This is a genomic window from Muribacter muris, assembly GCF_004569585.1.
GTDB classification, from domain to species: Bacteria; Pseudomonadota; Gammaproteobacteria; order Enterobacterales; family Pasteurellaceae; genus Muribacter; species Muribacter muris.
Genome location: NZ_SPPA01000001.1, coordinates 57,506 through 114,705, shown reverse-complemented (window position 1 = coordinate 114,705; position 57,200 = coordinate 57,506). Strand labels below are relative to the sequence as shown.

The following is a 57,200-nucleotide window of genomic DNA, read 5'->3' as shown; positions in this document are numbered from 1 at the left end:
AATACATTATATCATTGCTTAGAATTTCATCATCTAATTAAGTTTGGAGTGGGGATATGTCTAGAGTAAAGAACATTTTAATTGTGCTTTGTTTAGTGGGGATTGGGGCAGCGCTATTATTAGGTGGTCAGTGGGTAATGCATAAGACGAGTTCCACGGAGTTTTGTGTGAGTTGCCATTCAATGAGTTATGCACAGCAGGAATGGGAAGGTTCAAGCCATTTTGCGAATGCAAAAGGCGTTCGGGCAGAATGTGCTGATTGTCATATTCCGCAAGAAAGTTGGCATTATCTGAAGGCGAAAGTGATCGCATTGAAAGATCTATGGTATGAGGCAACAGGCAAGATTGATGATAAGCAAAAATATGAAGTACACCGGGCGGAAATGGCACAACGTGTTTGGAATGAATTAAAAGCAAATGATTCTGCAACTTGTCGTAGTTGCCATAGTTTTGATGCAATGGATTTTTCTCAACAAACTAAACTTGCGAAGCAAACACATAGAGAAGCGCAGGGTAAGGGGCAGACCTGTATTGATTGCCATAAAGGAATTGTGCATTTTTTGCCTGAAATACATTCGGTTACGAATACCGAAAAATCGGGAATATTAAAAGGGGGAGATCTGATGCCGGATTCAGCCATTTTTGCAATCGAGATGGTGAAGGCAGCAGCCGAGTACGGCGGAGATATTCGCTTAATGCCATATGCAAAACTGACACAATGGCAGATTAAAGGCAATCAAATTCAAGGAGTGCTACACGGTTGGCAACAAGCAGGTGCGGAGTCCATATTGTATTTAGATATTGGTAAACGTATTAGTGTCGCATTAGTCGATGATGAGGCTCGTAGTCACCGTCAGATTTTACAAACCAAATATGACAAAGTAACGGATAGCGAGTGGCAAGAAGTTAGTTTTATGGTGAATGTTACAAAAGAAAAAATGACCTCGGATTTAGCAATGCTTAATCAATATGGTGATAGTTTAAATCAAACATATTGCAGTGGTTGCCATGCTCCGATTGGGGCGAAACACTATACGGCTAATCAATGGATTAGTGTGGTTAATTCAATGAAAGATCGCACATCAATGAGTAAAGATGAAGTGCGAGCTGTAACGATTTATCTTCAGCGTAATGCCAAAGATATAGTGGTAGCAGAATAGTTATCGGTAAAGTGAGGCTGAAATGAAAAAGCATAAAATTAACCAACAACGTCGTACATTTTTGAAAAAAACATCTCTGAGTATGGTGGGGACATCATTATCCGGCGGAATGTTGACAGCGGTTGTATCAAAAAGTGCAGAAGCAGTTGAGTCTGAAATGAAAACGGTGGTTACTGCCGCACACTGGGGACCGATAGGTGTCGTTGTTCAAGAAGGAAAAGCCGTTAAATCAGGACCGGCGATTGAACCGGTTATATCAAATGAATTACAGACAGTTGTGCCGGATCAATTATACAGTGAAACTCGTGTAAAATATCCAATGGTTAGGAAAGGTTTTTTAGCTAACCTCGATAAAAGCGATACAACAATGCGCGGACGAGATGAGTGGGTTCGTGTTTCTTGGGAACAAGCATTAGATTTAGTGCATTCTCAACTAAAGCGTATTCGTGATGAATATGGTGCAAATGCCATTTTTGCGGGTTCTTATGGTTGGTATAGCTCAGGAGCGTTACATGCAGCTCGGACTTTATTGCACCGTTATATGAATATTACAGGTGGTTTTGTCGGGAATAAAGGTGATTATTCTACGGGGGCAGCTCAAGTCATTATGCCACACGTGCTTGGTACGATCGAAGTGTATGAACAACAAACGAGTTGGGAATCTTTATTAGAGCATAGCGATATTATTGTACTTTGGTCGGCAAACCCATTAACAACAATGCGTATTGCGTGGACTTCCACAGACCAAAAAGGGATTGAATACTTTAAAAAATACCAAGCCAAGGGTAAGCGTATTATTTGTATCGATCCGCAACGTAGCGAAACGTGCCAAATGCTTGGAGCAGAATGGATCCCTGTGAATACGGCAACAGATGTAGCATTAATGCTAGGTATTGCGCATACTCTGGTTAGTGAAAGTAAGCACGATAAACCCTTTCTGAAAAAATATACGGTAGGTTACGATAAATTTGAAAATTATTTGTTAGGTCGGGACGATGGTCAGCCTAAAACAGCAGAGTGGGCGGCGAAAATTTGTGGCGTACCTGCTAATCAAATTAAACAATTAGCTCAGGATTTCTCGAGTAAGCGTACGATGTTGATGGGGGGATGGGGAATGCAACGTCAGAGTCACGGGGAACAAACGCATTGGATGTTGGTAACGCTTGCATCTATGCTAGGGCAAATTGGCTTACCAGGAGGCGGATTTGGTTTTAGTTACCATTATTCAAATGGCGGAGTACCGAGTGCAACCGGCGGTATTTTGGGATCAATAACAGCAAATCCGGCTACTGAGGCTGGTGCAAAAACGTGGCTGGATGATACTTCAAAATCAGCATTTCCGGTAGCCCGTATTGCCGATGTGTTACTACATCCTGGTAAAACGATTGATTATAATGGCTCTAAACTTACTTATCCGAATATCAAGGCGGTATATTGGGCGGGTGGTAATCCGTTTGTTCATCACCAAGATACCAATTTATTAGTCAAAGCTTTTCAACGACCGGAAGTTGTTATTGTCAATGAAGTAAATTGGACACCAACGGCTCGGATGGCAGATATTGTTCTGCCGGTTACAACAAGTTATGAGCGTAACGATTTGACGATGTCGGGGGATTATTCAATGATGAATATTTACCCAATGAAACAGGTTGTTCCTCCGCAGTTTGAAGCGAAAAATGACTATGATATTTTTGCTGAATTAGCAAAAAGAGCTGGGGTTGAAGCACAATTCACAGAAAATAAATCAGAAATGGATTGGCTGGAAGAGTTTTATAAAGTCGCGTTTACTTCGGCACGCAATAATCGTGTGGCAATGCCTCGTTTTGAAAAATTCTGGGCGGAGAATAAACCTTTGACTTTTGAAGCGGGAGAAGCAGCAAAAAACTGGGTACGCTACGGAGAATTTCGTGAAGATCCGCTCCTTAACCCGTTGGGGACACCGTCGGGTAAAATAGAGATCTATTCCGAGGTCATTGCTAAAATGGATTATGATGATTGCAAAGGTCATCCAAGTTGGTTAGAACCGGAAGAGTTTGTAGGTAATGTAACGGAAAACTATCCTTTAGCCTTAGTGACACCGCATCCTTATTACCGTTTACATAGCCAATTAGCACATACCTCATTACGACAAAAATACGCAGTAAACGATCGTGAGCCAGTGATGATCCATCCGGCAGATGCGGTTTCACGTAACATTAAAGACGGAGATATTGTGCGGATTTACAGCAAGCGAGGGCAAGTACTTGCCGGAGCAGTGGTAACCGATAACATTATCCGAGGGACAGTCTGTTTACACGAAGGTGCTTGGTATGATCCGTTGGATTTAGGTGAAAGTGAACAGCCGCTATGTAAAAACGGTTGCCCGAATGTTTTGACTCGTGATGAAGGTACTTCAAAACTGGCACAAGGTAACTCGCCTAATACGTGTATTGTACAGATTGAAAAATTTACAGGGATTGCACCGGAAGTTACGGTGTTTAAACAGCCTAAGCACGCATTGTAAAGTATTTTGAAAAGAAGTTTAATAAACAGACCGCTTGCTTTCAACAAGCGGTCTGTTTTTTCAAAGAATATGCAAAATAGTCTATTTTAAGTCCCGATCATCGACACCGATTAGCAGATAATTGCCGTCAATATCTGCCAAACTTCTAAAGCCGATGTTGAAAATATCGCAGGCTTTGTTGCGGTTGATTGGGCGGTAATCAAAATTATCGTGATGATGACCGTGGAAGATCTTTTGCACACCCATTTTGCGTGCCAATTGGTTGATGACGGCAAAGCCTTGCGGGTGCGGGCGGGGTGCTTCGTGGCTGATGAGAATATCCGCCTTTTGTTGTTCAAGATTTTCCAAATCCGCCGGAAAGATTGAGGTGCGGTGGCGCAGTGGTACGCCGCCTCGCCAAATGCGTTCTTGCGGGGCATATTGGCAGTAGTGAATGTGGTCGAAAAACATCGGGCGGTGAGGCGGCATCCAAATATGCCCACGAAACACGCCGCCGAGCCCGGCGATTTTAGTGCCTTGTATCTCCACGACACGCCCGTGCAGATTGCGTGCTTTCCATTCACTGCCCCAAATCGCATCAAAGGCGGCAACGGTTTTGCTGTCGTGATTGCCGTGGATAAACCAAATATCGCAATGCCGGGCTAATTTGTCTAACTCGGTCGGAGTGGTTAATTGTAAATCCCCTAAAATAATCAGAGCGACATTGTCGTGTGCCTGAACGAAGGGGTAAAGGTGCGTGTAGCTGCCGTGAGGATCACCCGCAAACAGTATCATTTTTTATTCTCGTTATGGGTTTTAAAGGTTAAAGGAATCGGTTCGTCATTTAAAATCGCTTCGACCACTTCTTTGGTTTGATTATAGCGGTCTAAATAGCTGGGTGATTCAATTTCAATATAAGGCACATTGTATTTTTCCAACAGTTTTTTGAGAAGTTGTTGAAAACGTTGGCGTTGTTTAGCCGAGCCGAGACTACGCAAGCCATCATCTACCCATTTGGTATTATTGGAGAGCAGAATGGTAACGTCAAACGGGTACTCTTTAATCATTGAATCCAAAAACGGGTGCGGTTTGCCCTCGTATTGAATACAAAAGGCTTGGGTGGTGATGTAATCCGTGTCGATAATCGCCACTTTATGTGCGTGCCTCATCGCATAATCCACATAGCTTTTATGTCCGAGTGCCATTTGCGGATAGTCGGAATATTGCATCGCTTGTTCGTTGCCGCCTAACTCTTTGAACACAAATTCACGCCCGTATTCCCACGCCGATGTGGTGTTGAACACGTTAGCAAGTTTGCTGACTAATACGCTTTTGCCGCTGCTTTCACCGCCTAAAATTGCAATGGTTTTGACGAAGAACGGACGCACTTCTTTCGGGATAAAACGCCAATACTGGAACGGCTGATTGCGAATTTTAGTGGCGGACACGTTGAACGAATGGCGTTCGGGATCGACCAAATGCACCTCTAAATTCAAATAGGTTTCGTAGGGGGCTTTATCTTGAATTTCGCTGCTAAATACAATGGTCGGCTGAATATTTTTCTCGACAAACAGGGCTTTCACCCGATTTGCCCAGCCTTCCCAGCCGTTCGGGTAGCTTGGAATGCCGTCTTCGACAAGATGATGAATAAAAATTTGCTTTTGCTGATATTTGAAAATCTGCTGCATCCAGCGCAGGCGATCTTCGTTTGTCGGCATCCGTTTCATTTTGCTGTCGTGGAATAATTGCAGATCCCGCTCGGTATCGGTGCAAACGATAACGTGTAGCATATCGACCTTACTAAAGGCTTCGTAAATCATATTGATATGCCCCGTATGCACCGGATAGAATTTGCCGAAAATCACGCCGACCCGCTGATGAGGCTGCTCAATAATATCCAAAACGTTATGCAAGGCTTTGAGTTTGCTCGCACCGGGATTTTTTATTTTACCCGTTACCAGTTGATTAAAGTAAGCACGGGTTACGCCGGCTTGCTCGCACACGTCATTCACTTTTAATTTTAATTGCTTGCGTTTTTGTTGTAGGTAAGCAAAATCGGTCATAGGGTTATCCTCGAAAAGTTTACGCAATAATAGGTGAAAATCGGGATTTTGTCATTTTTTTATTCTGAACAATGGCTTGGCAAGCGGTCGTTTGGCTCGGAAAATTTGCAAAATAGTGTATAAGGGCTTTTCAGTTTTTATCGGTAGGCTATAATCAGCCGTTTTGAGCGAAAGACTATCATTATGGCGTTACTGATTACCCAAAAATGCACCAACTGCGATATGTGCGAGCCCGAATGCCCGAATCAGGCGATTTCAATGGGCGAGGACATTTATGTCATTGATCCGGCGTTATGCACCGAATGTGTCGGGCATTATGAGATCCCGACCTGCCAAAAAGTCTGCCCGATCAATAACTGCATTATTACCGACCCGCAACATATTGAAACGACCGATGAATTGTGGGAAAAATTTGTGTTAATTCATCACGCTGATGCTTTGGAGGCAAAATAATGAAGCTCAACGCACAACAACTGCAGGCGGTCGAATATGTGGAAGGGGCGTGTTTGGTATTAGCCGGCGCGGGCTCGGGCAAAACACGGGTCATCATCAATAAAATCGCTCATCTTATCGCCGAGTGTGGCTATGCTCCCAAACAGATTGCCGCCGTAACGTTTACCAATAAAGCCGCCCGTGAGATGCGGGAGCGGGTGGCACATTCCATCGGTAAAGAAAACAGCCGAGGGCTAACCATCTCGACTTTCCACACGCTCGGGTTTGATATTCTCAAGCGTGAGCATAAATTGCTCGGCTACAAAGCGGGAATGACTTTATTTGACGAATACGATCAAATAGCCCTGCTCAAACACCTGTTGCCCGAAGCGGCTGCGGAAGATAAAGATCTGCTTAAAGCGTTGGTATCCACCATTTCAAACTGGAAAAACGATCTGCTCTCGCCGGAACAGGCGATCGCTGCCGCCAATGACGATCGCAAGCGGGTCTTTTCGCACTTTTATTTGCAATACCAAAACCAGCTCAAAGCCTATAATGCGTTGGATTTTGACGATCTGATAATGCTGCCGACCCTGCTCTTCCGTCAATTTCCTGAAGCTAAAGCCCGCTGGCAGCAGAAAATCCGCTATTTGTTGGTTGATGAATATCAAGATACCAACACCAGCCAATATGAATTGATTAAATTATTGGTTGAAAATCACCAAAATTTTACGGTGGTCGGCGATGATGACCAGTCGATCTACTCGTGGCGTGGGGCGAAGCCGGAAAATATGGCACGGCTTCAAACGGACTTCCCACAGCTCAAAGTGATTAAACTGGAGCAGAATTATCGCTCCAGCCAGCGTATTTTGCATTGCGCTAATATTTTGATTGATAACAACGATCACCTGTTCGCCAAACGGCTGTTTTCCCAGTTGGGCGAAGGCGAAAAATTGGCGGTGATTGAAGCCAAAAATGAGGAACACGAAGCAGAGCGAATCGTCGGCGAGCTGATCGCCCACCGCTATCTCAACAAAACCAAATACAAAGATTATGCGATTTTATATCGGGGGAATCACCAATCCCGCCTGTTAGAAAAATTGCTGATGCAAAACCGCATTCCCTACAAAATTTCGGGTGGCACGTCATTCTTCAGTAAAACCGAAATTAAAGATATGTTGGCGTACCTGCGCCTATTGGTAAACCAAGACGATGATGCGGCATTTCTTCGCATTGTGAATACGCCGAGGCGGGAAATTGGGGCGGCAACTCTCGAAAAATTGGGGACATTGGCGAACGAAAAGCAGGTCAGTTTGTTTGAAGCGATTTTTGATTTTGAACTGATTCAACGCCTTAGCCCTCGCCCTTATCAAGCGTTGCAAGATTTTGCCCGTTGGATTGTCGAATTGGCAGACCAAGCTGAGCGTGCCGAGCCGCAGCAAGCGATCAAAGCAATGTTGGGGAAAATTCAATACGAAGCCTACCTCTACGAAACCGCCGCCACGCCAAAATCGGCGGAAATGCAAAGCCGCAATGTTGAAACTCTGTTTGATTGGGTACAAAAAATGCTGGACGGCGATGCGCTTAACGAACCGATGAATTTAGTCCAAGTGGTCAATAATCTCACTTTGCGGGATATGTTGGAGCGGGGCGAGGATGAGGAGAGCGACCAAGTGCAACTGATGACCCTCCACGCCTCAAAAGGTTTGGAGTTTCCGCACGTTTTCCTGATTGGAATGGAAGAAGGAATTTTGCCCCACCAAACCAGCATTGACGAGGATAACATCGAAGAAGAGCGCCGTTTAGCCTATGTCGGTATTACCCGAGCGCAACAAACCCTGACATTCTCCCTCTGCAAAGAACGCCGTCAGTACGGCGAAATTACCCGCCCCGAAGTCAGCCGCTTTTTACTGGAGCTTCCCCAAGACGATCTACAATGGGAGCGGAATAAACCCCAAATCAGCGAACAACAACGCCAACAAAAAGTCTCCGCCGGCTTGAACAATATGCTGGCGATGGTTAAGGCGAATAAAAAATAGTCTTGATAAAATAGCAAATTTTTGAATATAACTCACCGCTTGTGTTAATGAAAAAGGCGAAAAAATGCATAAAAATATCAAGACTGTTAGTGTAATGTTGGGTAAGATTTAATAAGATGATAACAATTCTCAAAAACTTGATGCAGATCATAAACTTTACAAATAGAGTGCTAATTTAGGGGAAAAAGCACTCCAGATCAGTAATAATTTCGCCAGTTAAAATAATTTTTAGAGGAAAATAACTATGGCGCAAATCACGAAATCTGCCCAACCTTACGATGCTCAAGTTGAAGTGAATGAATTGGTCGAGCGGGGGCTAACAGCCCTTGAGGCGTTCCGCCGGCTTGATCAGGAGCAAGTCGATTATATCGTTGCCAAAGCTTCGGTGGCGGCGTTGGATAAGCACGGTGCATTAGCTCTGCACGCAGTTGAGGAAACCGGGCGGGGTGTGTTTGAAGATAAAGCAACCAAAAACTTATTTGCCTGCGAATATGTGGTGAATAATATGCGAAATCTGAAAACGGTTGGAGTGATCAGCGAAGATGATGTAACGGGGATTACCGAAATTGCCGATCCGGTTGGTGTGGTTTGTGGGATTACGCCGACAACCAACCCGACTTCCACTACGATTTTCAAAGCGTTAATTGCCCTCAAAACCCGTAACCCGATTATTTTTGCCTTCCACCCTTCCGCCCAACAGTGTTCCGCGCACGCCGCACAAATTGTCTATGATGCTGCGGTGGCTGCCGGTGCGCCGAAAGATTGTGTGCAATGGATTAAAACACCGTCAATGGAAGGGACATCTCTGTTAATGAAACACAAAGGGATTGCCACCATTTTGGCAACCGGTGGGAATGCAATGGTGGAAGCGGCTTATTCCTGCGGAAAACCGGCGTTGGGTGTGGGGGCCGGGAATGTGCCTGCCTATGTTGAAAAAAGCGCCGATTTAAAACAGGCAGTGTACGATATTGTGATGTCGAAATCGTTCGATAACGGAATGATTTGTGCTTCGGAGCAAGCGGCAATTGTCGATAAAGAGATTTATGCCGACTTCGTCAAAGAGATGCAATCTTACGGCGTTTATTTGGTGAATAAAAAAGAGAAAGCCTTGTTGGAAAAATTTATTTTCGGGGTGGATAAAGCCGATAAAGTAAGCTGTTCCGGCGCGAAGTTAAATGCGGCGGTTGTCGGTAAACCGGCAGCGTGGATTGCAGAACAAGCGGGCTTTTTCGTGCCGAAAAATACCAATATTTTGTTGGCGGAATGTAAAGAAGTAGGGGAAAACGAACCGCTGACCCGTGAGAAGTTATCGCCGGTACTGGCATTACTTACCTCGCATTCCCAAGAGGAAGGGATTGCGTTAGCGGAACAGATGGTCAATTTCCACGGTTTAGGGCATTCTGCGGCGATTCATACTAAAGATACGCAGTTGGCGAAAACGTTCGGTGATCGGGTCAAAGCCATTCGTGTGATTTGGAATTCGCCGTCCACTTTCGGCGGTATCGGTGATGTGTATAACTCTTTCCTGCCGTCTTTAACACTAGGTTGCGGCTCATACGGCAAAAATTCCGTCGGTAACAACGTGAGTGCAGTGAATCTTTTAAATATCAAACGTGTGGGCAGACGGAGAAATAATATGCAGTGGTTTAAAGTGCCGTCAAAAATCTATTTTGAGCGGGATTCGATTCAATATTTGAAATCAATGAAAGATGTCGAGCGGGTGATGATTGTTACCGACAGAGCAATGGTTGATCTCGGCTTTGTCGAGAAAATTGCCGAGCAGTTGCGTCTGCGTAAAAATAAAGTAACTTACCAACTGTTTGCCGATGTCGAACCTGATCCAAGTATTGAAACCGTTCGCCGTGGGACAGAATTGATGCGTAGTTTCCAACCGGATACGATTATTGCACTCGGCGGCGGTTCGCCGATGGACGCAGCAAAAGTAATGTGGTTATTCTACGAGCAGCCGGAAGTGGATTTCCGTGATCTGGTACAGAAATTTATGGATATTCGCAAACGGGCGTTCAAATTCCCACAATTAGGTCGCCGTGCGAAATTTGTCGGTATTCCGACCACATCAGGAACGGGCTCGGAAGTTACACCGTTTGCGGTCATCACCGAAGGCGACAAAAAATACCCGATTGCCGACTACTCGCTCACCCCAACGATTGCGATTGTTGATCCGGCGTTAGTGATGACCGTGCCGGCACATATTGCGGCGGATACCGGTTTAGACGTACTGACCCACGCAACCGAAGCCTATGTTTCAACGGTGGCGAACGATTACACGGACGGCTTGGCATTGCAGGCGATTAAATTAGTGTTCCAATTCCTTGAAAAATCGGTGAAAGAAGCTGATCCGGAAGCCCGTGAGAGAATGCACAACGCATCAACCATTGCCGGTATGGCATTTGCCAATGCGTTCTTGGGGATCAATCACTCAATGGCACATAAACTGGGCGGGCGTTTCCACACCGTACATGGTCGCACCAATGCGATTTTAATGCCGCACGTTATTCGTTATAACGGCACACGCCCGACAAAAGTGGCAACTTGGCCGAAATATAACCATTACAAAGCGGACGAAAAATACCAAGATATTGCTAGAATGTTAGGGCTACCGGCAGCGACACCGGCAGAGGGGGTGGAATCCTATGCCAAAGCTGTGGCGGAACTTGCCAAAGCCTGCGGCATTAAAATGTCGTTGCGTGAGCAGGGTGTGGACGAAAAAGCTTTCCTTGAAGCCCGTAGAGAGCTTGCCCTGCTGGCGTTTGAAGACCAATGCACGCCGGCAAATCCTCGTTTGGCAATGGTAGAAGATATGGAGGAAATTCTGACTAAAGCCTATTATGGCGAGTAATATTATTGTAAATCAATAGCTTATAATTTTATTTTTAATCATTTATCACGCTGGTGGCTGTGTGGTTTTCTTCCTAGCAGCCACTTTTTATTTTGTCTGAAGAATTTATATTTTAAAGCGATTTGGCTTTTATCACTGTTGGAAAATAATAAGTTTATTTCTTATTTGTATGATGATTAACAGGGAGAAGATTAAAATAGCGATAAGGTGGATTCACTTATCGCCATTTTTGATTTGTGGTGTAGAGACAGGCGGTCAGTTATACGTCATTATTTGCAACTATACCAAGCCCTGTTTCAGGCGTTCAAAATAGTGTTTGGTTTCATCAATCACCACGTGGCGTAAAGCAACCAGTGCGATTAAATTCGGGAACGCCATTAAGCCGTTAACGATGTCTGCCAACGTCCAAATCGTGTTTAGTTGAATAAAAGGGGCAACGGCAATCAGGGCAATGAAGATAACACGGTAGAATTTAATACCTCGTGTGCGTCCGCCTCTCAAATAAACAAAGCAACGTTCGCCGTAGTAACACCAGCCCAAAATAGTCGTAAAGGCAAAGAAAATCAGCCCGACCGTTACGACAACCGCCCCGATATTGCTCATCAACCCTTGCGAAAATGCCAAGTTGGTGAGTGCAGCCCCTTGTGCCGAGCCTTTCCACGCACCGGTTAGTACAATGACTAACCCTGTCATTGTACAGACGATGATGGTATCTAAGAATGTGCCGGTCATTGAAATCAGCCCTTGGCGAACCGGCTCTTTGGTTTGGGCTGCCGCTGCTGCAATCGGCGCTGAACCTAAGCCCGCTTCGTTAGAGAAAATGCCTCTTGCAACACCCGATTGGATTGCCTGCATTACGGTAAAACCTAATACACCGCCGATTGCAGATTGTGGGTTAAACGCCGCTTCAATAATAAAAGCGATAGTTTCGGGGATTTTTGCGGCATTTAACACCAAGATCAGCACTGATGCACTCACATAAGCAACCGCCATAAACGGTACAATCACACTGGCGATTTTTGAAATCCGCTGCACACCGCCTAAAATAATCATTGCGACGGTGAGTGTCAGTACCACTGCCGTTACACCGATCGGCAAATGAAAAGTGTCGTGCAGGGCAGTGGTGATCCCATTGACCTGCGGAAACGTACCGATACCAAAGAGAGCGACCATCACACCGAAAAAGGCGAACAGTTTTGCCAGCCATTTCCAACGTTGCCCCATACCGATTTCAATGTAATACATTGGACCGCCGGCAATATAGCTGTCTTTGTCCTTACCCCGAAATTTAATTGCCAGCAAACATTCGGCGTATTTGGTTGCCATACCGAAGACGGCAATTAACCACATCCAAAACAACGCCCCCGGCCCGCCCGCTTGAATGGCGGTGGCGACCCCGACAATATTGCCCGTGCCGATAGTCGCTGCTAATGCGGTAGAGAGTGCGGCAAAGGCGGAAATATCGCCTGTTTGATTCTCACCTTTTTCCGGTTTGAACATATAGATGAAGGCTCTCGGCAGGTTAAAAATTTGCAAGAATTTGAGTTTGAAAGTGAAATAGATGCCCACACCCGAAATTAAAACCAGTAGTGGCACACCCCAAATGATGTTATTGATTTGGCTAAGTAACGTGTCGATTGACATTGTGATTCCTCGTAAAAACAACTTACAAGGAAAGAAAAGCACACAGCAAGCGGTGAGATGCCGACGATATTTTGCAGAAGGCGATATTGCAAATTTTTCCGCCTAAACGACCGCTTGTTTTGCTTACTTTTCTCCCCTGTCCTTTTGCCTGAGCGTTTCACGCAGATAACTACGCTTGCGCCTTCGGCGTCCATTTTCCGCACTCGCGGAGTGGATCTCTCCAAGGGTTCGTCCAATAGCTGTCCTCGCTTGCGCACCTGAAAGAGTTTACCTCGTCGGTGTGGGGTGCTCCCCACTCTCCAGCTATCTTCATCCGAACATTTTCTTCTTTATAAAAAATAAAAAAGACTTATGGATTTTAGCAAGTCTTTTGGGGCTGTCAATATCGAAGCACTACAAGAGCTATTTTTCGTTAAGAATAGATGTAATCCTCAGGTTATTCAAGCGGAAGAAGAAAAACACCGCTATGGTGAAGGTGAATATAATGCTGCTTTTGTTGTTCGTCATAATATTCGGGGTTGAGGTTAATCATCAGCGGGGTGTTTTGCCAGATTGCCGTGATTTCCCAATGGTTACCCATATAGACGGCGTGCTGAATTTCACATTTTTGCGCCGGCTGCCCCTCGGGTTTTAGCTGAACGGCTTCGGGGCGGATACCGATCAGGCATTTGCCGTTCGGTACGTTAAAACGCTCGGTATTGTGTAGCTCAAATTGGTAGTTGCCAAGGGTGATATGGTCGCCCTCACGAGTACCGCTAAACAGGGTGGATTCGCCCATAAAGTTAGCAAGAAACAGGGAGTTAGGCTGCAAATAGAGCATTTTTGCCGTGCCTTGTTGGCGGATTTTGCCTTTGTCCATTACGATAACTTCATCGGAAACGGCAAAGGCTTCTGTTTGATCGTGGGTAACATACAGTGCTGTGATGTTGAGCTGTTGTTGCAATTCACGGATTTTTTCCCGCATTGCGCGGCGTAAATTTGCATCAAGATTGCTCAAAGGTTCGTCAAACAGTAATACTTTAGGTTTTAGTATCAAGGCTCTGGCGAGGGCGACCCGTTGTTGCTGCCCGCCGGAGATTTGATCGACATAACGATCTTCAAAACCGGCTAAATCGACCAGTTCGAGTGCCGCTTTCACCCGCTGCTGCCGTTCGCTTTTCGGTACGCCTTGCATTTTTAGCCCGTAACCGACATTCTCCCCAATCGACATATGCGGAAACAGGGCGTAGGACTGAAATACGATGCAGATGTCCCGTTGCTGAATGGCACTGCGGGTAACGTCTTCCCCGTCAATCAAAATCTGTCCGGCAGTCGGACTTTCCAGCCCTGCGACAAGGCGTAGCACGGTCGTTTTACCACAGCCGGACGGGCCGAGCAACGTTACCATTGTGCCTTGGCGGATAGAGAGGTTGAGATTATCAATAACCTTACTTTTGCCAAACGCTTTACAGACATTTTTTAACTCAAGAAACGCATTTTGTTGTGTCATTTTCAATCCTTAATTCATTTTCTTGGCTTTGGAGCGGGCAATGCGTGTGTCGCCGACCAGCCAATCAAACAGAAAAATAATCCCCATCATCACAACGATGAGGATAGAACCGTAGGCAATCGCAATGCCGTATTCACCGTCTTCCACCCGATTTAAAATGTAAGAGGTGGCAACCCGTGTGTCTGCCGTAACTAAAAACACAATCGCACTGACGGTTGTCATCGCTCGTACAAAACTGGTTACTAAGGCGGAAAGCAGTGCCGGTTTGAGCAACGGTAAGACCACAAAGCAGAGGGTTTTTAACGAACCGGCTTTGAGGGAGAGTGAGGCTTCATCTAAGGATTTATCTAATTGCCCCAACCCTGCCACTGCCGCCCGCATACCGACCGGCATATTACGCATTACCATTGATAAAATGATGATGATACCTGTGCCGGTGAGGTAAATCGGGCTATCGTTAAATGCCAAAATATAGGATACGCCTGCCACTGTACCGGGTACGGCAAAGCAGAGTAGGGTGAGAAATTCGAGCGTTTTTCTCCCTTTAAACTCTCGCCGCACGGTGATATAGGCAATCAGTAAGCCGAAGAATGCCGTAATTGGAGCAGCCGCGGCGGCAAATATGACGGTTTGGAGCAACGACGGCCAAGCGCCGTCATTAAAACCTTGTCCAAATAATGTGAGGTAGTTATTGAAAGTCAGGGTGTAATCGACGCCCCAATTCACCGTAAAACTGCCGTAGAAGATACTGCCGTACAGCATCAGATTAAACAATACCCAGCCGGTGAGGGCGACAATAATGACCCCTTTGAACAGAGTAGGCAGATCTTGCACTTCGCCACGGTAGGATTTGCCGGAAACGGTAACATAAGAGCGGTTACCAATCCAAAGATATTGAATGATAAAAATGGCTAACGAAAACAGCAGTAGCAACGTGCCGAGTGTGCCGGCCGAGGTATAATCCAGTTGCGAGCCGGCGATATAGAAATAGATTTGCGTGGCGATCACATCAAAGCTGCCGCCCAACACGAGCGGGGTGCTGAAATCGGCGAGGGATTGAATGACAACCACTAAAAAGGCGTTCGCCAATGCCGGTTTCAATAACGGTAAAATAATGTGAAAAAACGCTTGATAGCGATTGGCACGCAACGTATAAGCTGCTTCTTCCACAGACGGGTGAATGGACTTCAACGCCCCTTCTAAAATCATAAACGCCATTGGGGTTAAGGCTAACGTATGGGCAATCACAATGCCGGTAAAGCCATATAGCCACTGGCTTTGAAAGCCTAAGTATTCGACTAAAAAGGCGGTAACATAGCCGGATCTGCCAAGCATTAGCGTAACACCCAACCCAACTACAAACGGCGGGGTAACAATCGGCAAGATCGAAAAAATTTTCCCGATAAAGAGTGTGCGCTTGGCAATGCGGGTAGTATAAAGGGCAAAAGCCAAGCCGAACAGCGTAGAAAATAGCCCCACCGTTGCCGCTACACTCAGTGAATTGCCAATCACCCGCAGCACATAGGATTTTTGCAAAATCGCCAAGGCGTATTGCGGTGCAAATTCGCCGTTGTGGTAAAACATTGACTGTAAAATAGCGAAGGTCGGATAGACAATAAAGCCGAAAATCAGCAGTACAATGCTGATCAAGGCTGCAATAATAAAGCGATCGCCCTGCATTACTTTTAGGTCTGCCAACGCATTGGTGGCAAGGGCTATCAGCGAGAGAATGAGCAAAAATACCGCATAGCCTAACCGAATATTGAACCAGGTTGCCGTGAGAAAAATCAGCAGAAACAGACCGCTTGCGAGGGCAAATTCACATCGGCTACGCAACAGGCTGGGGCGAGGTGTCGGGATCAGAAAAAGGCAGAGCGGTAAAAACCACGCCCAAGCGATATTCAGGCTTGTCCAGCCTTTGGCTTGCTGCAATTCTTCGGCGGTCGCATCAAACACCCCGTAATCTAAGGCGGTTACCGGCAAAAAAGCAAAGCCCAGCCACGCAAGCAGTACCCAAACGGCAGGGCGGGAAAAAGAGAAAAAATTCGGCATAGTGTTCCAAAAACGTCAGAAAAGGGGCTGATGCCCCTAGCATATCGGATTATTCGGCTAATTTGACTTCATTGACCCATTTTTCGATTAACCGCTTACGCTCTTCGGTTGAACCGTATTTTTCAAAATCATAATGGATTAAGGTCAGATCCTGCGGATTAAGGGAATAAGGGGACGGCTCGGCGGTGGTGTTGGTTAAGACTTGGAAAGCCTCGCCTTTTTGCCAAGCAAGCTCTTGCGCCTCTTTTGACAATGCCCAATCGACAAACCGTTTCGCATTTTCCAGGTTACGCGCCCCTTTTAAAATGCTCACCCCGCCTAATTCATAGCCCGTGCCTTCGCTTGGCACAACCATTTCCAAATTTGCCCCGTGTTTCTTTTCCAGCGCATAGTCGTGCAAAAAGCCGATGCCGATAGCCGTTTCACCCCGTGCCGTATTACGAGAAGGGGTAATACCGGATTTGGTATATTGGGAAATGTTTTTGTGGAGTTGCTTGAAATAGGCAAAGGCTTTTTCTTCGCCCCAAAGTTGAACGAAAGTAGCAATCGCCGTGTATGCCGTGCCGGAACTTTGCGGATCGGCGATCTGAATTTCACCGGCAAGGCGGGGATCGAGCAAATCCGCCCAATTGCTTGGCGTTTTTTCGATACCCAATTTTTTCAGCCGATCAAGATTAACCCCAAAGCCTAAAATGCCCATATAAACGGCAGAGGTGTAGTTGCCTTTCAGTTTAGCGGGATCACGGAATTTTTCATTGATTTCGGCAAGAGTCGGCGATTGATAGGGTTGCAACAACCCCATTTCTCCCGCTTGGGATTGCGGATCGAGCGTGCCGCCGTACCAAACATCCGCCTGCGGATTGTTTTTTTCCGACTCAATTTTCGCCAAGGTGCTGCCCGACCCGTTACGCACAAAGGCAACCTTGACTTGATATTTTTCGCCAAAGGCTTGGGTCGCCTGCTCGCACATCAGGTTAGTGGTGCTGCAATAGACGACCAAACGCCCTTCAGCGAGAGCAGATTGGCTGGCCGTCAAGCCGAGCGTTACGGCAGTAAATAAGGCGGAGAGCATTTTCAATTTCATAGGGTATTCTCGGTGAGTTAAAATCACCTCTAATATAATCGGATTTGTATCAAAATACTGTGATGCTATTCACAAATAAGCAAATTTTTTCACAAAAACAGAATTTTGCAAAATTTTGCCGTTTTTCGACCGCTTGTATAGTAAGATAACCGTAACTTTTTGAGGATAGCAAATGAACAGATTAAACATAGGCGATCAAGCGCCGGACTTTACCTTACTTGACCAACACGAACAGCCGGTTTCCCTTGCGCAATTCCGTGGGCAGCGGGTATTGGTCTATTTTTACCCGAAAGCGCTCACACCCGGTTGTAGTACTCAGGCGTGCGGTTTACGGGACAGCAAAACCGAGCTGGCGGATTTTAATGTGGCGGTGTTGGGGATCAGCCCCGATTTGCCGAAAAAATTAGCCCAATTTACCGAGAAAAAAGGGTTGAATTTCACCCTCTTATCCGACCCCGATCATCACATTGCAGAAGCCTTTGGGGTATGGGGCGAGAAAAAATTTATGGGAAAAACCTATGACGGTATTCACCGTATCAGCTTTTTAGTCGATGCAAGCGGTCGGATCGAGGCTGTGTTTGACAAATTTAAAACTAGCGAATATCACCGGATTGTGATCGACTATTTGAAAGGGCAACAGAATGGCGCATAAAGCAGTATTTTTGGATCGGGACGGGACGATCAATCTCGATCACGGTTATGTGCATCAAATTGATGACTTTCAATTTATTGACGGCGTGATCGAGGCATTGCTTGCCTTGAAAAAGCAGGGCTATTTGCTGGTACTGGTTACAAATCAATCTGGCATCGCCCGTGGCTATTTTAGCGAAGATCAATTTTTACAATTAACCGAATGGATGGATTGGTCGTTAGCGGATCGGGGGGTAGATTTGGACGGGATTTACTACTGCCCGCACCACCCCGAAGGGCAGGGCGAATTTCGCCAACACTGCGATTGCCGTAAGCCGCAGGCGGGAATGTTTGTACAGGCGATCCGAGATTTAAACATTGACGCCAGCCAATCGATAATGGTTGGGGATAAATTGGAAGATATGCAAGCCGCCCAAAATGCCGGTGTTGCGTATAAAATGTTGGTGCGTACCGGCAAAGCGGTTACTGAGGCGGCGGAGGCAGCGGCGGATTGTGTGATCGACAGCTTGGCGGATCTGCCGTTATTATTAGCGAAACAGGGGAAGATATGACCTATCAAGATAGCAGCTTAACCGCCTTAAAGTTGGGGCAGAAAACTGATTATGCCAGCGAGTATGATCCGACATTATTACAAGCCGTACCACGCCGTTTAAACCGTGATGAATTAGGCATTAGCGAGCAGCAGCCCTTTGATCGCGGGGCGGATATTTGGACGCTTTATGAACTTTCGTGGCTAAACAGTAAAGGTGTGCCGCAGGTGGCGATTGCCGATGTAGCGGTGGATTTTCGCAGTGAGAATTTGATTGAATCCAAGAGTTTTAAGCTCTATTTGAACAGTTTCAACCAGACAAAATTTGAGTCGATAGCAGCAGTCGAGCGTTGTTTGGTTGAAGATCTTAGCCGTTGTGCAAGCGGTCGGGTAACGGTGAATATTCACAAATTGGACGCTTATCGTCAGCAGCCGATTGCGGATTTTGACGGGGAACGGATTGACGATTTGGATATTGAGATTCACGATTATCACTTTTCCAACTGTATCCTTGAAAATATTGCACAGGGCGAACGGGTGGAAGAAACCTTGGTTAGCCATTTGCTAAAATCCAACTGTTTGATTACCAATCAGCCGGACTGGGGAAGTGTGCAAATTCATTATGTCGGCAAGCGGTTAGATCGTGAGAAATTATTGCGCTATCTTATCTCGTTCCGCCAGCATAACGAATTTCACGAACAGTGTGTGGAACGGATTTTTACCGATTTAATGCGTTTCGCCAAGCCGGAAAAACTGACGGTATATGCCCGCTATACCCGCCGTGGCGGTTTGGATATTAACCCGTTCCGCTCCAATTTTGAGAGCGAACCGCAAAACCAAAGGCTGGCACGACAATAATGAACGCTTCGTTGTATTTAGGCATAATGTCCGGCACGAGTTTGGACGGTGTAGATTTAGCCTTGGTGGATTTTGCCAAAAATCCGCCGCAAATGACCGCTTGTGCCTGCGTGCCAATGCCGGAAGAACTTCGGGCGGCGTTATCAAGGCTGCTTAAAAGCGGGCAGACCGACTTACAACAACTGGGCGAGTTAGACCAGCGGCTTGGGCGGCTTTATGCGGACTGTGTGAACCATTTTCTGGCTGATTTGGCGCTGACGGCGGCGGATATTCAGGCTATCGGCTGCCACGGGCAAACCGTGTGGCACGCACCAAACGGCGATTATCCGTTCACGACCCAACTTGGCGATATGCACCGGCTGGCTGCCCACACGGGCATTACCACGGTGGGCGATTTTCGCCGTAAGGATATGGCTTATGGCGGGCAAGGTGCACCGCTCGTGCCGGCGTTTCATCAAGCGCTGTTTAGCGATCCGAATCGGATCACCGGCGTGTTGAATATCGGCGGGATTAGCAATATTTCGTTGCTGATTCCGAATCGGCAGCCCCTTGGCTACGATATTGGGGCGGGGAATACGCTGATGGATAATTGGATTGAGCGTCATCAAGGCAAGCGGTTTGATCGCAACGGCGAGTGGGCGGCTTCGGGCAAAGTGCATCACGGCTTACTGGCGGCACTGCTTGACGAGCCTTTTCTCGCTCAAAAACCGCCAAAAAGTACAGGGCGGGAATTGTTTAATTTGGCGTGGTTAGCGGCAAAATTGGCACAATTTGAGCCGATTGCCCCCAATGATGTACAAGCGACATTGCTGGAATTTACCGCCCAAAGTATTGCACAAGATTTACGGGCAATCGATCGCCCTCAAGACTTGCCGTGCCTGCTTTTGGTCTGTGGCGGCGGTGCAAAAAACGGTAGGCTGATGGTTCGCTTGCAGGCACTGCTGCCCGATTGGCAGGTAACCACGACCAACGCATACGGCTTAGATGTCGATTATGTGGAAGCCGCTGCGTTTGCGTGGCTAGCGTATCAACGGATACATAATCTGCCGTCTAATCTGCCGAGTGTAACGGGGGCATCACAAGCGGTCAGTTTAGGGGTAATTTTTACAACATTATGATGTAGCTTTGAACAACGCTAAATGATTGCTCATCGGTAGGGACGTCCGTTTAATCAGATCTTGATGTGATATGGCGGATGTCGGCATAGTTCGTTTGGTTTAGCCTTAATGAGCGGCTTTATAGGCAGCTAACCAGTGTAGAAATTCATCGCCGGTGCGGGTAACGTTTAATCTTAAATAGTGGGAGAAATCGGTGTGTTGGGAAAATAAATAACCCGGTGCTAAGACATAATTCTCTTTTTTCGCTTCAATCGACATTTTGGTCGTATCTAATTTTAAATCCAGCCATAAAAATATCCCTTTATTTGCCTGCTTAGGATATTCAATGCCTATTTTATCCAGTGCATTTTTCATTTTTTCGTGTTGTTTAACTAATTTTAAACGCATTTCATCAATATGTTTGGGGTAATAAGAGTGTAGCCAAATAGAATAAACACTGCGTTCCGTTAATTCGGTACTGGTCATATTAGATAACATTTTTTGACGAAGAATAATATCTAAAAACGATTTCGGCAGATAAATAAATGCTACCCGCCAATTTGCGCCAAGAATTTTAGAGACTCCGCTAATATAAAAGACCCTTTCACCTTGATCTAAAGTGATATAACGTAGGGTATGAGGATTATTTTCTAACGGGCTGTAAATATCATCTTCTAATAAATAGACATTATATTGATGCAGTAAATGGAGCACTTTATAAATTATTGAGGGGCTGACATTATAGGATGTCGGATTATTTAAAATGCTATTGGTAATATATATTTTAGGCTGATAAGTTTTAAATAAATACTCAAGTTTTTCTAGATTTGGACCGTTTTGATCCCTCGGTACACTTAATATGTTTAAATTTAATTGATGTAGGCAGCCTAATAACCAAAACCAACTGGGATCATCGACAATAATATAATCGTTCGGGCGAGTGAGCGATCTTAATATTAACTGGATCGCCGCAGACACGCCCGGCATTGTAATCATAAACGAGGGATCGGCAGTGATACCTAAATGGGCTAATTGCGTAGCGAATAATTTTCTCAGCGGATAGTAGCCCTGAATATGCCCGTAAGTATAAATAAACTCGTGAGCTTCTTTGGCGGATTTCTTGATCGCTTGGCGAATAATCTTAGCGGGGATTAGCCAATCACTCGGGAGCAGCCCGCTACCGGGAGATTTATCTTTTTCCTGCTCGTGAAATAAATGTTGCATCAGCCAGCCTGTATCTGCAACATTTTGCGTAAATGAAGGGGCGGCAACCGCTTGTACGCTTTCGGTTTTGAGCGGGTTGACGAAATAACCCGACCCTCTAATTGCCTTGAGATAGCCTAATGAAACAAGGTGTTCATAGGCTTGAGAAATGGTGAATGCCGAGTAATTTAATCGTTTAGCAAGGGCTCGGATAGAAGGAATTTTCTGCTCGGGCAGGTAAATATTGTGTTCAATATTTTCAATCACCCAATCACATACTTGAGCAACTTTGGTTTTTTTATTCATTTTGTTTCCTGCTGTATCGATGAAAGGGCAATACAGTTATTTTTTATTATCGTCAATTGCCTCGGTTGTGCATTGATTTTATCGTTTAAATTAAATATGAACAATCGGAACATCACCTTTTTAGGAGAAAAGCAGAATGAACCGTTATTTATTATTAGCGATGCTTTCAATATGTTGTTTGGCATTAGGCGGTATATTTGTCAAATTAAGTGAATTTCCCCCCATTACAACGGGAATGTATAGAGTGTTATTTTCATTGCCTGTCTTTTTTATATTGATGAAGTTTGAATCTCATCATCGCATAATGAGCTATAAAGAAAAAGGCATAGCAATGATAGCAGGGGTTTTCCTTGCATTGGATTTAGTCTTTTGGAATATATCGTTTGCTTATACGACCGTCGCGAATGCGAATTTATTAGCAAACTTAGTCCCTTTTACAGTAGTGCCGATCTCTTATTTTCTTTATAAAGAAAAATTAACGAAGTCATTTCTGTTAGGCGCAGGAATAATGCTAATCGGGTTGATGATCTTAATGAACGGCAAAATTTCACCTACTTTGCTTCATTTTAAAGGTGATCTGTTAGCATTACTAACGTCGGTCTTTTACGGTTTATTTATGATTAGCGTGTATAAATTAAGGTATCACTTTTCAACCATTCAAATAATGGCTTATGCAAGCATCGGGTGTTTGATCGTATTATTGCCGTTAGCGATTGGATATGAGGGAGTTTTTGTACCGTTCACCTTTGCTGAAATTTATCCGCTAATCGGTTTGGCATTGTTATCGCAAATATTAGGGCAAGGCGGATTAAGTTATTGTTTAGGCAAAATTAACGCTAGTTTTGCCGCTTTATTAGTCTTAACGCAGCCAATGATTGCAGCTTTCTACGCTTATGTAATATTTGGGGAAAGATTGTCATTTTTAGAAATCATCAGTTTAGTGATTGTCTTAATCGGGCTATATATTGCCAATAAAAAATAGTATGATAATTGCCATCTATTTATGATTTAACCCAAAATACAATGGCTGAACACGCTTTATTAGAGACATTAACCCACTTAATCACGGAACAACGCAACCCTAAATCAATGGAGATGGATCGTTTATCGGCGGCGGAGATCGTCGCATTGATGAACGAGGAAGATCATCAAGTGCCAACGGCAGTGCAAGCCTGTTTACCGCAGATTGCTGCTGCCGTTGAACAGATTGTCGCCGCCTTTCAGCGAGGCGGTCGCTTAGTTTATTTGGGGGCAGGTACAAGCGGGCGGTTGGGCGTATTGGACGCTTCGGAATGTCCGCCCACGTTCGGCACATCGCCCGAAATGGTTAAAGGGCTGATAGCCGGTGGCGACAAGGCGTTGCGTCAGGCAGTAGAAGGGGCGGAGGATAGCGATGAGGCGGGCAAAGCGGATTTGCAAGCGGTCGGTTTTTGCGAAAAAGATGTTTTAGTCGGGATAGCGGCAAGCGGACGAACCCCTTATGTATTGGGTGCACTAAGTTATGCCAAATCCCTTGGTGCATATACGGTTGCGATTGCCAGTAACCCTCATTCGCCAATGGCGAAAATGGCCGATATTGCGATTGAAACGGTGGTCGGAGCGGAAGTTTTAACAGGGTCAAGCCGGCTTAAATCCGGCACGGCACAAAAATTGGTGCTGAATATGCTTTCTACTGCCAGTATGGTGCTAATGGGCAAATGCTATCAAAATTTGATGGTCGATGTGCAAGCCAGTAATCAGAAGTTGCTCGCCCGTGCCGTGCGTATTGTGATGCAAGCGACAGAATGTTCACAAACGACAGCGGAAACGGCACTCGCCCAAGCCAATCAAAATGCCAAATTGGCAATAATGATGATTTTGAGTGGCACGGATAGTGCCACTGCCGAGCAATTATTGCGTCAAAATCACGGGCGGTTAAGATAGTTGTACCGCTAGGCTTTGCCAATAACCAGTGAGAGAATACCTGCTGCAATAAGCGGCCCGACCGGTACGCCTTTCAAAAAAGCCACGCCGATAATCGTGCCAATCAGCAGCCCCGTAACCAGCACGGGCTGGCTGCCCATCAGGTTTACGCCTCTTCCGCCTAACCAAGCAACCAGTACGCCGGCTATAATCGAAAAGAACATTTTCAGATCAAGAAGCTGGCTGATTTCCGGCAGCGTAATTCTGCCGGACACTAACGGGCTCAGCACGCCGATTGTTAAAATCACGATCCCGATTTTTAAACCGTATTGATCGGCAAGCGGCAGGTATTTAGCCAAAAAAGTTTGTTGCATAATCAGTAGCACGGCGGCGGAGATCGTAACGGCACTATTTTGGCTGAATAAACCGAGTAGGATAAGTGCCACGAGCAGTAATGCCACTGCATTGAATTGTAAAGACATAATCTATATGTGGGAAAAGTAAAATCCCTTACGATTGTAAGGGATTGAAAGATTAACTGGCAACCATCACCATTGCAGGACGGATCACTCTGCCGTGTAAGGTGTAGCCTTTTTGCATTACGCTGCTGATATGGTTCGGCTCAATGTTTTCTGCCGGCTGCATTGAAATCGCTTGGTGCAACTCCGGATCGAAAGCCTCACCGATATTACCGACGGCGACCACACCGAAATTAGTCAGTGTTGAAACCAAACCTTTATGGGTTAATTCCACCCCTTCGGCGAGGGCTTTGCTGCTTTCGTCCGCCCCTTCCAATGCTTGTAGCGCACGCTCAAGATTGTCCACCACATTCAGTAATTCTTTGGAAAATTTCTCAAGGGCAAATTTGTGCGCTTTTTCAACGTCTTGTTCGGTGCGGCGACGGATATTTTCAATTTCGGCTCTGGCACGCAGGGCAATGTCCTGTTCCCGTTTGTCTGCTTCGGCGATGTAAGCCTCTAAACTTTGAATGCGTTCATTTGCCGCAACAAGCGGGTCGATTTCTGCGCTTTCTTGCAAATCTGCCGGTGCTTGTTCGGTTTGCTCTACGGTTTCTTCTGCCACAACATCTTGTTCTACAGGGGATTTTTCGGTTTGATTTGTCATTTATAAGTCCTCTAAATGAAAATTTACATTGCAAATTTTTGCACAAAACTGACCGCTAATATAGTGCTAAATCCGCCAATTTCAAGCCGAATAAGCGATTTAGTTCAGTAAATGCGCCATTGCTTTTTCTTCTTGTTTGATCCGCACCGCTAAAATGACAAGATAGACGGGTAAGCCGAACATTGCGGTATAACCGGCGTGGCAAAACAGGCTTAAACCAACTAATTCCGGAATGATATTGAGAAAATAGTTAGGGTGGCGAATGTATTTAAACAGGAAAGAACGGTTAATTTTGTGGGCGGGTAAAATGTAAAGTTTGACTGTCCAAATCTCTTTTAAAGCATAGATCACATAAAACAGCATAATAAAGGCAAAAATGAGCAGTGCTAAACCGAGCTGGGCGGTATAATCAAAGCTGATTTGACGGAAATTTGCCTCCGTGATAGCAGCGAGATAAAACAGAATATGTGCGGCAGAGAGCAGTATTGAATTGGTTTTGCCGTATTGAACCGCCCCTTTTGCGATCAGGGCTTTTTCGTTACGAATTGATATAGATAAGGTGTAAAAACGCAGGGCTAAAATAAGTGCGAAAAGGGTATTGATAAATAACATAAAATCTCCTTTTAAAAGGGTAAAACCATATCACCTTAGACAAAATGATGCACCTATTCTTACATTATAGAACGCCGTTTGGCGAGATTATCCGCAGAAATAACCGTTCTCTCTATGTTGATTTTTCGCTATAATCGGCAACAATTTTCTCTCTATTTTGATAAAGGATAATTTTATGATGCGTTCTCATTATTGCGGAGCATTAAACCGCTCTCACGTTGGCGAACAAGTAACCTTAAGTGGCTGGGTTCACCGTGTGCGTAACCTCGGTCGTTTTATTTTTATGCAAATTCGTGATCGTGAAGGGATCGTACAAGTTTTCTTTGATGAAAAAGACGACGCACTGTTCAAAATTGCCAGTAGCTTGCGTGCGGAAGCCTGCGTACAAATTAAAGGCGAAGTGATTGCTCGTGATGAATCGCAAATCAATCAAGAAATGGCTACGGGCGAAATTGAAGTATTAGTCAAAGGGGTGCTGGTATATAACAATGCGGAGGTACTTCCTCTTGATTTCAACCAAAACAACACGGAAGAGCAGCGTTTAAAATACCGTTATTTAGATTTACGCCGTCCGGAAATGGCAGAACGTTTGAAAACCCGTGCCAAAATCACCAGCTTTGTCCGCCGGTTTATGGACGATAACGGCTTCCTTGACATTGAAACCCCAATGCTCACCAAAGCCACGCCGGAAGGCGCGCGGGATTATCTTGTGCCGAGCCGTGTGCATAAAGGCAAATTTTATGCGTTGCCACAGTCGCCGCAGCTATTCAAACAGCTTTTGATGATGTCGGGATTTGACCGTTATTACCAAATTGTCAAATGCTTCCGTGATGAAGATTTGCGCGCCGATCGCCAGCCGGAATTTACCCAAATTGATGTGGAAACCACCTTTATGACCGCACCGGAAGTGCGGGCGATGATGGAAAAAATGATCCGTGGGCTCTGGTTGGATCGCTTAAATGTCGATTTAGGCGAATTTCCACAAATGACCTTTGCGGAAGCGATGCGCCGTTTCGGTTCGGACAAACCGGATTTGCGCAACCCGCTTGAATTGGTTGATGTCGCCGATTTATTAAAAGAGGTAGAGTTTAAAGTCTTTAACGAACCGGCAAATGATCCGGAAGGGCGGATTGCGGTTATCCGAGTGCCGAACGGGGCGGAAATCACCCGTAAACAGATTGACGAATACACCCAATTTGTCGGTATTTATGGGGCGAAAGGCTTGGCGTGGGCGAAAGTCAATGATGTGAACGCAGGGCTTGCCGGTTTGCAAAGCCCGATTGCGAAGTTTTTAACTGATGAGGTGGTTGTCGCCCTCTTAGCCCGTGTAAATGCACAAAACGGCGATATTATTTTCTTTGGCGCAGATAAAGAAAAAATCGTAACCGATGCAATGGGGGCGCTGCGTTTAAAAGTAGGGCGTGATCTAAACCTCACTGATCTGGATACTTGGAAGCCGCTTTGGGTGGTAGATTTCCCAATGTTTGAAAAAGATGATGAAGGGAATTGGTCGGCAATGCACCACCCGTTCACCTCACCAAAAGAGTTAACGCCGGAACAGTTGATGGCTGACCCGAAAAGTGCAGTTGCCAATGCCTATGATATGGTGATCAACGGTTACGAAGTCGGCGGCGGCTCAGTACGGATTTTCGACCCGAAAATGCAACAAATCGTCTTCAACATTTTGGGCATTAACGAAGATGAACAAAAAGAGAAGTTTGGCTTCTTGCTGGATGCTCTCAAATACGGTACACCGCCGCACGCCGGTCTTGCTTTTGGTTTAGACCGTTTGACGATGCTGATTACCGGCACGGAAAATATTCGAGATGTGATCGCCTTCCCGAAAACCACCGCTGCCGCCTGCTTGATGACCGAAGCGCCGAGTTATGCCAATCCGCAGGCATTAAGCGAACTGGCAATTAGCGTGGTCGCTAAATCAGACTAAATTCAAAGCCCTTTAAATCAGCCGATTTAGAGGGCTTTTTTCTTAGACAAGTATAGTGAGAAATGTGAAAGTAAAAAGGAGACAATGATGCTTATCGACTATTGCAGCTTAGCCTGCCCGCATTGCCATCAGTCGATCAAAATTCCGCTCATCAAACCTGTTCAATGGATCAAGCAATGTCCCCACTGCCAACAAGCGATAAAATATAAATATTCGTTTGGAAAATTTTTTATCACTTTCTTACTAGGTTATGCAATCGTTATGTTGATCTGTCATATGTTGCTAAGTGAATATCCTAAAATTTATTTTATTTTGGCGATGATTGGTGGCTTTATGACTCAACATTTTTTAGGTGATGCGCATTTTGACAAAGAAGAGTAGCCTTGGTTAAGCTGGGGAAGTTGTGAATAGTTTACAAGCGGGTATTTTCTCTTAAAAATCTGCAAATAGGATACAGCCCACCAATCAAGATCTGATTGGTGGGGCGTTTTCCGTCTATAAAAGACTATCTTTGGTTTCTGCTATTTTCCATAGTGCGCCAAGGCTTAATAAGCCGTTAACAAAGAGATAAATGCCAACGCCCCATAAACCGAAATGATTATTTAGCGGAATGGTTATCAGCGTAGCAACACTTGCGCCTAAGATGCCGGCACAGTTATAAGCCAGTGATGCGCCGGAATAACGGACTTCCGTTGGAAACAGTTCGGGCAGTAAGCTGGCTAATGGGCCGTACCCCATTCCGATGAGCCCCATACCTATCATAAAAAAGAAAAATAGTCTTAATGTGGTTGCATTTTCAAGGAAGAACGGGATAAATAGCCCAAAGAGTGTTACACCTAGCGTGGTGATTATCATCCACTGTTTACGTCCGATACGGTCGATATAATATCCCGAAAGGCTGATCGTCAATGCAAGGGCAAAAGCACTGCATATTAACAGGAAAGTCAATGTGCCGCTTGAGAGCCCTAACCCTGTCGCATAACCTGCAGGCGAGAGTCCGACCGGTGATTTTGCATATACTTGAGCAAAGGCAATCATAATATAAAATAAAACATAGCCGGCAACGGATAGCAACATTCCTAAAATAAAAGGTTTTGCGTAGATGGAGAAAACCCATTTTATCGGCAAGTTTACCGCTCGTTTTTGTTGTGCTATTGCAGTGATAAAAATTGGGCTTTCAACTAATTTTAGACGGACGTATAACCCGATAAAAATGAGAATAACCGATGAGATAAACGGAATACGCCAAGCCCATTCAACTAATGCCTGATCACCAAAAAGCCAATTAACGACAAAGAATACGCCATTTGCCAGTAATAATCCTATCGGTGCACCTAGCTGTGGAAAGGTGCCGTACCATCCTCGTTTATGCTGTGGGGCATTTTCAATCGCGACCAGTGCCGCCCCTCCCCATTCACCGCCTAAGCCGATGCCTTGCCCGATTCTGCATAAACAAAGCAGTAATGTTGCCCAGATACCGATATGTTCATAAGTGGGTAATAATCCGATAATGACTGTTGCCGAGCCCATTAGAAGCAGAGAGACGACTAGCGTGTTTTTCCGACCGAAGCGATCACCGAAATGCCCGAATAATGCGGCACCTAGCGGTCGGGCGATAAAGGTCAGGGCAAGTGTCGAGAGTGCTGCGATCTGACTGGACACAGGATCGGCGCTATAAAAAAACTGATGATTAAAAATGAGTACCGCAGCAATCGCATAGATGTAATTATCGAAATATTCTATGGTCGTACCTATCATTGTCGCGGTAATTACCTGCTTGAGGTTGTTTTGTGTCGGTTGCATTTGTTGCTCCTTTAGCATTGCACGGGTGTATGATGAACGCTGAATAGCAGTTAGTTTAAATCTAATCCCATTTGCCAAAATGCCACTTCCATACGAGTAGCCGTAGTAAAAATCTCTTGGATTTTTTGCAACTGGGAGGGAGTGATAAATTGACAAAGTTGTTCTAGCGTTGCACCGATTTGTGCGGCACTATGTTGAAAGTCTGGAGAAGCGTAACTGTCAATCCATTTTTGATAAGGATTATTTGATGGACTAAGCCGGCGTTCATTAATCATTCTGGCAATTTCAGCATAGCCTAAAGCACAAGGCGCGATTGCGGCATATAGTTCGGCGAGTGTGCCGTGCATACCACAATCTAAAACGTAACGAGTATAAGCTATGCAGGCGGGGGCTTCGGAAAGTTGTTGCAGTTCTTCCTTTGATATACCCCATTCCTTGCAATACGAGATATGTAACTCGCTCTCCTCTAAAATAGATTGTACCACCTGCTGTGCAGCACTCATTTGAGCAAACGTATCCGCCTTATAAACGGCTAACCCAAATGCTCGGCTATAATGGAAAAGATAGAGATAGTCCTGCTTTAGATAATGTTGGAAATTTATAATGGGCAGCGTACCTTGAGCAAGTTGTAGCACAAAATGATGTTCGATGTAGTTTTTCCAATGAATTGAACTACCTTGGATGAGTTGTTGGCAAGTAAGCATCCTATTTCTCCTATTTTCAGTTGAATATAAACGGAATGAACTCAAGATAGTCTGAAAACAGTTAGTCTAATAGGGTAGAGAAAATGCGAGAATGGAGTAAAAAATAAAGGGGAATATGATGTGGACATAATTAGTTTCCTACGCCAGTACTAACTGTTTCAGGTTCACGGGTATGATCTCAGCCATAAGGCACCCCGACTAATGCCACCAGTGTAGCAACTTTCTTGGAACACTCAATATCCTTCATACAAAATTGTGATAAAGATCTCATTATTTTTATTGAAAATAGTGTAGAATTTCAAACGCAATATGGCTCGGAAACAAGGGGCAAAATGAGACTAAAAACCTATCAACACTGGCTGGTAGAATATTATAAACTTCGGCAATGGTATGACTATACCCCTTTTATCCGCTTGAATTTTTTGACGGAGGAAGTCGGCGAGTTGGCACAAGCGGTACGGGCGTATGAAATCGGGCGGGATAGAGCCGATGAACCGCCGTTATCTCAACAGACTCGTTTAGTACATATTCAGGAAGAAATCGGCGATGTGCTGAATAATTTGCTTATTTTAGCCGAGAAATACCAGCTTGATTTAGCAGTGATAATGCAAGAAAATCAACGCAAATTAACACAACGTTTGGAGGGGAAAGCGTGAATATTACCGTTTATTGCGGCGCAAGTTTGGGAAACGACATCGTTTATCGAGACTCGGCAGTGCGTTTAGGAAAATGGATTGTCGCACATCAGCATCGCTTAATTTACGGTGGCGGGCGAGCAGGGCTGATGGGCGTGATTGCCGATACGGTGCTTGCCGAAGGCGGCGAAGTTATCGGGGTGATGCCGACTTTTTTAGCGGAGCGGGAATTGGCACATACCGGCTTAACCCAGTTAATCACGGTCGATTCAATGTCGGTACGCAAGCAAAAAATGATCGAATTGGGCGAAGCGTATATTGCATTAGCCGGCGGGCCGGGGACGTTAGAGGAAATCAGCGAGGTAATTTCGTGGGCAAGAATCGGACAAAACCCGAACCCGTGCATTCTGTTTAATCAAAGCGGCTATTACAATCCCCTCAAAATGTTGTTTGAGCAAATGGTGAAATCCGCATTTCTCACGGCAGAGGATTACCAAAAAATCTTATTTTCCGACGATTTAGACGAAATCGCACAGTTTATTGCCACTTACCAAGCCCCACAAATTAGGCGTTATTAAATGAAGTATAAAAATCCCTATTCCGTTTTGGTGGTGATTTATGCCCAACATAGCGGACGGGTGTTAATGTTGCAACGCCAAGACGAACCGAGTTTTTGGCAGTCGGTAACCGGCACGATTGAAAGCGGCGAGCAACCCTTCCAAACGGCGTTGCGGGAGGTGAGAGAAGAAACGGGTATTGATATTGCTGCACAAAATTTAACGCTCGTCGATTGCCAATTCAAGATAGAATTTGAAATTTTTCCCCAATTCCGCTATAAATACGCCCCGCAGATTACCCATTGTCAAGAGCATTGGTTTTTATTGGCGGTTAATGATGAAATGTCCCCTGTATTGAGTGAACATCTCTGTTTTCAATGGCTTTCACCCGAACAGGCGGCAAAACTGACGAAATCCCCCAATAATCGTTTGGCAATTGAACGCTATCTCATCAACAAAGAGAGCAAAATGTCAGATTTTTTAGCATAGCAAGCGGTCAGTTGCGTGCTATTTTTTGCAAAATCAGTATTGGGGCAAGTGATTACCCCGTTAAATATTCAAGAAGACAAATAAGGAAACAAAATGGCAGGTCATAGTAAGTGGGCTAACATTAAACACCGCAAAGCCGCACAAGATGCGCAACGTGGGAAAATTTTTACAAAATTAATTCGTGAATTGGTTACTGCGGCAAAATTAGGCGGCGGTGATGTGTCGGCAAACCCTCGTTTGCGTGCGGCGGTGGATAAAGCCTTATCCAGCAATATGACACGGGATACGATTAACCGTGCGATCGAGCGGGGTGTCGGCGGCGGCGATGACACCAATATGGAAACAAAAGTGTATGAAGGTTACGGGCCGGGTGGAACTGCGGTGATGGTTGAGTGTCTAAGCGATAACGCAAACCGTACTATCTCCCAAGTACGTCCAAGTTTTACCAAATGTGGTGGAAACTTAGGCACGGAAGGCTCGGTCGGTTATCTCTTTAGCAAAAAAGGGTTGATTTTAATTGGCTCGGCGGATGAGGACGCTTTAACGGAAGCGGCGATTGAAGCCGGTGCGGACGACATTCAACCACAAGAAGATGGCAGCTTTGAGATTTATACGGCTTGGGAAGAGTTAGGGACGGTGCGTGACGGTATTGAAGGGGCGGGCTTTAAAGTAGAGTCTGCCGAAGTAACAATGATCCCTTCAACAACGGTCAATTTAGACGCGGAAACCGCACCGAAATTATTAAAACTGATCGATATGCTTGAAGAGTGTGATGATGTACAGAACGTTTATCACAACGGCGAGATCAGCGATGAGGTTGCCGCACTACTTTAGTTTTTACTCAAAGGAGTTCGAATGAAATTGATGAAATTTACCCCGGCACTTGCAGCGGCACTCGTATTATCTGCCTGTTCAACCGCATCTGATGTGGTATCCAGTACCACTAATGCCGTCAGCAAAACGGCAGATGCGGTGAGCAGCGGGGTATCTCAAGCAGCCACAACGGTAAAAGACGGCGTATCCGATGCGGTGAAAACCGTTACCGATAAATTCGATACAACGACAAAATCGGTGGTTTATCATTGCCAAAATAATACGCTGGTTACAGCCACTTACGGCTTTGAAGGCGAGAAAGCGAAAAGAGTGAACCTCACGTTAGGCAAAAAAGTGATTAAAGGCTTAATGGTTGATGACAAAGCACCTAATCCGGTAACCTTTGAATCAAAAACACATCGCTGGAACACCGATGAAACTTTCTCACTGGCAACATTCGATAAATCTTCTTCGGTAATGCTCACCAAATTAGGTAAGCAAACGGATCAAATTTTAGCGAAAAACTGCCGTATTGATGAAGCGGCAACCGCTAAATTGAATAAGTAATCTTTTCACTGCGTTAAGGGACACCAAGTGTGTCCCTCTTTTTATTCTAGAGCGTAATAATGGCAATTATTTTGGGTATCGATCCGGGTTCAAGGGTTACGGGGTACGGAGTCATTCGGCAAACGGGGCGACAACTGGATTACCTTGGCAGCGGCGCAATTCGTACGGCGGTGGATGATCTCCCCAGTCGTTTAAAACGCATCTATGCCGGAGTGAGTGAAATTATTCAGCAATTTCAGCCGGATATGTTTGCGATTGAGCAAGTGTTTATGGCAAAAAATGCCGATTCTGCGCTGAAGTTAGGGCAAGCGAGAGGCACGGCGATTGTGGCGGCGGTAAACCACGATTTACCGGTGTTCGAGTATGCGGCAAGGTTAGTTAAGCAAACGGTGGTCGGAATCGGCTCGGCGGATAAGGTGCAAGTTCAAGAGATGGTTACCCGCATTTTGCATCTATCCGCTAAACCGCAAGCCGATGCCGCCGATGCGTTAGCGATTGCGATTACCCACGCCCATTCAATGCAACATTCGCTACGGGTTGCGGCACAAACCACGCAGTCGGTCAGCTCGAAAAAAGAGCAGATTTTAGCCCTGATGAAAACCCGTTATAGCCGGGGGCGTTTTCGCTTAAAAGGTTAGCCGACTGCGGCAGTAACGACAATCTCGACTTTCCAATTCGGATTAGCCAAGCGAGCTTCAACAGCGGCACGAGGCGGGCTGTTTTGTGTATCGACCCACTCGTCCCACGCCCGATTCATCTCGTCAAACTCCGCCATATTGGCAACAAAAACCTGCGCCGTCAAAATCCGGCTTTTATCTGTGCCGGCAACCTTTAACCATTTATCAATTTCGGCTAAAACCTGTTGGGTTTGACCGTACATATCCAGTTGATCATTTTCCGGCACTTGTCCGGCTAAATAAGCCACGCCGTTGTAAATCGCCAGTTCGGACAGGCGTTTACCGACTTGAAAACGTTGAATCATTGAGAAATCCCTTACTGTAAGCGGTCGGATAGCGGTCATTTTTTTGCAAATTTTGCCCGTAAACCGACCGCCTGTGAAATTATTCGACCTTGGTAATCCAGCCTGCCGGCGCTTCAATATCGCCGAACTGAATCCCGACTAATTCGTCGTAGAGGCGTTTTGTGATAGGGCCGACTTCCGTTTCGGAATGGAAAACGTGGAAGTGTTCGCCGTGTTGAATCCCGCCGATTGGCGTAATCACTGCTGCTGTGCCGCACGCCCCCGCTTCAGTAAATTGATCAAGTTTATCAATATAAACATCACCCTCAATCGTTTCCATTCCTAAGCGATGTTTTGCCAAATAGAGCAACGAGTATTTGGTAATACTCGGGAGAATGGAGTCGGAAATCGGCGTGATAAACTGATTGTTGGCGGTAATACCGAAAAAGTTTGCCGCCCCGACTTCCTCAATTTTCGTGTGGGTTTTCGGATCAAGATAAATCGCATCAGCAAATTTTCTCTCAACGGCAATTTGGTGAGGCAACAGGCTGGCCGCATAGTTACCGCCGACTTTCACACCGCCAGTGCCGTTCGGGGCAGCACGGTCGTAATCGGAGACGATAAAGTTTGCCGGCATTAGCCCGCCTTTGAAATAAGCCCCGACCGGGCAACAAAAGACGCTAAAAATATATTCGGGAGCAGGGCGAACGCCGATATTTTCGCCGACACCAATGACAAAGGGACGTAAATAGAGCGATGCACCGGTGCCGTACGGGGCGAGCCATTCGGCATTGGCTTTGACAACCTGTTTACAGGCTTCGACAAACAGTTCGGTCGGCACTTGCGGCATCAATAATTTGGCACAAGTCGTTTGCATTCGCTTGGCATTTTCATCCGGTCGGAAAAGGTTAATCGAACCGTCTTTGCAGCGATAAGCCTTTAAGCCTTCAAAGCATTGCTGCCCATAATGGAGAGCGGTTGAGCCTTCGTGAATGTGCAGGGTGTTGTCGGTGGTCAATTCACCTTTGCTCCATTGACCGTCTTTCCAATGGGCGATAAAACGGTAATCGGTTTTGATATAAGAAAAGCCTAAATTTTGCCAGTCGATATTTTTTGTCATTGTTGTGTCCTTCGTTGTTTTCGTGGAAAGTGTGAAGAATTTACACTATTTCCTTAAGAAAATGAAAGCCTTCGCACAAAAAATTAAAAATTTCGTTTAAAAGTTGGCTTTTGGTGGTGATATTCGCAAATTCTGCTAAAATGGAGAGGATTTTAGAACGAAAAAAACCGCCCAAATGGGCGGTATTAAACCAAATGGTTCAAAATATACAGGAAGTGAAACGAGTAACTTTCGTTACTCCAGTCTAGTTGCCTAGACCAATATGCAAACACAACATCATACTTAAAATTCAAAATAGCTGAAACAGCTATCACTATCCATCTAAGTACGGGCAAAATTTTAGAGATGTTTAAATCATTAAGCAAACTAAATTTTTTAATTTTATTTATCAAAAAAAATAATGTAATAGGTTAGCCCTATTCTCAATTCGTTGTTAGTTATGAATAATAAAAAACTCCCGCCGCTCAATGCGCTGAAAGCCTTTGAATCTGCGGCTCGTCATCTAAACTTCACCAAAGCGGCGGAGGAACTGTTCGTTACGCAGGCGGCAGTCAGCCACCAGATTAAACTGCTGGAGGATTTTCTGAGCATTCAGCTTTTCCACCGCCGTAATCGTGTGTTGGAACTCACGGAGCTGGGTTTGCAATATTTTGACGAGATCCGACCGCTTTTGGAACAAATCGCTAAAGCAACCGATAAAATTCGGGCGAAAAACAGCCGCCAGATCTTAACGATCAGCGTGCCGCAAACCTTTGGTATGCACTGGCTTGTGCCACGGTTGAACGATTTTCACCAAAAGTACCCTGAAATTGAAGTTAGAATTAAAGGGGTCGATCAAGACGAGGGCTTGCTCGGCAAAGAAATTGACGTGGCGATCTACTACGGTTCGGGTAAATGGGAGAATGTTGAATCTATCCGATTATCCGAAGCGCCGTTGGTGATTTTAGCTTCACCGAAATTTTTACAGGAAAATCCCCTCAACCGCCCGCAAGATTTGGTGGGTAAAACGCTTTTGCACGTTTTTAGTCGTAATAAATGGAAACGCACGATCGAGCATTTTGGCTTGAGCGGCGAGATTGATGTGGAAGAAAGCGGCTCGATGTTCAGCCACACCTTTATGGCATTGCAGGCGGCGATGCATCAACAGGGGATTGCGATTGCCAATAAAACGCTGGCACAGCACGAACTTGAACAGGGGCATTTGATCGAACCGTTTCCGACCGGTTTAAATGATGAAAAAGGCTTTTATGTCGTCTTCCCGCCACAAATGATGGAAGTGAGCAAAGTGAAACAATTTGTAGAATGGATTTTGCAGGAAATACGCACTTAAATCGGGTAAAATATAAAAAAGTGTAACAAGCGGTTAACTTTTGGCATTTTTTTGCAAAAGCTAGCCGTTTCCTTTAGGGAAAACGATGAAATATCAATGGATATTATTTGATGCGGACGAAACCCTGTATTCCTTTAATTCTTATTTTGGATTAAAAGCGGTGCTGGCACAGTACGGGCTGGCGTTTACGGAAGCGGATTACACCGAGTTTCAAGCGGTGAATAAACCCTTGTGGGTCGATTATCAAAATAAAAAAATTACGGCGGAACAACTGCGTACGATCCGCTTTGCCAAATTATCCGCATTGACGGGGCAGAGTGCCGAGCAACTTAATCTTGCTTTGATGGCAGAAATGGCATTAGTCAGTCGCCCGTTGGTGGATGTGCCGACAATGCTGACAGCCTTGCATGGCAAGGTCAAAATGGGCATTATCACCAACGGTTTTGATGCTTTGCAACAAAAACGTTTACACAACACGCAAACACACCATTTTTTCGAATGGGTGATAACTTCCGAAGCCGTGGGGGTTGCCAAGCCTGATCCGAAAATTTTCCACGCCGCTTTTGAGCAAATGGGAGCATTCGATAAATCAAAAGTCTTAATGGTGGGCGATACGCTGGCTTCGGATATTTTAGGGGCAAACCAAGCAGGTATTGCGAGTTGTTGGTTTAATCCGGAACAAAAACAAAATGATACAGATATTAAACCGACCTATGAAATTCAAACGATTTTAGATTTAATCCGCATTGCAAGCGGTTAGATTATATTACTTTTGTGCTTATTTTTCTTACCTAAGGCTAACATTATGAAATTACAACAACTACGTTACATCGTCGAAATCGTTAATCAAAACCTCAATATCACCGAAGCGGCGGAGGTGCTTTACACCTCTCAACCCGGTATCAGTAAACAAGTGAAATTGTTGGAAACCGAGTTAGGTGTGAATATTTTTGAGCGAAACGGCAAACATATTAAGGGGCTAACGCCGAGCGGCGAAAAAATCGTTGCCATTGCCCGTGAATTGTTGGTGAAAGCTCAAAGCATTAAATCGGTGGCAGAGGAAGAAACATGCCCGGATAAAGGCGTGTTACGCATTGCAACCACCAACACCCAAGCCCGCTATACACTGCCGAATGTGATTAAAACGTTCAAAGAAAAGTACCCCGAAGTCAGTTTTCACCTGCATCAAGGATCGCCGAGTCAAATTTATGATGCGTTAATGGCAGGCGAAGTGGATCTCGCCATCACCACCGAAGCACAATATCTGTTTGAAAATGTGGTACTGCTACCCTGCTATTTGTGGAATCGCTCGGTGGTAGTGAAAGCCGATCATCCGTTAGTGGCGTTCGTGAAACAAAATCAGAAATTGACGGTCGAAGAACTCGGAAAATATGACTTGATCACTTATACCTTCGGGTTTACTGGTCAGTCCGATTTAGACAGGGCTTTCAATAAAGAAGGTATTTTGCCGAATATCGTGTTTACCGCCACCGATGCCGATGTGATTAAAACCTATGTTCGACTCGGTTTGGGGGTAGGAATTATGGCGTCAATGGCATATACCGAAGACGATAGCGATTTAGTTGCAATTGATGCAAGTCATTTATTCCAATCCAGTATGACACAAATTGCGTTTAGACGAGGAACATTCTTACGCAATTATATGTATGATTTTATTCACTATTTTTCACCTCATTTAACCAAAATGCAGGTGGAAAAAGCAGAGCAGTTGCGTGATAACAACGCAATTTTGCTGATGTTTGAGAATATGCAATTAGAGGAAAAATGATGACAGCTTTACAGAAAATCATCTTATGGGTGGGCGCTTGTACCGCTTTAGTGGCAAATGTGGCAGCGGAACAATTTCATATTAAATACAGCTCAAACTATTTAATGCCGGCGTATGTACAGTTTAAAAATGACGGTAAAAGTTACGGCATTACCGCCAAAATTAACGTGCCGCTTTACAATATCGTGTTTAGTGCGAAAGGACGAGAAGAGAACGGGCAATTCCAACTGTTGAGCTATCGGGATAGCCGTAACGGCAAAAACTATGCGGTTGCCGAGTTGGATTCTAATACAATTCAATACGGCAAAACCAAAGAACCGCTCAAAAAAGAGGCACTAAAATTGCCGACCTTTGACCTGTTCAGCCTCGCTTTTCAGCTTAGTTACTATGACAGATTGCCTATCAGCTTCCAAACGACAAACGGCAAAAAACTCTACCCGACTGAAAATGTAGTTTTGAATAAAAGCCAGAAAAACGTGAAAATGAACGGGCAGGATTTCCAAGAGATCACCTATAAATTCAAAACGGGCGATAAATTTATTACCGTGAAAAAATTTGCCGGCGAGAAATTCCCACGTTATATCGCTTATAACCGTGATGGCGATAACTACGAGCTGAAGTTTGATAGCTTTGTGAAATAACGTAAGGCAAGCGGTTGGATTTGCAACGTATTTTGCAAAAAAGTGAATTATTTGAGTATAGAAAGACGCTCCACAGCGTCTTTCTTTCATTTCAGTTCAAAATGGGATATCGCAAAAAATTGCTCTGATTCACCCGCTTGACAATTAAATCCGACTACGGTGTTCGACACGAATGTGGCTGCCGTGGCTGGATTGGTCTTCATAATCATATTTAAATCCCCGTAGGGTAACTTGAATATCGTTTTCTTGTGCATACACATTGGTAAAGTCTTCTAGCAGCTCTAATACATCACTGGCAATGTAGAGGCTGCGTTCGGCATTAATCGTAATTTTTGAGTTTGGTTGCACGTTTTTTAGGGTTTTCTTTATCGCTGCTTTATTGAGGAATGACACTTCTTCCCCCAGTTCCAATACGATTTCATCGGCGGCGGCTAATTCTTCTCGGCTTAAATAGTAAGAGCGTTTCATACTGCCGTGTAAAATGAACAGAATGCTGATGAGCAAACCGATACCGACCCCTTTCAATAAATCTAAATAGACCACCGCTGCCATTGTGGCGATAAAAGGCACAAATTGGTAAATGCCTTTTTGCCAAAATTGCTTATACACTTTCGGGTGAGTGAGTTTAAACCCGACTAAAATAAGCACGACCGCAAGGGTTGCAAGGGGAATTTTGTTCAGCAATATCGGCATTGCTAAGACGCAGACCAACAGTAACAGACCGTGAATAATCGTTGAAAGTTTATGGGTCGCACCGGCATTGGCATTCGCAGAAGAACGCACGATTACCGATGTCATCGGCAAGCCGCCGATCAACGATGTGCAAAGGTTGCCCACGCCTTGTACCCGTAATTCGTGGTTGGTGTCGGTAATGCGGCGATGTTTGTCTAGCCGATCGGCCGCCTCAATGGAGAGTAATGTTTCAATGGAGGCGACAATCGCAATCGTAATGCCGATTAGCCATACACGGCTATCCATTAGCCCTTCAAAGTGCGGAAAACGGAGAAAATGTTCGACGTGCGCGGTATCTTGCAGTACAGGCAGTTGGACGAGTTGGTGATCGGTGATGGCTAAACGGCTGTTTAAGGCGATAAACAGTTGATTAAGCAGAATACCGGCAACGACGGAGACTAACGCAGACGGTAATAATTTATAGTGTTTGAAACGTGGGTGGCGTTCCCAAATCAGCATAATCACGAGGGAGACGATTGCCACGAGTAGCGAACCGAAATGGATATCAAGGTCTGTTAGTGTCAGTAATCTATCTTGGTTTGTGCCGAGTGCGTAGGGGATTTGTTTGAGGATAATCAGTACACCGATACCGGCTAACATTCCTTCAATGACCGAGAGGGGAATGTAGTTGGTGAGGCTGCCGGCTCGTATAAAACCGAAAATAAGTTGAATAACGCCGGCAATTAAACCGGCGCACAGAAAAAGCTCGAACGACCCAAGCTCTGCAATGGCAGTGAGGACAATGGCTGCCAACCCTGCCGCCGGGCCGGAGACACTAATGGGCGAGGTACTGAGCGAACCGATGACAATACCGCCGACAATGCCGGAAATCACGCCAGCAAGGGGCGGTGCGCCGGAGGCTAAGGCAATACCTAAACAGAGCGGCAGTGCGACTAAAAACACCACCAGCCCCGATGAGAAATTTTGTTTAAGTAATGACCCGACACGTTGTTTTTCGCCTATCATCTGACTTCCTTATTTGTCTTAAGCGTATGATAGTCGCTATTCTACGCTGTTTTGCTCGGAAAAAATTTGGTCTATATCACACTTCTGAAATTTGTTGTTCAAAAAGTTGCAGCAGTTGGGCATTTAAACCGCTTTGGCGTTGAATATCCGCTTGTACGGCTTTTTTCCAAATCATTTCTTCGCTGAACAGGGTAAAGCGGCGTTTCGCACGGGTAACTGCCGTGTAAAGTAATTCCTTCGTTAATACCGGCGAAAAGGTCAGTGGCATAATGAGCAGGGTATGTTCAAATTCCGAGCCTTGCGATTTATGCACCGTCATCACATAGGCAGGCTCATAACTCGGCACACGGCTAGGGGAAATGCTGAGCGGTTTACCGTCTATATTCGTTTCAAAATAGATGCGGGGTTTGCCCTGTTCGTCCGGCAGAATAATCCCCACATCACCGCTGAAAATCTGTTGCTGCGGGGCATTTTCGGTGATTAAAATCGGCTTGCCGAGATAGCTTTCCCGACTCTGTTTAAACTGCACCAAACGGGCGGTTTGCAAGGCTTCGGCAATGATTTGATTAAGCCGTTCCACCCCTAATTCACCCACCCGCAGAGCCGATAAAAAACGCACTTTTTGGAATGCCTGAAAAATATCTGCCACTGAAACCTGTGTAGGTGATGTGAGCCTTTGCTTGACCAGTGCTAAATAATCCCGATAGTAATACACCGCCTGTTCTACCACCAGATTGACGCAGGCTTGCTGCCATTGGCGTTTATCCGAAAATTGCGTTACCGCAGGGTAGGGCTGTAAGTTGAGATCAGCATAGTCCCGATTTGCTAAAATCCGCCAAGATCCGACCGCTTGTTTAGCATTGATGTGTGCTGCTAGTTGCCCAATCCCCGATTTTTCATCAAAGCGGTAACTGTGGCGAAGGTGGCAAAGGGCATCGCAGATCGGCGGCACTCGCTGATTTTGCGAGAAAATCGGGTAGCCGGTTGCCTTGGTTAAATATTGGCTGTGCGTTTGGCTGTAACCGAGCGTGGTGAGCTCACCCAATTCCCCCATTGCGTTGCCGGCTTCGACTGAGGCAAGTTGATCCTTATCGCCCAGCATAATTAAACGGGTCTGCGGCTTGAGTGCGTTGAGCAATTTTTCCATTACAAACAGGTCGATCATTGAGGCTTCATCAACTACCACCAGATCAAGATGTAACGGATTTTTAGAGTGGTGGCGGGGCGTATCGCGGTCGGGACGAATTCCGATTAAACTGTGAATGGTCGAGGCTTGTTGCGGTACGCTCTCTTTCAAACTTTGCGGAATATCAAGCTGCGCCATATTTGCCGTAATCGACTCTTTCAGCCGTGCCGCCGCTTTGCCCGTTGGGGCAACTAACGCCATTTTGAGCAGCGGTTGGCTTAGTGTTAATTGTTTAAGTTGTAACGCCGCCAGTAAGATTGCAACAGTGCGGGTTTTGCCTGTGCCCGGTCCGCCGGAAATCAGGCAAAACGGCTTAACAAGGGCGGTTGCCACCGCAATTTGCTGCCAGTCGATCTGCGTTTGTGGGGTAAAAAAGAGAGCAAGGATAGCGGAGTGTTGATCATCATTTGCAAACTCGTCCGCCGAATTGACCGCTTGTTGAAAATAACGGGCGATGCGATGTTCCGCTTGCCAATAGCGATAAAAGTAGAGCCGTTCGTGTTGGAATAGGAGCGGCGCAATATGATCGGGGCGACTGCTAAAGGCGATATGATCTGCTAAGACCGATTGCCATTCAAGCGGTGAGATATGCTCAATTTTTTGCAAAATCAAAAGCGTATAATCTTGGGCGAGCGTTTTGCCTTTCAGCCCGAACGGGTTGAGTGCCAACGCGGAGTTCAACCGTATGCAACTATGACCTTGCATTACATTAAACGACACTAAGGCACTAAGCAGCACCGCCAAATTCTGCTGTAAGGGTGAGTAGGCGTAGGCTTGCTGCTTACGGTCGATGAGCTTGGCAAATTGGTAATTGAGTTCGGAAATCAGGTTCTCGGATTTTAAGTGCGAAAGCAGAGTGAGCATAGCAGTTTGTCGTTAATAAAAAATCCACGCCAAGCGTGGATTTTGACTGAAATGAAAAGATTATTCAACTCGTAAGATACGGCAAGTGTTAGTACCGCCTTCTCTTAGTTCATCACCGTGGGTGAGAAGTACTAAATCACCGCTGACTAAGTAACCTTGCTCTTTTAAGAGGGCGATCGCGGTTTTTGCACCTTCAATAGTACGGCTGTCTTTGTCATAGAATACCGGCGTTACACCACGGTACAACGCACAACGGTTTAACGCTTTTTCGTTGCGGGACATCGCATAAATCGGCAAGCCGGAGCTGATACGGCTCATCAATTTTGCCGTTTCGCCGGAGTGGGTCAATGCGACAATCGCACTCACGCCTTCAAGGTGGTTAGCGGTGTACATTGCCGACATTGCGGTGGCTTCTTCAATAGTGGTGAACGAATCTTCCATACGATGACGGGAAACGTTAATGCTCGGCATTGTTTCTGCTCCTAAACACACTTCTGCCATTGATTTAACCGTTTCAACAGGATAATCGCCGTTCGCTGTTTCACCGGAGAGCATCACCGCATCTGTGCCGTCTAACACCGCATTTGCCACGTCCATTACTTCCGCACGGGTTGGCATCGGTTTTTTGATCATTGACTCCATCATTTGCGTTGCGGTGATCACCACACGGTTTAATTTACGCGAGCGGCGGATCAATTTTTTCTGCACGCCGACTAATGCCGCATCGCCGATTTCCACCCCTAAATCACCACGGGCAACCATAATTACGTCCGCCCCTAAAATAATATCGTTCATTGCTTCTTCGGTGGCAACGGTTTCGGCACGTTCCACTTTCGCCACAATTTTGGTTTCTAAACCGGCTTCTAAGGCTAATTGACGGGCGTAGTGTAAGTCAGCACTGGATTGCGGGAAAGAGACCGCTAAGAAATCCACGCCGATTTTAGCCGCTAATTTAATATCTTCTTTGTCTTTATCGGTTAATGCCGGTGCGGATAAACCGCCGCCTAATTTGTTGATCCCTTTATTGTTGGATAACGGGCCGCCGACAATCACTTCGGTTAGAACTTTAACGCCTTGAATTTCAAGCACTTTTAATTGTACATTACCGTCATCTAACAACAGAATATCGCCCGGCACAACATCATTCGGCAGGTTTTTATAGTCTAAACCAACGGCTTCTTGGTGTCCTTCACCACGAGGCAGATCCGCATCTAAGGTAAATTTATCGCCGATATTGAGGAAAATTTTACCGTCTTTAAAGGTAGAAACACGGATTTTCGGGCCTTGTAAATCGCCGAGAATCGCCACGTGTTTACCTAAACGTTTGGCGATTTCACGCACTTTATTCGCACGTTCAATGTGATCTTCCGGCACACCGTGAGAAAAGTTCATACGAACCATATTTGCACCCGCCGCAATGATTTTCTCTAAGGTATTGCCACGGTCTGTCGCCGGCCCCATTGTACAAACGATTTTGGTTCTTCTGAGTTTACGAGACATTATTGAGTTACTCCATAAGTAAAAATGATAAAAATCTTTTCATTGCGGCTTGCCACCGCTCAAAACGCCGTGCATTATACGCCCAAATTGGTTCAGTTTAAACAACCGAAGGGGGAACAAAATGAAGATTTGGGTAATGCGGCACGGTGAAGCAGGCTTTAATGCGGCGACAGACAGTGCAAGAACACTGACGGAAAAAGGTCAGATAATGGCGTTCAAACAAGGACAATGGCTATCAAAACGATTGGAAAATCAAAACGTTAGCTTAGATAAAGTGATTGTCAGCCCCTATGTGCGAACGCAACAAACGGCGGATTTTGTGCAACAGGGAATGCAAGCGGTCGGTTCTGTGCAAAGTTTTGCAAATATTCGTGAAAGTTGGACGGGCATTACGCCGGACGGTGAACCGGATAATGTGTTGAATTACCTTGATTTTTTAGCACAGAACGGCGTGGAAAATGTGTTGTTGGTTTCTCATCTGCCCTTGGTATTCGATCTGGTGCAACGGCTGACACAACACCAACAGAGCGTGCATTTTTACCCTGCGGTGATCGCCGAAGTCGAGTGGCAAAATGGCGTCGGCAATGTGGTGATGAGTGAATTTCCCGCATAACAAACGCCACGGTTAGCGTATGATAGAGCGTGCAGCAGCACAAATTTGATTTTCTGATAATACAGAGGGCGAGCCTGTTGTTGCATAATGCGGTATTATGTAGCAAATGCACAAAAATAGACATTTTAACAGAATGTAGGGACACACTGCGTGTGTCCTTTATAAAAATCAAATTATTTCAATAGGTTAAAATCCGGATACACGCAGTGTGTCCCTTGTATATCTAAATTAAGTTATACTCAGCAACATAACCCGTTATCGGCATCTCGTTGTGTCCCTCGAAAGCACTTCGTCTTGTAGCTTAGAGAGCCGATAACGTTCATCACAAAAACCCTACAATTGCACGCATAGCACCCGAATACAAGGCAGGTTACGATGAACGAACAAATTTACTGTGGTATGTTGCCAAACGCCATTTTGTTGTGGGATTAAGCGGTCGCAAGCAGACCAAAACCTTTACTCACCATCCCAAAGGGATTCAACAGGCGGTCGAATACCTGCAAAAATCCGCAAATGTGGACTTAATCGTCCTTGAAAGCACAGGCGGGCTGGAAATCCCGCTTGCCAAAGCACTTTATCGTGCGGACTTTCCCGTGGTGATTGCCAATCCTCACCAAACGCATCTGTTTTCCCTCTCTAAATCCTTGGCGAAAACCGATGCCAAAGACGCCAAAATGCTGGCATCATACGCTCAAATGTTGGTCTTGTATGGCGAGGTTGACACACGGCTTTATACGCCTCCAACACCTGAGCAAGCGCAGTTAGAAGCTCTTGTGCTACGCCGTACGCAGCTTGTGGCAATGCGCGTGGCGGAGAAAAACCGCTTGGCGATTATCCACGCCAGTCAAAAGGCGAGTGTCGAACAGCTGATTGCCCATTTTGACCGTCTCATTGCCGAGCTGGAAAACGCCATTGCACAAGCCACCTTAGCCTTTGACGACAAGGCAAAAAAGTTTAAAGACATCAAAGGCATCGGACCGATAACCACGGCGACTTTGGTGTCAATGTTACCCGAACTGGGGCAGCTTAAGTACAAGCAAATCGCTTCGCTGGTGGGGGTCGCGCCGCACCCGAAAGAGAGTGGCAACACCAAGTGGAAAAGCCGTTGCTCAGGCGGTCGCAAAGCGGTTCGCAACGTGTTATATCAAGCAGCCAATGTCGCCCGACAACACGAACCCAAGTTCAACGCATTTTATGAACACCTACGGGCAAAAGGCAAGCCCTTTAAAGTGGCACTTAATGCCTGTATGCGTAAACTTTTGACCGTGATTAACGCCATCATCCGTGACGGCTCACAGTGGCAGCCTCCGGCTGTTTAATTAACGAATATGTCTCTTTCCAAGATTTGGGGGATACAGTTGCTACAAATGAATAAAAAACAACTTTGTGCAACTGCTACATAATATTGGCATAATGTAAAAAAGCGGTCGTAACCGACCGCTTGTCTCACGCTATTTGATGGCTCTCGCCCCTTGATTATCGACCTGACAAATGTGGATAAAACCTTCATTGTTTTGCAGATAATGGGTTTCCAAGTAGGTAACGAGTTTTTGGGCGTGTTCCAAATCCGGTGCAATCGCATACATTGTCGGGCCGGAGCCGGAAATCCCCACCGCTAATGCCCCCAAATCTTTACAGCCTTGACGCACTTCGGGGAAGTTCGGCAACAATGCTTCACGGTACGGCTCGGCAACCAAATCTTTCATCATCAATGCAGCCAGTTGTGCCTGCTGAGAATGGCAAGCGTGAACGAAGCTGCCGAGGTAGCGGGCTTGGGCGATCACCTCTTGGCGAGTATAGCTTTTCGGCAAAATTGCTCGCGCTTCGGCGGTGGAAACTTCAATGCCCGGATAAGCTAATACCCAGTACCATTCATCAAAAAACGGTAACGGTTGGCAGATATTGCCCAAAGATTGCACCATCAGTTGCACGCCGCCCAAATAGCACGGCGCAACGTTATCGTAGTGAATTGAGCCGGAAATTCTGCCTTCCAATTCGCCCATCATTTCCAACAATTCCGTTTTTGAAAACGGCGTGTCGTGGAATTGGTTTAATGCGACTAAGGCTGCCACAATTGAACAGGCACTTGAGCCAAGCCCCGAACCGATCGGCATATTTTTTTCAAGGGTGAGGCGGAGATGTTTAACCTGCCCGCCCCGCAATTTTAAGCGTTCGTTAAACAGAACATAGGCTTGATAAACAATGTTTTTTTGCGGTTCTTTCGGCAGTTTACGCACGAAATAACCGGCGGTATCAAGCTGAAACGGCGTATCGCTCTCTTCAATTTGAACCACATCGCCGAGCAATGAGCCGTCAATCGGCGAAATGGCTGCCCCAAGTGAGTCGAACCCGACACTTAAATTGGCACTGGAGGCGGGAGCGTAAATGCGTAAGGTTGCCATTAGTTTGCCCCTCCGTGCAAGGTGCGTAAAATATCGGCAAAAATACCGGCTGCGGTAACATCATTACCTGCGCCGTAACCCCGTAATAAGAGCGGAATCGGGCTGTAATAGCGGGTGTAGAACGCGAGGGCGTTTTCGCCGTTTTTCACTTTGAAAAGCGGATCATCACTGCCGACGGCTTGGATTGCGACACGGCATTTGCCGTTTTCGATCACGCCGACATAGCGTAATGTGTTGCCGCAAGCGGTGGCTTGTGCCACTTTTTCTGCAAACTCGACGTCCAATTCCGGTAGCATTGCTAAAAATTCATCAGTGGTTTTGCCCTCAGAGAAGCCTTTTGGCAAGACGCCTTCGACCTCAATATCTGCCAATTCTAAGGCTAAACCGCATTCACGGGCGAGGATCAGCAACTTGCGGGCAACGTCTTGACCGGATAAATCATCACGGGGATCAGGCTCGGTAAAGCCTTTTTCTTTGGCAAGTTTGGTGGCTTCCGATAAGCTCAATCCTTCTTCGAGTTTGCCGAAAATGTAGGAAAGCGAGCCAGATAAAATTCCCTCAAACTTTTCGACCTCATCACCGGCGGCTAACAGGTTTTGTAGATTTTCGATCACCGGTAAGCCTGCGCCGACATTGGTTTCGTACAGGAATTTATGCTGACTTTGGCGGGCATTTTCCCGCATTAGTTGGTAGTACGCATAGCTGGAAGTGTTTGCTTTTTTGTTCGGGGTAACAACGTGGAAGCCCTCTTTTAACGCCCGTGCGTAAAGATTTGCCACAGATTGAGCGGTTGTGCAATCCACAAACACCGGATTGACAACGTGGTGCAGTTTGATGAATGACAATAGCACATCAAAATCGGACGGCTGGGTGGCATTCTCTAAATCGCTTTTCCAATTATCCAAATTTAAACCGTTAGCGTTGAGCAACATTTTGTTGGAATTGGCTAAGGCGCAAACACGAATTTCAATGTCCTTTTGGGCGAGGTAGTCCTTTTGTTGTTTGATTTGCTCGATCAACTCGCCCCCAACACCGCCTACGCCTACGAGAAAAATATCGACCACCTTTTTGTTATTAAAGAGTGTTTGGTGGGTCGCTTTCACTGCTTCGATCGCTTTATTTAACGGCACAACCGCCGAAATTGAGCGCTCGGACGAGCCTTGTGCAATCGCTACAATGCTGATATTAGCTTGTGCCAATGCGGAGAAGAACTGGGCGGCAATGCCTTTGGCGGTACGCATACCGTCTCCCACCACCGACACAATCGAGAGATCTTTCATTACCTCGATCGGATCGAGCAAGTTATCCTGTAATTCTTGGGCAAATTCAGCATTTAATGCGGCAAGGGCTTTGTCCGCCGATTTCACCGGTACGCAGAAACTGATGCTGTACTCGGACGAAGATTGAGTAATCAAAATCACCGAAATGCCCGCTTTTGACATTGTGGAGAACACACGAGCCGCCATTCCGACCATACCCTGCATACCTGAGCCGGACACATTAAACATCGCCACATTATCAAGGTTGGTAATGCCTTTCACTTTGAGATCATCACTGGCAACATTGCCGTCAATGATCGTGCCTTTGCCGTCCGGATTGCCGGTATTTTTGATTAAGCACGGAATATTGAGCGGCACGAGCGGGCCGATAGTGCGAGGGTGAATTACTTTTGCCCCGAAGAACGACAGTTCCATCGCTTCTTGGTAGCTCATTGATTCTAAGCAGATGGCGTCAGGCACAAGACGGGGATCGCAGGTATAAACGCCGTCCACGTCCGTCCAAATTTCACAACAATCCGCTTTTAAACAGGCGGCAAGACAAGCGGCGGAATAATCCGAGCCGTTACGCCCTAATAGCACCAATTCGCCCTGTTCGTTACCGGCGGTAAAGCCCGCCATTAGCACCACATTTTGTTTTGGAATAGCCGGTGCGTCCACTCGTTTGGTTGATTCGGCAATGTCCACGGACGATTCGAGATAACTGCCCTGTGCGAGTAATTTTTCCACCGGATTGATGCGGGTTACCGCATAGCCTTTTGCTTCAAACCACGCCTGCATCATCGCAATTGAGAGCTTTTCCCCACGGCTATGCACGGTGGCACTGATATTATCCGGACAAAATTGATTTTTCGCTGCGTCCGCTGCAATCGCACAAATGTCATCGAGTTCGGTTTGAATAAAAGCGGCTAATCCCTCACGATCAAATTTCGGGTTTGCTTGATGTAATCCGTTGATAATATCGTTGAAAATGTCATTGGCTTCGCTAAGGTGGGTGTCAAAGGGTTCGCCCGCTTGGGCTTTATCGACAATGGCGACAAGGTGGTTGGTAATTTTGGCGGGAGCGGAAAGCACGCCGGCGGCTTGGTCGCTCAAATGGGCTTTCTCGATAATCTCCGCTGCCTGCATAAAGCGTTCTGCATTGGCGAGAGAGGTGCCTCCAAATTTTAAAACTCGCATAGGTTCTCCTAAATATCAGTTAATGTTTGCAAAAAAAGCGATAAAAAAACCCGCTTGTTGAGCGGGTTTTGTGTGTCGGTGCTGATTTTTAGCCACGAACGCCCGCATTATGCTTGCCGATAATGGTCATAATCGTGGTCGTAATGGTAAAAATCATCATATTAAATTCGCTTGCAATGTCGCATAAAAAACGAGTGAGAGAATGGGTGAAAACGATTGCTTTGTCAAGGGGATTTTTTATCATTCTCCAGCTCTAATTCAATCCGCTCAATTTCTTGGATTAGTTGCTGTTTGGTTTCGGCAAAATAGTCGTCCCAATCGGCAATGTTATCAATGGTTTGATATTCTTCGCTCTCTTTAATCGCAAAGATTTCCGCTTCCAGTTGGCTGATTTTGACCGGAAAGGGCGGGGAGTGCGCGGTTTTCTGTCATTGTTGTTATCTTTTTAGAGTGAATACAAGCGGGCGGATTATAGCAAAAATTTGCAAAGAGACTGCAGGGAAAATGCGCTTTTTAACCGGGCGTTGCGTTCCTATCTTTCACAACCGCAAGGATAGATGATGTTTTCTTGTTTTAGATCAAAAAATCATATCGCCACTGACTATTTTTTGCTAAAATAGCCTTGAGTTTTCACTCAACATTTTTTAAATATCACTGTAATTACCTATCATTTTGAGGATTTAAAAATGGCATACACACTCCCTGAATTAGGCTACGCCTATGATGCGTTAGAACCGCACTTTGATGCGAAAACAATGGAAATCCACCATTCTAAACATCATCAAGCCTATATTAACAATGCCAATGCGGCGTTAGAAGCGCATCCGGAATTACTTGAGCAATGCCCGGGTAAATTGATTTCAAACTTAGCGCAAGTGCCGGAAGAAAAGCGTATGGCAGTGCGTAACAATGTGGGCGGGCACGTTAATCACACATTATTCTGGAAAGGCTTAAAAACCGGCACAACCTTAGGCGGTGCGTTAAAAGAGGCTATTGAGCGTGATTTCGGTTCTGTGGAAGCGTTCCAAGCGGAATTTGAAAAAGCGGCAACTACTCGTTTTGGTTCGGGCTGGGCGTGGCTAGTAGCAAATGAAGGCAAATTAGCGGTGGTTTCAACCGCAAATCAAGATTCGCCGTTAATGGGCAAAGCGATTGCCGGTGTGGAAGGCTACCCGATTTTAGGCTTAGACGTGTGGGAACACGCTTACTACTTAAACTACCAAAACCGCCGCCCGGACTACATTAAATCATTCTGGAACGTGGTGAACTGGGACGAAGCAAGCCGCCGTTTTGAAGAAAAAGTGGCAACCTGCGGCTGTGCGAAGTAATCGTTGGTTCGGTAAGATATGGAGAAAATGGCACGTTTGGCGTGCCATTTTTGTTTAGTCTAGCTCGGCGGACATTACGTCATTTTCACTTTCACTGCCGGCAATGCGGTTTTTCTCTGCTGCCCAGTCGCCTAAATCAATGATTTGACAACGTTTGCTGCAAAACGGGCGAAACTCGCTTTCCGGCGACCAAATTACCTCTTTTTCACAGGTCGGGCAATTTACTATCGTCATTTTAATGTTCCTTTTGTTGCGCTAACTGTTGATAGCGTTGATGAAGTTGTTGCACTTGTCGGCGAAGATGCTCACTATTTTGTGTGAGCGGGAGATTATTCTCAATCACATCATCAGCATAGGCAAGGCGTGTGGGGCGATCCACCTGCGAGGCGATAATGTTTTTAATGGTGTCAGCGTTGCTTTGATCCCGTTGAACCGCCCGTTCAATCTGGATTTCAGGCAAGACATCAATGACTAATACCCGATCACAAAAATCCGTGAGCCGATTTTCAATCAATAGCGGGACTACCCACAAAACATAGGGGGCTTGGATTTGTTCAAGCTGTGCCAACATTGCTTGGCGGATCGCCGGGTGGAGCAAATTATTCAGACACTGTTTGTCCTGATCGGAATGGAAAATACGTTGGCGAAGGGCGGCACGATTGAGTTCGCCCTGCTCGGTTAAAATAGTTTTGCCGAATTTCGCCGCAATTTTATCCAATAATGGTGAACCTTTTTCAACCACTTGGCGAGCGACAATATCAGCATCAATCAGAGGCACGCCCAGTTGCTGAAACATTTCGGCAATGGTGCTTTTTCCGCTGCCGATCCCGCCGGTTAAGCCGATAATATAGGGCATAATGATCCTCAATATCAGAATTTAGGGTGGAATTTTATCAATAAAGAGTAAAAAAGTCGAAGCACTAATAAAGGGGATAAAAGGTAAGCGTACGATTTTTTGTTTTTTTATCAACCAATATAAGCCGGAAAAGAATAGGCCTAATAATGAAGCATATAAAATCAGCCGTAGCATTTGATCTAATTCAAACAGCGGAGATAAGGCGATAAAAAGTAAAATATCGCCCAAGCCTAAACCGGATTTTTTTAAAATTAAATTCACAAGCGGTATGATAACGGCAAAAAATAGCGAAATAATAAAAAAGCTGAAAAGATGAGGATATATATCTTCACTTGTTTTAAATAATAAATGGTAAATTACAAGTAGAAAAATAATAGCAATATATTTAATGTCGGTAAGATAATAATAGTAATCTAATTGCGCAAGATAAATGAGGATAAATAAAATAAAGAGTAAAGGATTAGATAGTGAGTAAAAAATAAAGAGAGTGATTGGAAGTGTGAGAAAAAAGAGATTATTTAGAGATGAATGTTTGGGCTGTAAATTAGATTGCTTAATAAATGCGTTAATATCGAGATTAAGCGGATAGAGCATTTTAATATCATTGTAACTCTGTTGATTGGTTTTAACGGGAAATGCGGTAATTTCATATTTAAACCAATAAGCAAGCAGTAACGAAAGGAATAAAAGGATCATTCAATCATTGCTCCCATATCAAAAATCGGTAAATAAAGCCCGATAATAATTGTACCGACAATGATGCCCATTATAATCATTAGAATCGGTTCTAGTAATTGAGAGAGAATATCAATTTGATAATCTAATTTTTGTTGATAATTCTCGCTAATATGAGCCAGCATTTGACTTAAATGACCGCTTTTTTCGCCGATAGCAATCATCTGTATCACTTCATTATTGAACATAGCCGGATTTAAACTTTCAGCTAGGCGATAACCTTGTTTGAGTTGTAGCAGGCAATATGCTAAGTTTTGCTGTAAAATCGGATCGCTGTGTTTATCTGCGATAAAGGAATGAATAATAGTATCTAATCGGATAGATGAATTTAACATTAAAGCACTATTTTGACAGAAAAAGATAATGCGGGAATAGGTTATAATGTGGTTAAAAATAGGTAAATGAGATAATAGCTTAAATTTTAATGAGCGAATAATAGTGGTTTTCTTTGCAAGCAAATAAAATATGCATAAAAGAATGCCGATAATAATTAAAAGGGTTAAGAATTGTATTTGTAAAATTTGTGATAAATTAAAGAGAAACTCAGTAATCAGCGGCAGTGAGCGATTTTTCTCGCCGTAAAGTTCGGCAAATTGTGGAACAATAAAGAGAAGTAATAAAATCGATAATATAAGTGAAATCGCTAAAATAAAAGCAGGATAAAATAAAATCTTTTTAACTTTTTGCGCTAATTTATCCGATTTGGCACGGGAGTGGGCTAGATTTGTGAGAATGGTGGTTAGTTTTCCGCTTTGTTCGCCTATTTTTATAAGCTGAATTTCTTGTGGTGAGAGGTATAGCGCTTGTTTTTCAAGAGCCGCAGAAAATGAAAAGCCGCTTTCAATCGTAGTAATCAGCTGTGTTAGCCATTGGTGGATTTTTATGTTTAGGCTATTCTCTAACAAAATATTCAGGCTTTGCTTTAGAGGCACGGCAGCATTGAGTAGTAACGCCAATTGCTGCGCAGTCTGGGTGATCTCCGCAGCCTTTGGTGTATGGGCAAAAACAAAATTACGGCTAATACGAACCCGTTGAAATCCTTGACTGAGTAGGCGTTTTTCAAGCATTTCTCGGCTTTCGGCTAAGGTTTTTCCCGTTTGTTTTTGTTGAAAGCGATTGACTGCTCGCCAATGGAATTGATAGATCTTAGGCATAACCAAGTACCCGCTCTATTTCTTTTCTATCCGTCAGTTTTTGTTCAACCTTTTGGTTGGCGCTTTCCAGTAAGGTTGGGTAATCTAAGCAAGCGGTCTGTTTTTCAAAAGTATTTGCAATACGGCTTAGGCATTGATAAATCCCGATCCGACCTTTATAGCCTTGATAGCATTCTTCACAGCCTTGCCCGGCACATTTGGGACAATGCTTTCTAACCAACCTTTGTGCAATGACTAGCAATAGGGCATTGCGGATTTCGTACTCTTTTATTCCCAGTTGGTAGAGACGTTCAATCGCTGACGGCGCATCGTTAGTGTGCAGGGTGGATAGCACCAAATGCCCCGTTTGTGCGGCTCGCAGAGCGATTTGTGCACTGTCTTCATCTCGGATTTCGCCGAGCATAATGACATCGGGATCTTGTCGTAAGAAAGTGCGTAGCAGTTGGCTGAAATCCAGTTGAATAGCCCGATTAACTTGGGTTTGAATCAGCCCGTCTATTTCCATTTCTATCGGATCTTCCGCAGTTAGAATATGCTTGTTCGTTTGGTTGAGATAATTGAGAGCCGTGTACAACGTAATGCTTTTGCCGCTGCCTGTTGGGCCAGTAACCAGGATAAGCCCTTGCGGCTGGTATAAGTTTTTGATTAACACGTCTTTTTGGGTAAGGGTAAAGCCGAGATCAAGAAAATCAAATTGTGCCGGTTTATTTTTCTGCAAGCGTAAAACCACCTTTTCACCATAGTTAATCGGCAAGGTGGATAGGCGAAAATCAAGGGTTTCGGCAAGTGCGGTGGTAAAACTGAATTGCCCGTCTTGGGGTAAGCGGGATTCACTGATATCTAATTTGGCAAGCAATTTAAGCCGTGAAATAATCCGAGGCGCAAGGTGTGATGGCAATGTTTTATAAATATGCAGTACGCCGTCAATACGCAGCCGGATAATTAGCTTGGTTTTATGGGGTTCGATGTGAATATCGGAGGCATTCTGACTTAAACAAAACTTGAACAAATTATCCAGTAATTGAATAATCGGATCGCTTAAATTTAAGGCTGAATCTTGCGGTTGCTGCTCAGTGTAACAAATATCTGTGGCGTTTGCCTGTAGGCCTGGCTCGGGAGAAAGGGCATTGAGCAAGTATTTCAATTCATCGGACGCCACAAGAATCGGTTCGATCTGCTTATGGGTCATAAAGGCGAAAATCTCGCAAGCATTCAAATTATTTTCATCATCAATGGCTAACCAAATTTTGTCTGCCGTTTCCTGCACGGGAATTGCAAGATAACGCAGCAGCAGATGCTTCTCATCACAATTTTTTTGCCATAAGGCTTCCGAAATCTCGAATACCCGCTGCGTATTCAGCTCACAAAGTGAATAGTTAGCCATAATGTGTCCTATTAGTGAGCGCTTATTGGCAGAAATTGCTTGGGTAGAGGGAGGTATCCTCGCCACGACAACTGGTTGTCCAACTGATGTTATTGTTGGCAAAGCGAGGCGTCATTGTATAGCCGTAGCCCTCAATATTGCCTTTTCCTTCAACCGTGATGACACCGGCGGAAACCGCAACGGATTTCAGATATTTTGTATCGTCATTGGCAGTTTTTGCTGCTTGAATACCATTGCTGCCGGACGAACAATCGGCAACAGCCCCTTTGTTATAGATACAAATTTCCACATCGGATTTATAAGGCGAAGAAGCCCGTAATATTTCCGTTAATGCGGCTTTTTGGGTGTAGCTATTGTAAGAGGGGATCGCAATCGTTGCGAGAATAGCGATGATCGCAATGACGATCATCAATTCAATCAAGGTAAAGGCGGGGGTTAATGGCTTGTATCTCATTTTTATGTTCTCCTTTTTGGGTTGGCATTAAAACAATATAACGGCATATCAGTGTGGCGATTTATTCGGAAAAAGCGATAGCCAAACTGAAATTTTACGATCGCTGTCGTAAAAATAAGATTTTTACCTGTTCAAATAGACAGTGTTTTGTTAAGATATGGCGATTTTTATGTGAGTGAGGTGAAAATGGCGAAAGCACCTAAAACTGCTTATGTGTGTAGCGATTGTGGCGCAGAATATGCGAAATGGCAGGGGCAGTGCCGAGCCTGTCTGGCGTGGAATACCATTAGCGAAGTGCGATTGATTTCGGCTAAAGAGAGTAAAGGCGATCGTTTTAGCGGCTATGCGGGGGAGACAAGCGGTAAGATCCAGAAACTTTCTGACATTGATCTGCAGGAAGTGCCGCGTTTTTCGAGCGGTTTTAATGAATTGGATCGGGTGCTGGGCGGCGGCGTTGTACCGGGGAGTGCGATTTTAATCGGCGGACACCCCGGCGCAGGCAAGAGTACCTTATTGTTACAGGTAATGTGCGGTTTAGCCGAGCATTTACCCACCCTCTATGTTACGGGAGAAGAATCGTTACAGCAGGTCGCAATGCGGGCGAACCGTTTAGGTTTACCCACAGATAATCTTAAGATGTTATCGGAAACCTCCGTTGAGCATATCTGTAATCTGGCGGATCAGGAAAAGCCGAAGTTGATTGTGATTGACTCCATTCAGGTGATGCACTTATCGGATATTCAATCCTCACCGGGCAGTGTTGCACAGGTGCGTGAATGTGCCTCGTTTCTGACTCGCTATGCGAAAACCCGCCAAGTAGCCATTATTATGGTAGGGCACGTTACCAAAGACGGTACTTTGGCAGGGCCTAAAGTATTGGAACATGCCATTGATGCTTCATTGTTACTTGAAGGTGAAGCGGATTCCCGTTACCGCACGTTGCGTAGTCAGAAAAATCGATTCGGTGCGGTAAATGAACTGGGGGTATTTGCAATGACAGAGCAAGGATTAAGGGAAGTGAAAAACCCGTCCGCTATTTTTTTGAGCCGTAGCGAAGAACAAACTTCCGGCAGCTCGGTGATGGTTATTTGGGAAGGGACGCGTCCGTTATTGGTGGAAATTCAAGCCTTGGTGGATCACTCAATGTTAGCGAATCCACGCCGCGTTGCGGTGGGGTTAGAGCAAAACCGATTATCGCTGCTGTTAGCGGTGTTGCACCGCCACGGTGGTTTACAGATGTCCGACCAAGATGTGTTTGTCAATGTGGTCGGCGGGGTAAAAGTAACCGAAACCAGTGCCGATTTGGCATTACTGCTTGCGTTGATTTCCAGCTTCCGCAATCGTCCGCTGCCGCAGGATTTAGTCGTATTTGGAGAGGTCGGATTAGCGGGAGAAATTCGTCCCGTACCCAGCGGGCAAGAACGGATCAGCGAGGCAGCAAAACACGGTTTCAAGCGAGCGATTGTACCGCACGGTAATATGCCGAAAAAAGCGATTAAAGGAATGTCAGTCTTTACCGTGAAAAAGCTCAGTGATGCGTTAGAGATTATTAGCGATTTTTAAGATTGTAAAATTGTGGGGCTGTCGTAAACGTAAAAGGCAACGATGTTGATGCAAGTGCAGGGAAA

The 57,200-nt window shown here is 45.3% G+C and carries 53 protein-coding genes, 1 pseudogene and 3 riboswitches; of the genes and pseudogenes, 28 read left to right on the top strand and 26 right to left on the bottom strand.

Translation table 11 applies throughout. The annotated features are described in order from the left end of the window. The first annotated feature begins 56 nt into the window (after window positions 1-56). Window positions 57-1,160: a NapC/NirT family cytochrome c gene (locus tag E4T80_RS00545; RefSeq protein WP_135053997.1), complete on the top strand. Its 1,104-nt coding sequence runs from the start codon at window positions 57-59 to the stop codon at window positions 1,158-1,160. Between the two features lie 22 nt (window positions 1,161-1,182). Next, window positions 1,183-3,663, top strand: coding sequence for a trimethylamine-N-oxide reductase TorA (gene torA / locus E4T80_RS00540; RefSeq protein ID WP_135053995.1), 2,481 nt, complete (start codon window positions 1,183-1,185; stop codon window positions 3,661-3,663). An 81-nt stretch (window positions 3,664-3,744) separates the two neighbouring features. Here the strand turns inward: torA and E4T80_RS00535 are convergent, their stop codons facing one another. Beyond that, window positions 3,745-4,437, bottom strand: a complete 693-nt coding sequence (locus tag E4T80_RS00535) for a metallophosphoesterase family protein (protein WP_135053993.1) — start codon at window positions 4,435-4,437, stop codon at window positions 3,745-3,747. Beyond that, entirely contained in the window at window positions 4,434-5,705 is a 1,272-nt protein-coding gene (nadR, locus tag E4T80_RS00530; protein WP_135053991.1) for a multifunctional transcriptional regulator/nicotinamide-nucleotide adenylyltransferase/ribosylnicotinamide kinase NadR, read from the bottom strand. Before nadR ends, E4T80_RS00535 begins: the two co-directional genes overlap by 4 nt. A 183-nt stretch (window positions 5,706-5,888) precedes the next feature. Between nadR and E4T80_RS00525 the strand changes: the two genes are divergently transcribed. From E4T80_RS00525 to adhE, 3 genes are all read left to right on the top strand, one after another. Then, window positions 5,889-6,158: a YfhL family 4Fe-4S dicluster ferredoxin gene (locus E4T80_RS00525; protein WP_135053989.1), complete on the top strand. Its 270-nt coding sequence runs from the start codon at window positions 5,889-5,891 to the stop codon at window positions 6,156-6,158. After that, a complete protein-coding gene (gene rep / locus E4T80_RS00520; RefSeq protein WP_135053987.1) occupies window positions 6,158-8,176 on the top strand; it encodes a DNA helicase Rep in 2,019 nt (672 codons plus the stop codon). The genes E4T80_RS00525 and rep overlap by 1 nt, the downstream gene beginning before the upstream one ends. A 244-nt stretch (window positions 8,177-8,420) precedes the next feature. After that, window positions 8,421-11,036: a bifunctional acetaldehyde-CoA/alcohol dehydrogenase gene (gene adhE, locus E4T80_RS00515; RefSeq protein ID WP_135053985.1), complete on the top strand. Its 2,616-nt coding sequence runs from the start codon at window positions 8,421-8,423 to the stop codon at window positions 11,034-11,036. Between the two features lie 279 nt (window positions 11,037-11,315). On the opposite strand, the gene E4T80_RS00510 is transcribed toward adhE, so the two are convergent. From E4T80_RS00510 to E4T80_RS00495, 4 genes are all read right to left on the bottom strand, one after another. Then, window positions 11,316-12,680, bottom strand: a complete 1,365-nt coding sequence (locus E4T80_RS00510; RefSeq protein WP_135053984.1) for an alanine/glycine:cation symporter family protein — start codon at window positions 12,678-12,680, stop codon at window positions 11,316-11,318. A 133-nt stretch (window positions 12,681-12,813) separates the two neighbouring features. Continuing rightward, a riboswitch (glycine riboswitch) is annotated at window positions 12,814-12,907 on the bottom strand. 2 nt (window positions 12,908-12,909) lie between these two features. Continuing rightward, window positions 12,910-12,993: riboswitch (glycine riboswitch) on the bottom strand. A gap of 123 nt (window positions 12,994-13,116) precedes the next feature. Further along, window positions 13,117-14,169 (bottom strand): ferric ABC transporter ATP-binding protein, encoded by a 1,053-nt coding sequence (fbpC, locus tag E4T80_RS00505; RefSeq protein ID WP_135053982.1) that lies wholly within the window; start codon window positions 14,167-14,169, stop codon window positions 13,117-13,119. Window positions 14,170-14,178: 9 nt separating this feature from the next. Then, entirely contained in the window at window positions 14,179-16,221 is a 2,043-nt protein-coding gene (locus E4T80_RS00500; RefSeq protein WP_135053980.1) for an ABC transporter permease, read from the bottom strand. Window positions 16,222-16,270: 49 nt separating this feature from the next. Further along, window positions 16,271-17,305, bottom strand: a complete 1,035-nt coding sequence (locus tag E4T80_RS00495; protein ID WP_135053978.1) for an ABC transporter substrate-binding protein — start codon at window positions 17,303-17,305, stop codon at window positions 16,271-16,273. A 172-nt stretch (window positions 17,306-17,477) separates the two neighbouring features. Between E4T80_RS00495 and bcp the strand changes: the two genes are divergently transcribed. From bcp to E4T80_RS00475, 4 genes are read left to right on the top strand one after another with little or no spacing between them, the layout of a single operon-like run. Beyond that, window positions 17,478-17,957 carry a thioredoxin-dependent thiol peroxidase gene (bcp, locus tag E4T80_RS00490; protein ID WP_135053976.1) on the top strand — a complete coding sequence of 160 codons (480 nt, stop codon included), beginning with the start codon at window positions 17,478-17,480 and terminating at the stop codon, window positions 17,955-17,957. Further along, the gene (gmhB, locus tag E4T80_RS00485) at window positions 17,947-18,507 is read left to right on the top strand and encodes a D-glycero-beta-D-manno-heptose 1,7-bisphosphate 7-phosphatase (RefSeq protein WP_135053974.1); all 561 of its coding nucleotides are present in this window, start codon (window positions 17,947-17,949) and stop codon (window positions 18,505-18,507) included. Before bcp ends, gmhB begins: the two co-directional genes overlap by 11 nt. Further along, entirely contained in the window at window positions 18,504-19,343 is an 840-nt protein-coding gene (gene queF, locus E4T80_RS00480) for an NADPH-dependent 7-cyano-7-deazaguanine reductase QueF (protein WP_135053972.1), read from the top strand. The genes gmhB and queF overlap by 4 nt, the downstream gene beginning before the upstream one ends. After that, window positions 19,343-20,461, top strand: coding sequence for an anhydro-N-acetylmuramic acid kinase (locus E4T80_RS00475; RefSeq protein ID WP_135053970.1), 1,119 nt, complete (start codon window positions 19,343-19,345; stop codon window positions 20,459-20,461). Before queF ends, E4T80_RS00475 begins: the two co-directional genes overlap by 1 nt. Window positions 20,462-20,566: 105 nt before the next feature. Here the strand turns inward: E4T80_RS00475 and E4T80_RS00470 are convergent, their stop codons facing one another. Further along, a complete protein-coding gene (locus tag E4T80_RS00470) occupies window positions 20,567-21,949 on the bottom strand; it encodes an aminotransferase-like domain-containing protein (protein ID WP_135053968.1) in 1,383 nt (460 codons plus the stop codon). A gap of 136 nt (window positions 21,950-22,085) precedes the next feature. On the opposite strand from E4T80_RS00470, the gene E4T80_RS00465 reads away from it, so the two are divergent. Further along, on the top strand, window positions 22,086-22,931 hold the full coding sequence (locus E4T80_RS00465) for a DMT family transporter (RefSeq protein WP_135053966.1): 846 nt from the start codon (window positions 22,086-22,088) through the stop codon (window positions 22,929-22,931). Window positions 22,932-22,972: 41 nt separating this feature from the next. Then, complete coding sequence (gene murQ / locus E4T80_RS00460) at window positions 22,973-23,872, top strand: N-acetylmuramic acid 6-phosphate etherase (RefSeq protein ID WP_135053964.1); 900 nt, start codon at window positions 22,973-22,975, stop codon at window positions 23,870-23,872. An 8-nt stretch (window positions 23,873-23,880) separates the two neighbouring features. Here the strand turns inward: murQ and E4T80_RS00455 are convergent, their stop codons facing one another. From E4T80_RS00455 to E4T80_RS00445, 3 genes are all read right to left on the bottom strand, one after another. Continuing rightward, complete coding sequence (locus tag E4T80_RS00455) at window positions 23,881-24,333, bottom strand: DUF441 domain-containing protein (protein ID WP_135053962.1); 453 nt, start codon at window positions 24,331-24,333, stop codon at window positions 23,881-23,883. A gap of 52 nt (window positions 24,334-24,385) precedes the next feature. Continuing rightward, the gene (gene grpE / locus E4T80_RS00450) at window positions 24,386-24,976 is read right to left on the bottom strand and encodes a nucleotide exchange factor GrpE (RefSeq protein WP_135053960.1); all 591 of its coding nucleotides are present in this window, start codon (window positions 24,974-24,976) and stop codon (window positions 24,386-24,388) included. 99 nt (window positions 24,977-25,075) lie between these two features. Then, window positions 25,076-25,588, bottom strand: a complete 513-nt coding sequence (locus tag E4T80_RS00445) for an isoprenylcysteine carboxyl methyltransferase family protein (protein WP_135053958.1) — start codon at window positions 25,586-25,588, stop codon at window positions 25,076-25,078. A 175-nt stretch (window positions 25,589-25,763) separates the two neighbouring features. Here E4T80_RS00445 and aspS point away from each other — a divergent pair, with 175 nt between their 5' ends. Next, window positions 25,764-27,533, top strand: coding sequence for an aspartate--tRNA ligase (gene aspS, locus E4T80_RS00440; protein ID WP_135053956.1), 1,770 nt, complete (start codon window positions 25,764-25,766; stop codon window positions 27,531-27,533). Between the two features lie 87 nt (window positions 27,534-27,620). After that, window positions 27,621-27,914 carry a hypothetical protein gene (locus E4T80_RS00435; RefSeq protein WP_135053954.1) on the top strand — a complete coding sequence of 98 codons (294 nt, stop codon included), beginning with the start codon at window positions 27,621-27,623 and terminating at the stop codon, window positions 27,912-27,914. Window positions 27,915-28,028: 114 nt separating this feature from the next. On the opposite strand, the gene E4T80_RS00430 is transcribed toward E4T80_RS00435, so the two are convergent. Together E4T80_RS00430 and tenA are read right to left on the bottom strand one after the other, a co-directional pair. Next, window positions 28,029-29,336 carry an MFS transporter gene (locus tag E4T80_RS00430; protein WP_135053952.1) on the bottom strand — a complete coding sequence of 436 codons (1,308 nt, stop codon included), beginning with the start codon at window positions 29,334-29,336 and terminating at the stop codon, window positions 28,029-28,031. A 50-nt stretch (window positions 29,337-29,386) separates the two neighbouring features. Further along, complete coding sequence (gene tenA, locus E4T80_RS00425; protein WP_135053950.1) at window positions 29,387-30,040, bottom strand: thiaminase II; 654 nt, start codon at window positions 30,038-30,040, stop codon at window positions 29,387-29,389. A 118-nt stretch (window positions 30,041-30,158) separates the two neighbouring features. Next, a riboswitch (TPP riboswitch) is annotated at window positions 30,159-30,247 on the bottom strand. A gap of 125 nt (window positions 30,248-30,372) precedes the next feature. On the opposite strand from tenA, the gene E4T80_RS00420 reads away from it, so the two are divergent. From E4T80_RS00420 to ruvC, 6 genes are all read left to right on the top strand, one after another. Beyond that, window positions 30,373-30,696, top strand: a complete 324-nt coding sequence (locus E4T80_RS00420; protein ID WP_135053948.1) for a MazG nucleotide pyrophosphohydrolase domain-containing protein — start codon at window positions 30,373-30,375, stop codon at window positions 30,694-30,696. Next, entirely contained in the window at window positions 30,693-31,253 is a 561-nt protein-coding gene (locus E4T80_RS00415) for an LOG family protein (RefSeq protein WP_135053946.1), read from the top strand. The genes E4T80_RS00420 and E4T80_RS00415 overlap by 4 nt, the downstream gene beginning before the upstream one ends. Next, entirely contained in the window at window positions 31,254-31,721 is a 468-nt protein-coding gene (gene nudB, locus E4T80_RS00410; protein ID WP_135053944.1) for a dihydroneopterin triphosphate diphosphatase, read from the top strand. It abuts the gene before it with no gap. A 93-nt stretch (window positions 31,722-31,814) separates the two neighbouring features. Then, window positions 31,815-32,555: a YebC/PmpR family DNA-binding transcriptional regulator gene (locus tag E4T80_RS00405; protein ID WP_047976377.1), complete on the top strand. Its 741-nt coding sequence runs from the start codon at window positions 31,815-31,817 to the stop codon at window positions 32,553-32,555. A gap of 21 nt (window positions 32,556-32,576) precedes the next feature. Then, window positions 32,577-33,101, top strand: coding sequence for a hypothetical protein (locus tag E4T80_RS00400; protein ID WP_135053942.1), 525 nt, complete (start codon window positions 32,577-32,579; stop codon window positions 33,099-33,101). 59 nt (window positions 33,102-33,160) lie between these two features. Beyond that, window positions 33,161-33,739 carry a crossover junction endodeoxyribonuclease RuvC gene (ruvC, locus tag E4T80_RS00395; RefSeq protein WP_135053940.1) on the top strand — a complete coding sequence of 193 codons (579 nt, stop codon included), beginning with the start codon at window positions 33,161-33,163 and terminating at the stop codon, window positions 33,737-33,739. Here ruvC and E4T80_RS00390 read toward each other — a convergent pair. Continuing rightward, on the bottom strand, window positions 33,736-34,083 hold the full coding sequence (locus tag E4T80_RS00390; protein ID WP_135053938.1) for a RidA family protein: 348 nt from the start codon (window positions 34,081-34,083) through the stop codon (window positions 33,736-33,738). The two genes, ruvC and E4T80_RS00390, sit on opposite strands and share 4 nt — an antisense overlap. A 79-nt stretch (window positions 34,084-34,162) precedes the next feature. Next, window positions 34,163-35,200: pseudogene (locus E4T80_RS00385) on the bottom strand (branched-chain amino acid aminotransferase); the annotation flags it as partial. Window positions 35,201-35,621: 421 nt separating this feature from the next. Here E4T80_RS00385 and E4T80_RS00380 point away from each other — a divergent pair. The 4 genes from E4T80_RS00380 to E4T80_RS00365 all read left to right on the top strand — a co-directional run bounded on the left by E4T80_RS00380 (window position 35,622) and on the right by E4T80_RS00365 (window position 38,942). After that, a complete protein-coding gene (locus E4T80_RS00380) occupies window positions 35,622-36,512 on the top strand; it encodes a transcriptional regulator GcvA (RefSeq protein WP_135053934.1) in 891 nt (296 codons plus the stop codon). An 85-nt stretch (window positions 36,513-36,597) separates the two neighbouring features. Then, window positions 36,598-37,272 (top strand): pyrimidine 5'-nucleotidase, encoded by a 675-nt coding sequence (gene yjjG / locus E4T80_RS00375; protein WP_135053932.1) that lies wholly within the window; start codon window positions 36,598-36,600, stop codon window positions 37,270-37,272. Between the two features lie 45 nt (window positions 37,273-37,317). Continuing rightward, the gene (gene cysB, locus E4T80_RS00370; protein WP_135053930.1) at window positions 37,318-38,301 is read left to right on the top strand and encodes an HTH-type transcriptional regulator CysB; all 984 of its coding nucleotides are present in this window, start codon (window positions 37,318-37,320) and stop codon (window positions 38,299-38,301) included. Next, complete coding sequence (locus E4T80_RS00365; RefSeq protein ID WP_135053928.1) at window positions 38,301-38,942, top strand: hypothetical protein; 642 nt, start codon at window positions 38,301-38,303, stop codon at window positions 38,940-38,942. The genes cysB and E4T80_RS00365 overlap by 1 nt, the downstream gene beginning before the upstream one ends. Before the next feature lie 144 nt (window positions 38,943-39,086). On the opposite strand, the gene E4T80_RS00360 is transcribed toward E4T80_RS00365, so the two are convergent. From E4T80_RS00360 to pyk, 3 genes are all read right to left on the bottom strand, one after another. Further along, window positions 39,087-40,640, bottom strand: a complete 1,554-nt coding sequence (locus E4T80_RS00360) for a SulP family inorganic anion transporter (protein WP_135053926.1) — start codon at window positions 40,638-40,640, stop codon at window positions 39,087-39,089. A 76-nt stretch (window positions 40,641-40,716) separates the two neighbouring features. Next, on the bottom strand, window positions 40,717-42,690 hold the full coding sequence (recD, locus tag E4T80_RS00355; RefSeq protein WP_135053924.1) for an exodeoxyribonuclease V subunit alpha: 1,974 nt from the start codon (window positions 42,688-42,690) through the stop codon (window positions 40,717-40,719). A 60-nt stretch (window positions 42,691-42,750) separates the two neighbouring features. Beyond that, complete coding sequence (pyk, locus tag E4T80_RS00350; RefSeq protein ID WP_047976163.1) at window positions 42,751-44,190, bottom strand: pyruvate kinase; 1,440 nt, start codon at window positions 44,188-44,190, stop codon at window positions 42,751-42,753. A gap of 24 nt (window positions 44,191-44,214) precedes the next feature. Here pyk and E4T80_RS13230 point away from each other — a divergent pair, with 24 nt between their 5' ends. The 3 genes from E4T80_RS13230 (at window position 44,215) to E4T80_RS00340 (ending at window position 46,122) form a co-directional block, all read left to right on the top strand. Continuing rightward, window positions 44,215-44,340, top strand: coding sequence for a hypothetical protein (locus tag E4T80_RS13230; RefSeq protein ID WP_265588425.1), 126 nt, complete (start codon window positions 44,215-44,217; stop codon window positions 44,338-44,340). Then, window positions 44,312-44,803 carry a phosphohistidine phosphatase SixA gene (gene sixA, locus E4T80_RS00345; RefSeq protein ID WP_135053922.1) on the top strand — a complete coding sequence of 164 codons (492 nt, stop codon included), beginning with the start codon at window positions 44,312-44,314 and terminating at the stop codon, window positions 44,801-44,803. The genes E4T80_RS13230 and sixA overlap by 29 nt, the downstream gene beginning before the upstream one ends. 392 nt (window positions 44,804-45,195) lie before the next feature. Next, window positions 45,196-46,122: an IS110 family RNA-guided transposase gene (locus E4T80_RS00340; protein WP_228074247.1), complete on the top strand. Its 927-nt coding sequence runs from the start codon at window positions 45,196-45,198 to the stop codon at window positions 46,120-46,122. A gap of 132 nt (window positions 46,123-46,254) precedes the next feature. Here the strand turns inward: E4T80_RS00340 and thrB are convergent, their stop codons facing one another. From thrB to E4T80_RS12745, 3 genes are all read right to left on the bottom strand, one after another. Next, entirely contained in the window at window positions 46,255-47,205 is a 951-nt protein-coding gene (thrB, locus tag E4T80_RS00335; RefSeq protein WP_135053918.1) for a homoserine kinase, read from the bottom strand. Continuing rightward, window positions 47,205-49,661 (bottom strand): bifunctional aspartate kinase/homoserine dehydrogenase I, encoded by a 2,457-nt coding sequence (gene thrA / locus E4T80_RS00330; protein ID WP_135053916.1) that lies wholly within the window; start codon window positions 49,659-49,661, stop codon window positions 47,205-47,207. Before thrA ends, thrB begins: the two co-directional genes overlap by 1 nt. A gap of 88 nt (window positions 49,662-49,749) precedes the next feature. Then, window positions 49,750-49,905 carry a hypothetical protein gene (locus E4T80_RS12745; protein ID WP_167740675.1) on the bottom strand — a complete coding sequence of 52 codons (156 nt, stop codon included), beginning with the start codon at window positions 49,903-49,905 and terminating at the stop codon, window positions 49,750-49,752. Between the two features lie 442 nt (window positions 49,906-50,347). Here E4T80_RS12745 and sodA point away from each other — a divergent pair, with 442 nt between their 5' ends. Further along, window positions 50,348-50,989 (top strand): superoxide dismutase [Mn], encoded by a 642-nt coding sequence (gene sodA, locus E4T80_RS00325; protein ID WP_047977390.1) that lies wholly within the window; start codon window positions 50,348-50,350, stop codon window positions 50,987-50,989. A gap of 54 nt (window positions 50,990-51,043) precedes the next feature. Here sodA and yacG read toward each other — a convergent pair whose 3' ends face one another. From yacG to E4T80_RS00295, 6 genes are read right to left on the bottom strand one after another with little or no spacing between them, the layout of a single operon-like run. Beyond that, window positions 51,044-51,223 carry a DNA gyrase inhibitor YacG gene (yacG, locus tag E4T80_RS00320; RefSeq protein WP_228064771.1) on the bottom strand — a complete coding sequence of 60 codons (180 nt, stop codon included), beginning with the start codon at window positions 51,221-51,223 and terminating at the stop codon, window positions 51,044-51,046. Window position 51,224: 1 nt separating this feature from the next. Then, entirely contained in the window at window positions 51,225-51,845 is a 621-nt protein-coding gene (gene coaE, locus E4T80_RS00315; RefSeq protein WP_135053912.1) for a dephospho-CoA kinase, read from the bottom strand. 21 nt (window positions 51,846-51,866) lie between these two features. Further along, window positions 51,867-52,541 carry a prepilin peptidase gene (locus E4T80_RS00310; protein ID WP_135053910.1) on the bottom strand — a complete coding sequence of 225 codons (675 nt, stop codon included), beginning with the start codon at window positions 52,539-52,541 and terminating at the stop codon, window positions 51,867-51,869. Next, on the bottom strand, window positions 52,538-53,734 hold the full coding sequence (locus E4T80_RS00305; protein ID WP_135053908.1) for a type II secretion system F family protein: 1,197 nt from the start codon (window positions 53,732-53,734) through the stop codon (window positions 52,538-52,540). Before E4T80_RS00305 ends, E4T80_RS00310 begins: the two co-directional genes overlap by 4 nt. Continuing rightward, complete coding sequence (locus tag E4T80_RS00300) at window positions 53,727-55,118, bottom strand: GspE/PulE family protein (protein ID WP_135053906.1); 1,392 nt, start codon at window positions 55,116-55,118, stop codon at window positions 53,727-53,729. The genes E4T80_RS00305 and E4T80_RS00300 overlap by 8 nt, the downstream gene beginning before the upstream one ends. Before the next feature lie 22 nt (window positions 55,119-55,140). Next, window positions 55,141-55,572, bottom strand: a complete 432-nt coding sequence (locus tag E4T80_RS00295) for a prepilin-type N-terminal cleavage/methylation domain-containing protein (RefSeq protein ID WP_135053904.1) — start codon at window positions 55,570-55,572, stop codon at window positions 55,141-55,143. Window positions 55,573-55,758: 186 nt separating this feature from the next. On the opposite strand from E4T80_RS00295, the gene radA reads away from it, so the two are divergent. Further along, window positions 55,759-57,135, top strand: a complete 1,377-nt coding sequence (gene radA / locus E4T80_RS00290; protein WP_047977397.1) for a DNA repair protein RadA — start codon at window positions 55,759-55,761, stop codon at window positions 57,133-57,135. The last annotated feature ends 65 nt before the right edge of the window (window positions 57,136-57,200 follow it).

Excerpts from the sequence above, each read along its gene's own strand:
- E4T80_RS00465 (WP_135053966.1), top strand. The coding sequence starts at position 22,086 with ATGAACCGTTATTTATTATTAGCGATGCTTTCAATATGTTGTTTGGCA.
- E4T80_RS00535 (WP_135053993.1), bottom strand. The coding sequence starts at position 4,437 with ATGATACTGTTTGCGGGTGATCCTCACGGCAGCTACACGCACCTTTAC.
- E4T80_RS00525 (WP_135053989.1), top strand. The coding sequence starts at position 5,889 with ATGGCGTTACTGATTACCCAAAAATGCACCAACTGCGATATGTGCGAG.
- sodA (WP_047977390.1), top strand. The coding sequence starts at position 50,348 with ATGGCATACACACTCCCTGAATTAGGCTACGCCTATGATGCGTTAGAA.
- torA (WP_135053995.1), top strand. The coding sequence starts at position 1,183 with ATGAAAAAGCATAAAATTAACCAACAACGTCGTACATTTTTGAAAAAA.
- sixA (WP_135053922.1), top strand. The coding sequence starts at position 44,312 with ATGAAGATTTGGGTAATGCGGCACGGTGAAGCAGGCTTTAATGCGGCG.
- thrA (WP_135053916.1), bottom strand. The coding sequence starts at position 49,661 with ATGCGAGTTTTAAAATTTGGAGGCACCTCTCTCGCCAATGCAGAACGC.
- yjjG (WP_135053932.1), top strand. The coding sequence starts at position 36,598 with ATGAAATATCAATGGATATTATTTGATGCGGACGAAACCCTGTATTCC.
- E4T80_RS00435 (WP_135053954.1), top strand. The coding sequence starts at position 27,621 with ATGCTTATCGACTATTGCAGCTTAGCCTGCCCGCATTGCCATCAGTCG.
- E4T80_RS00545 (WP_135053997.1), top strand. The coding sequence starts at position 57 with ATGTCTAGAGTAAAGAACATTTTAATTGTGCTTTGTTTAGTGGGGATT.
- E4T80_RS00300 (WP_135053906.1), bottom strand. The coding sequence starts at position 55,118 with ATGGCTAACTATTCACTTTGTGAGCTGAATACGCAGCGGGTATTCGAG.
- bcp (WP_135053976.1), top strand. The coding sequence starts at position 17,478 with ATGAACAGATTAAACATAGGCGATCAAGCGCCGGACTTTACCTTACTT.
- E4T80_RS00295 (WP_135053904.1), bottom strand. The coding sequence starts at position 55,572 with ATGAGATACAAGCCATTAACCCCCGCCTTTACCTTGATTGAATTGATG.
- E4T80_RS00360 (WP_135053926.1), bottom strand. The coding sequence starts at position 40,640 with ATGATAGGCGAAAAACAACGTGTCGGGTCATTACTTAAACAAAATTTC.
- E4T80_RS00420 (WP_135053948.1), top strand. The coding sequence starts at position 30,373 with ATGAGACTAAAAACCTATCAACACTGGCTGGTAGAATATTATAAACTT.
- queF (WP_135053972.1), top strand. The coding sequence starts at position 18,504 with ATGACCTATCAAGATAGCAGCTTAACCGCCTTAAAGTTGGGGCAGAAA.
- E4T80_RS13230 (WP_265588425.1), top strand. The coding sequence starts at position 44,215 with ATGATAAAAATCTTTTCATTGCGGCTTGCCACCGCTCAAAACGCCGTG.
- yacG (WP_228064771.1), bottom strand. The coding sequence starts at position 51,223 with ATGACGATAGTAAATTGCCCGACCTGTGAAAAAGAGGTAATTTGGTCG.
- E4T80_RS12745 (WP_167740675.1), bottom strand. The coding sequence starts at position 49,905 with ATGATAAAAAATCCCCTTGACAAAGCAATCGTTTTCACCCATTCTCTC.
- E4T80_RS00500 (WP_135053980.1), bottom strand. The coding sequence starts at position 16,221 with ATGCCGAATTTTTTCTCTTTTTCCCGCCCTGCCGTTTGGGTACTGCTT.
- E4T80_RS00510 (WP_135053984.1), bottom strand. The coding sequence starts at position 12,680 with ATGTCAATCGACACGTTACTTAGCCAAATCAATAACATCATTTGGGGT.
- adhE (WP_135053985.1), top strand. The coding sequence starts at position 8,421 with ATGGCGCAAATCACGAAATCTGCCCAACCTTACGATGCTCAAGTTGAA.
- E4T80_RS00470 (WP_135053968.1), bottom strand. The coding sequence starts at position 21,949 with ATGAATAAAAAAACCAAAGTTGCTCAAGTATGTGATTGGGTGATTGAA.
- E4T80_RS00445 (WP_135053958.1), bottom strand. The coding sequence starts at position 25,588 with ATGTTATTTATCAATACCCTTTTCGCACTTATTTTAGCCCTGCGTTTT.
- ruvC (WP_135053940.1), top strand. The coding sequence starts at position 33,161 with ATGGCAATTATTTTGGGTATCGATCCGGGTTCAAGGGTTACGGGGTAC.
- E4T80_RS00475 (WP_135053970.1), top strand. The coding sequence starts at position 19,343 with ATGAACGCTTCGTTGTATTTAGGCATAATGTCCGGCACGAGTTTGGAC.
- coaE (WP_135053912.1), bottom strand. The coding sequence starts at position 51,845 with ATGCCCTATATTATCGGCTTAACCGGCGGGATCGGCAGCGGAAAAAGC.
- E4T80_RS00495 (WP_135053978.1), bottom strand. The coding sequence starts at position 17,305 with ATGAAATTGAAAATGCTCTCCGCCTTATTTACTGCCGTAACGCTCGGC.
- nudB (WP_135053944.1), top strand. The coding sequence starts at position 31,254 with ATGAAGTATAAAAATCCCTATTCCGTTTTGGTGGTGATTTATGCCCAA.
- E4T80_RS00390 (WP_135053938.1), bottom strand. The coding sequence starts at position 34,083 with ATGATTCAACGTTTTCAAGTCGGTAAACGCCTGTCCGAACTGGCGATT.
- aspS (WP_135053956.1), top strand. The coding sequence starts at position 25,764 with ATGATGCGTTCTCATTATTGCGGAGCATTAAACCGCTCTCACGTTGGC.
- recD (WP_135053924.1), bottom strand. The coding sequence starts at position 42,690 with ATGCTCACTCTGCTTTCGCACTTAAAATCCGAGAACCTGATTTCCGAA.
- thrB (WP_135053918.1), bottom strand. The coding sequence starts at position 47,205 with ATGGCAACCTTACGCATTTACGCTCCCGCCTCCAGTGCCAATTTAAGT.
- E4T80_RS00400 (WP_135053942.1), top strand. The coding sequence starts at position 32,577 with ATGAAATTGATGAAATTTACCCCGGCACTTGCAGCGGCACTCGTATTA.
- grpE (WP_135053960.1), bottom strand. The coding sequence starts at position 24,976 with ATGACAAATCAAACCGAAAAATCCCCTGTAGAACAAGATGTTGTGGCA.
- cysB (WP_135053930.1), top strand. The coding sequence starts at position 37,318 with ATGAAATTACAACAACTACGTTACATCGTCGAAATCGTTAATCAAAAC.
- E4T80_RS00455 (WP_135053962.1), bottom strand. The coding sequence starts at position 24,333 with ATGTCTTTACAATTCAATGCAGTGGCATTACTGCTCGTGGCACTTATC.
- E4T80_RS00365 (WP_135053928.1), top strand. The coding sequence starts at position 38,301 with ATGACAGCTTTACAGAAAATCATCTTATGGGTGGGCGCTTGTACCGCT.
- E4T80_RS00380 (WP_135053934.1), top strand. The coding sequence starts at position 35,622 with ATGAATAATAAAAAACTCCCGCCGCTCAATGCGCTGAAAGCCTTTGAA.
- E4T80_RS00305 (WP_135053908.1), bottom strand. The coding sequence starts at position 53,734 with ATGCCTAAGATCTATCAATTCCATTGGCGAGCAGTCAATCGCTTTCAA.
- radA (WP_047977397.1), top strand. The coding sequence starts at position 55,759 with ATGGCGAAAGCACCTAAAACTGCTTATGTGTGTAGCGATTGTGGCGCA.
- pyk (WP_047976163.1), bottom strand. The coding sequence starts at position 44,190 with ATGTCTCGTAAACTCAGAAGAACCAAAATCGTTTGTACAATGGGGCCG.
- E4T80_RS00405 (WP_047976377.1), top strand. The coding sequence starts at position 31,815 with ATGGCAGGTCATAGTAAGTGGGCTAACATTAAACACCGCAAAGCCGCA.
- tenA (WP_135053950.1), bottom strand. The coding sequence starts at position 30,040 with ATGCTTACTTGCCAACAACTCATCCAAGGTAGTTCAATTCATTGGAAA.
- E4T80_RS00310 (WP_135053910.1), bottom strand. The coding sequence starts at position 52,541 with ATGATCCTTTTATTCCTTTCGTTACTGCTTGCTTATTGGTTTAAATAT.
- nadR (WP_135053991.1), bottom strand. The coding sequence starts at position 5,705 with ATGACCGATTTTGCTTACCTACAACAAAAACGCAAGCAATTAAAATTA.
- murQ (WP_135053964.1), top strand. The coding sequence starts at position 22,973 with ATGGCTGAACACGCTTTATTAGAGACATTAACCCACTTAATCACGGAA.
- rep (WP_135053987.1), top strand. The coding sequence starts at position 6,158 with ATGAAGCTCAACGCACAACAACTGCAGGCGGTCGAATATGTGGAAGGG.
- E4T80_RS00430 (WP_135053952.1), bottom strand. The coding sequence starts at position 29,336 with ATGCAACCGACACAAAACAACCTCAAGCAGGTAATTACCGCGACAATG.
- gmhB (WP_135053974.1), top strand. The coding sequence starts at position 17,947 with ATGGCGCATAAAGCAGTATTTTTGGATCGGGACGGGACGATCAATCTC.
- fbpC (WP_135053982.1), bottom strand. The coding sequence starts at position 14,169 with ATGACACAACAAAATGCGTTTCTTGAGTTAAAAAATGTCTGTAAAGCG.